The organism is Clostridium sp. YIM B02506, from assembly GCF_022324845.1.
GTDB lineage: Bacteria > Bacillota > Clostridia > Clostridiales > Clostridiaceae > Clostridium_T > Clostridium_T intestinale.
Genome location: NZ_JAKGTG010000013.1, coordinates 57,672 through 107,282 on the forward strand (window position 1 = coordinate 57,672; position 49,611 = coordinate 107,282).

Annotated in this window: 50 protein-coding genes (1 of these 50 cut by a window edge); 21 read left to right on the forward strand and 29 right to left on the reverse strand. The window is 29.5% G+C overall.

The genetic code is table 11. The features are described 5' to 3' along the window. The 13 genes from L1S49_RS11525 to L1S49_RS11585 form a co-directional block, all read left to right on the forward strand. Positions 1-861, forward strand: partial view of a pitrilysin family protein gene (locus L1S49_RS11525; RefSeq protein WP_238904506.1) — the 3' portion only. 420 nt of this gene lie to the left of the window's left edge; the window shows 861 of its 1,281 coding nt (coding positions 421-1,281); the start codon falls outside the window, past its left edge; its stop codon occupies positions 859-861. Positions 862-929: 68 nt separating this feature from the next. After that, a complete protein-coding gene (locus tag L1S49_RS11530; protein ID WP_073015996.1) occupies positions 930-1,208 on the forward strand; it encodes a YlmC/YmxH family sporulation protein in 279 nt (92 codons plus the stop codon). 20 nt (positions 1,209-1,228) lie between these two features. Then, positions 1,229-2,428, forward strand: coding sequence for an aspartate kinase (dapG, locus tag L1S49_RS11535; protein ID WP_073015998.1), 1,200 nt, complete (start codon positions 1,229-1,231; stop codon positions 2,426-2,428). A gap of 50 nt (positions 2,429-2,478) precedes the next feature. Beyond that, positions 2,479-3,222 (forward strand): ATP-dependent Clp protease proteolytic subunit, encoded by a 744-nt coding sequence (locus L1S49_RS11540; protein WP_238904508.1) that lies wholly within the window; start codon positions 2,479-2,481, stop codon positions 3,220-3,222. 92 nt (positions 3,223-3,314) lie between these two features. Continuing rightward, entirely contained in the window at positions 3,315-5,606 is a 2,292-nt protein-coding gene (locus L1S49_RS11545; protein ID WP_238904510.1) for a DNA translocase FtsK, read from the forward strand. A gap of 78 nt (positions 5,607-5,684) precedes the next feature. Further along, positions 5,685-7,019: a 30S ribosomal protein S12 methylthiotransferase RimO gene (rimO, locus tag L1S49_RS11550; RefSeq protein ID WP_238904512.1), complete on the forward strand. Its 1,335-nt coding sequence runs from the start codon at positions 5,685-5,687 to the stop codon at positions 7,017-7,019. Next, on the forward strand, positions 7,006-7,593 hold the full coding sequence (gene pgsA / locus L1S49_RS11555) for a CDP-diacylglycerol--glycerol-3-phosphate 3-phosphatidyltransferase (protein WP_073016007.1): 588 nt from the start codon (positions 7,006-7,008) through the stop codon (positions 7,591-7,593). Before rimO ends, pgsA begins: the two co-directional genes overlap by 14 nt. A 141-nt stretch (positions 7,594-7,734) precedes the next feature. Further along, complete coding sequence (recA, locus tag L1S49_RS11560) at positions 7,735-8,799, forward strand: recombinase RecA (protein ID WP_073016010.1); 1,065 nt, start codon at positions 7,735-7,737, stop codon at positions 8,797-8,799. A gap of 249 nt (positions 8,800-9,048) precedes the next feature. Beyond that, positions 9,049-10,581 (forward strand): ribonuclease Y, encoded by a 1,533-nt coding sequence (gene rny, locus L1S49_RS11565; protein ID WP_238904593.1) that lies wholly within the window; start codon positions 9,049-9,051, stop codon positions 10,579-10,581. Positions 10,582-10,750: 169 nt separating this feature from the next. Beyond that, positions 10,751-11,011 (forward strand): stage V sporulation protein S, encoded by a 261-nt coding sequence (locus L1S49_RS11570; protein ID WP_021802087.1) that lies wholly within the window; start codon positions 10,751-10,753, stop codon positions 11,009-11,011. Between the two features lie 118 nt (positions 11,012-11,129). Beyond that, entirely contained in the window at positions 11,130-11,972 is an 843-nt protein-coding gene (locus L1S49_RS11575) for a PHP domain-containing protein (protein ID WP_238904514.1), read from the forward strand. Continuing rightward, positions 11,969-13,162, forward strand: a complete 1,194-nt coding sequence (locus tag L1S49_RS11580) for a pyridoxal phosphate-dependent aminotransferase (protein ID WP_238904516.1) — start codon at positions 11,969-11,971, stop codon at positions 13,160-13,162. Before L1S49_RS11575 ends, L1S49_RS11580 begins: the two co-directional genes overlap by 4 nt. A 101-nt stretch (positions 13,163-13,263) precedes the next feature. Then, entirely contained in the window at positions 13,264-13,524 is a 261-nt protein-coding gene (locus tag L1S49_RS11585) for an HPr family phosphocarrier protein (RefSeq protein ID WP_021802084.1), read from the forward strand. A 27-nt stretch (positions 13,525-13,551) separates the two neighbouring features. On the opposite strand, the gene L1S49_RS11590 is transcribed toward L1S49_RS11585, so the two are convergent. Beyond that, entirely contained in the window at positions 13,552-13,773 is a 222-nt protein-coding gene (locus L1S49_RS11590) for a DUF378 domain-containing protein (protein WP_021802083.1), read from the reverse strand. A gap of 144 nt (positions 13,774-13,917) precedes the next feature. Between L1S49_RS11590 and purB the strand changes: the two genes are divergently transcribed. Further along, on the forward strand, positions 13,918-15,354 hold the full coding sequence (gene purB / locus L1S49_RS11595) for an adenylosuccinate lyase (protein WP_238904518.1): 1,437 nt from the start codon (positions 13,918-13,920) through the stop codon (positions 15,352-15,354). A 21-nt stretch (positions 15,355-15,375) separates the two neighbouring features. On the opposite strand, the gene L1S49_RS11600 is transcribed toward purB, so the two are convergent. Then, positions 15,376-16,269, reverse strand: a complete 894-nt coding sequence (locus tag L1S49_RS11600) for a hypothetical protein (RefSeq protein ID WP_238904521.1) — start codon at positions 16,267-16,269, stop codon at positions 15,376-15,378. A 243-nt stretch (positions 16,270-16,512) separates the two neighbouring features. Here L1S49_RS11600 and L1S49_RS11605 point away from each other — a divergent pair, with 243 nt between their 5' ends. After that, positions 16,513-17,502: a tyrosine recombinase XerC gene (locus L1S49_RS11605; protein WP_238904523.1), complete on the forward strand. Its 990-nt coding sequence runs from the start codon at positions 16,513-16,515 to the stop codon at positions 17,500-17,502. 264 nt (positions 17,503-17,766) lie between these two features. On the opposite strand, the gene L1S49_RS11610 is transcribed toward L1S49_RS11605, so the two are convergent. Further along, positions 17,767-18,153 carry a hypothetical protein gene (locus tag L1S49_RS11610; protein WP_238904526.1) on the reverse strand — a complete coding sequence of 129 codons (387 nt, stop codon included), beginning with the start codon at positions 18,151-18,153 and terminating at the stop codon, positions 17,767-17,769. A gap of 138 nt (positions 18,154-18,291) precedes the next feature. Here L1S49_RS11610 and lexA point away from each other — a divergent pair, with 138 nt between their 5' ends. After that, positions 18,292-18,891, forward strand: coding sequence for a transcriptional repressor LexA (gene lexA, locus L1S49_RS11615; protein WP_073016030.1), 600 nt, complete (start codon positions 18,292-18,294; stop codon positions 18,889-18,891). A gap of 46 nt (positions 18,892-18,937) precedes the next feature. Here the strand turns inward: lexA and L1S49_RS11620 are convergent, their stop codons facing one another. The 6 genes from L1S49_RS11620 to miaB form a co-directional block, all read right to left on the reverse strand. Beyond that, a complete protein-coding gene (locus L1S49_RS11620; RefSeq protein ID WP_238904529.1) occupies positions 18,938-20,227 on the reverse strand; it encodes a methionine gamma-lyase family protein in 1,290 nt (429 codons plus the stop codon). 68 nt (positions 20,228-20,295) lie between these two features. Continuing rightward, positions 20,296-20,529, reverse strand: coding sequence for an RNA chaperone Hfq (gene hfq, locus L1S49_RS11625; protein ID WP_021802076.1), 234 nt, complete (start codon positions 20,527-20,529; stop codon positions 20,296-20,298). Between the two features lie 48 nt (positions 20,530-20,577). After that, complete coding sequence (gene miaA, locus L1S49_RS11630; protein ID WP_238904532.1) at positions 20,578-21,522, reverse strand: tRNA (adenosine(37)-N6)-dimethylallyltransferase MiaA; 945 nt, start codon at positions 21,520-21,522, stop codon at positions 20,578-20,580. Position 21,523: 1 nt separating this feature from the next. Next, positions 21,524-23,386: a DNA mismatch repair endonuclease MutL gene (gene mutL, locus L1S49_RS11635; protein WP_238904533.1), complete on the reverse strand. Its 1,863-nt coding sequence runs from the start codon at positions 23,384-23,386 to the stop codon at positions 21,524-21,526. A 17-nt stretch (positions 23,387-23,403) separates the two neighbouring features. Then, positions 23,404-26,013 carry a DNA mismatch repair protein MutS gene (mutS, locus tag L1S49_RS11640; protein ID WP_238904536.1) on the reverse strand — a complete coding sequence of 870 codons (2,610 nt, stop codon included), beginning with the start codon at positions 26,011-26,013 and terminating at the stop codon, positions 23,404-23,406. Positions 26,014-26,058: 45 nt separating this feature from the next. After that, complete coding sequence (miaB, locus tag L1S49_RS11645; RefSeq protein WP_275299582.1) at positions 26,059-27,438, reverse strand: tRNA (N6-isopentenyl adenosine(37)-C2)-methylthiotransferase MiaB; 1,380 nt, start codon at positions 27,436-27,438, stop codon at positions 26,059-26,061. A 111-nt stretch (positions 27,439-27,549) separates the two neighbouring features. Between miaB and L1S49_RS11650 the strand changes: the two genes are divergently transcribed. Continuing rightward, positions 27,550-27,723: a hypothetical protein gene (locus tag L1S49_RS11650; protein WP_175550819.1), complete on the forward strand. Its 174-nt coding sequence runs from the start codon at positions 27,550-27,552 to the stop codon at positions 27,721-27,723. A 33-nt stretch (positions 27,724-27,756) separates the two neighbouring features. On the opposite strand, the gene L1S49_RS11655 is transcribed toward L1S49_RS11650, so the two are convergent. From L1S49_RS11655 to L1S49_RS11690, 8 genes are all read right to left on the reverse strand, one after another. Next, positions 27,757-28,590 (reverse strand): GNAT family N-acetyltransferase, encoded by an 834-nt coding sequence (locus L1S49_RS11655; RefSeq protein ID WP_238904539.1) that lies wholly within the window; start codon positions 28,588-28,590, stop codon positions 27,757-27,759. Between the two features lie 191 nt (positions 28,591-28,781). After that, positions 28,782-29,774, reverse strand: a complete 993-nt coding sequence (locus L1S49_RS11660; protein ID WP_238904541.1) for a hypothetical protein — start codon at positions 29,772-29,774, stop codon at positions 28,782-28,784. Positions 29,775-29,878: 104 nt separating this feature from the next. Then, positions 29,879-31,774 (reverse strand): bifunctional 4-hydroxy-3-methylbut-2-enyl diphosphate reductase/30S ribosomal protein S1, encoded by a 1,896-nt coding sequence (locus L1S49_RS11665; protein ID WP_238904544.1) that lies wholly within the window; start codon positions 31,772-31,774, stop codon positions 29,879-29,881. Between the two features lie 16 nt (positions 31,775-31,790). After that, on the reverse strand, positions 31,791-32,453 hold the full coding sequence (gene cmk, locus L1S49_RS11670; RefSeq protein WP_238904599.1) for a (d)CMP kinase: 663 nt from the start codon (positions 32,451-32,453) through the stop codon (positions 31,791-31,793). A 67-nt stretch (positions 32,454-32,520) separates the two neighbouring features. Next, a complete protein-coding gene (locus L1S49_RS11675) occupies positions 32,521-33,735 on the reverse strand; it encodes an NAD(P)/FAD-dependent oxidoreductase (protein ID WP_238904546.1) in 1,215 nt (404 codons plus the stop codon). Positions 33,736-33,840: 105 nt separating this feature from the next. Further along, positions 33,841-34,743 (reverse strand): MurR/RpiR family transcriptional regulator, encoded by a 903-nt coding sequence (locus L1S49_RS11680; protein WP_021802066.1) that lies wholly within the window; start codon positions 34,741-34,743, stop codon positions 33,841-33,843. A 92-nt stretch (positions 34,744-34,835) separates the two neighbouring features. Further along, positions 34,836-35,378: a class I SAM-dependent methyltransferase gene (locus L1S49_RS11685; protein ID WP_238904549.1), complete on the reverse strand. Its 543-nt coding sequence runs from the start codon at positions 35,376-35,378 to the stop codon at positions 34,836-34,838. A gap of 15 nt (positions 35,379-35,393) precedes the next feature. After that, complete coding sequence (locus L1S49_RS11690) at positions 35,394-36,104, reverse strand: pseudouridine synthase (RefSeq protein ID WP_238904551.1); 711 nt, start codon at positions 36,102-36,104, stop codon at positions 35,394-35,396. A 160-nt stretch (positions 36,105-36,264) separates the two neighbouring features. On the opposite strand from L1S49_RS11690, the gene L1S49_RS11695 reads away from it, so the two are divergent. Further along, complete coding sequence (locus tag L1S49_RS11695) at positions 36,265-37,080, forward strand: TIM barrel protein (RefSeq protein WP_238904553.1); 816 nt, start codon at positions 36,265-36,267, stop codon at positions 37,078-37,080. Between the two features lie 40 nt (positions 37,081-37,120). Here the strand turns inward: L1S49_RS11695 and L1S49_RS11700 are convergent, their stop codons facing one another. Then, positions 37,121-37,345 (reverse strand): hypothetical protein, encoded by a 225-nt coding sequence (locus L1S49_RS11700; protein ID WP_238904556.1) that lies wholly within the window; start codon positions 37,343-37,345, stop codon positions 37,121-37,123. Positions 37,346-37,498: 153 nt separating this feature from the next. On the opposite strand from L1S49_RS11700, the gene L1S49_RS11705 reads away from it, so the two are divergent. From L1S49_RS11705 to plsY, 3 genes are all read left to right on the forward strand, one after another. Then, positions 37,499-37,882, forward strand: coding sequence for a PadR family transcriptional regulator (locus tag L1S49_RS11705; RefSeq protein ID WP_073016059.1), 384 nt, complete (start codon positions 37,499-37,501; stop codon positions 37,880-37,882). Positions 37,883-37,983: 101 nt separating this feature from the next. After that, positions 37,984-39,006 carry a branched-chain amino acid aminotransferase gene (locus L1S49_RS11710; protein WP_238904559.1) on the forward strand — a complete coding sequence of 341 codons (1,023 nt, stop codon included), beginning with the start codon at positions 37,984-37,986 and terminating at the stop codon, positions 39,004-39,006. Positions 39,007-39,140: 134 nt separating this feature from the next. Next, positions 39,141-39,725, forward strand: coding sequence for a glycerol-3-phosphate 1-O-acyltransferase PlsY (gene plsY, locus L1S49_RS11715; RefSeq protein WP_238904601.1), 585 nt, complete (start codon positions 39,141-39,143; stop codon positions 39,723-39,725). 38 nt (positions 39,726-39,763) lie between these two features. Here the strand turns inward: plsY and L1S49_RS11720 are convergent, their stop codons facing one another. From L1S49_RS11720 to L1S49_RS11770, 11 genes are all read right to left on the reverse strand, one after another. Next, a complete protein-coding gene (locus tag L1S49_RS11720) occupies positions 39,764-40,621 on the reverse strand; it encodes an N-acetylmuramoyl-L-alanine amidase (protein WP_238904562.1) in 858 nt (285 codons plus the stop codon). Positions 40,622-40,712: 91 nt separating this feature from the next. Then, positions 40,713-41,999 carry an FAD-dependent oxidoreductase gene (locus L1S49_RS11725; protein ID WP_238904565.1) on the reverse strand — a complete coding sequence of 429 codons (1,287 nt, stop codon included), beginning with the start codon at positions 41,997-41,999 and terminating at the stop codon, positions 40,713-40,715. A gap of 91 nt (positions 42,000-42,090) precedes the next feature. Beyond that, positions 42,091-42,741 (reverse strand): DUF5105 domain-containing protein, encoded by a 651-nt coding sequence (locus tag L1S49_RS11730; protein WP_238904568.1) that lies wholly within the window; start codon positions 42,739-42,741, stop codon positions 42,091-42,093. A gap of 256 nt (positions 42,742-42,997) precedes the next feature. Then, entirely contained in the window at positions 42,998-43,717 is a 720-nt protein-coding gene (locus tag L1S49_RS11735) for a zinc ribbon domain-containing protein (RefSeq protein WP_238904570.1), read from the reverse strand. Positions 43,718-44,130: 413 nt separating this feature from the next. After that, positions 44,131-44,787 carry a DUF5105 domain-containing protein gene (locus L1S49_RS11740; protein ID WP_238904573.1) on the reverse strand — a complete coding sequence of 219 codons (657 nt, stop codon included), beginning with the start codon at positions 44,785-44,787 and terminating at the stop codon, positions 44,131-44,133. A 236-nt stretch (positions 44,788-45,023) separates the two neighbouring features. After that, positions 45,024-45,785 (reverse strand): TIM44-like domain-containing protein, encoded by a 762-nt coding sequence (locus tag L1S49_RS11745; RefSeq protein WP_238904575.1) that lies wholly within the window; start codon positions 45,783-45,785, stop codon positions 45,024-45,026. Between the two features lie 245 nt (positions 45,786-46,030). Beyond that, a complete protein-coding gene (locus L1S49_RS11750; protein ID WP_238904578.1) occupies positions 46,031-46,726 on the reverse strand; it encodes an N-acetylmuramoyl-L-alanine amidase in 696 nt (231 codons plus the stop codon). A gap of 51 nt (positions 46,727-46,777) precedes the next feature. Beyond that, positions 46,778-46,957, reverse strand: a complete 180-nt coding sequence (locus tag L1S49_RS11755; RefSeq protein WP_238904580.1) for a hypothetical protein — start codon at positions 46,955-46,957, stop codon at positions 46,778-46,780. 14 nt (positions 46,958-46,971) lie between these two features. After that, positions 46,972-47,175: a BhlA/UviB family holin-like peptide gene (locus L1S49_RS11760; RefSeq protein WP_238904582.1), complete on the reverse strand. Its 204-nt coding sequence runs from the start codon at positions 47,173-47,175 to the stop codon at positions 46,972-46,974. 136 nt (positions 47,176-47,311) lie between these two features. After that, positions 47,312-47,929: a pentapeptide repeat-containing protein gene (locus L1S49_RS11765; protein WP_238904585.1), complete on the reverse strand. Its 618-nt coding sequence runs from the start codon at positions 47,927-47,929 to the stop codon at positions 47,312-47,314. Positions 47,930-47,934: 5 nt separating this feature from the next. After that, a complete protein-coding gene (locus L1S49_RS11770; RefSeq protein WP_238904588.1) occupies positions 47,935-49,212 on the reverse strand; it encodes a hypothetical protein in 1,278 nt (425 codons plus the stop codon). Between the last annotated feature and the right edge of the window lie 399 nt (positions 49,213-49,611).

A 49,611-nucleotide genomic window follows, 5' to 3' on the forward strand; every position in this document is an offset into this window, starting at 1 on the left:
CTTCATGCTGTTTCAGCCTTTTATAAGGACTCTTTAGCTTATCCTATTTTAGGAACTCCAGAAACTGTAAGAAGTTTTGATTCAAGCAAGATAAAAAGTTATATTGAAGAAATGTATACTCCAAGTAATACCGTTATATCAATATGTGGAAACTTTGATGAAATTAATTTGAAACAACTTATAGAAAAATATTTTGGCGATTGGAGTGCATCTAATAAAGAAGCATTTGAATACAATACTCCAGAGATTAAGAGAAGTTTTCTGTATACTGAAAAGAATATAGAACAACTACATATAAATTTTGGACTTACAGGAATTAAGCAGGGAGATGAAAGAGGATATAGCCTTTTATTACTAAATAATATATTAGGTGGTGGGGCATCTTCTATACTTTTCCAAAAGGTTAGGGAAGAGTTAGGATTATGTTACTCAATATATTCGTATCTTCTTACATATCAAAATACAGGTACTTTAAATATATATACTGGATTAAGTCCATCATATGCTGAAAAAGCTATTAATGTAATAAAAGAAGAACTATATGATTTTAGAGGTAGAGAATTTACCCAAGTAGAAATAGATATAAATAAAGAGAAAATAAAAGCAAGTTATATTCTTGGTCTAGAGAGTACTTCTTCTAGAATGTTCAACAATGGTAAATCTGTTTTGTATAAAAATAAGATAGTTACGCCTGATGATTTGATAAAGAAAATAGATGCTATAAACAAAAATTCTATTAAAGAAGTTCAAGAAATTTGTTTTAATGATGGCATTATAAATGGGGCATTTGTAGGTAGAAATGTTTCACTTGAAACTCTTAGCAGTTTATGTCAAAATAATGTTGTATCTTTTAATAAATAAAAATCCTCTTAATATTTTAGTTATAAAATCCCTTCTTAATGAATATTAATTTTTGAGGAGGGATTAACATGAATGATAATACAATTAAAACATTAAGTGAAATTGAAAACTTTGAGATAATTAACGTAAATGATGGAGAGAAGTATAACTATCTTTCTAATAATGACATAATAGTGGATGGCGAAGGAAGACTAAAGTTTCTAATTGTCAATCTAAGTAACTCTAAATTCACTTTTTTTGGTGGAAATGAATATTTAGAAATACCATGGGATTATGTAAAAAAAATTGGGGCAAAAACTATTATACTAGATGTAGAAGAGGAAAACATTAAAAGAGCAAGGCTTTAAATAACAGGGGGAGTGGTATTTTGAAAATTATAGTACAAAAGTTTGGAGGAACGTCAGTTTCGACTCCAGAGAGAAGAAAGTCTGTAGTTGATAAAGTTAAAAATGCAATAAGCGAAGGATATAGTCCTGTAGTAGTAGTTTCTGCTATGGGAAGAAAAGGGGAAGCTTATGCAACTGATACACTATTATCACTTTTAAGCAGTGATTTTAAGGATGAAAACAAACAAGCAGCTGATTTATTAATGTGTTGTGGGGAGATAATTAGTTCGGTTGTAATGAGTAATGTTTTTTACGAAAATAATATAGCTGCAGTTCCTTTAACAGGAGGACAAGCAGGCATACTAACTGATGATAACTTCTCTGATGCAAAATCTTTAAATGTAAGTACTAAAATCCTAATGGATATATTATCTCAAGGAAAGGTTCCAATTGTTACTGGATTCCAAGGGGTGACTCAGGATGGATTTTTAACTACATTAGGAAGAGGGGGAAGTGATACCTCTGCTGCATTAATAGGTGCAGCACTAAAGGCTGAAGCTATTGAAATATATACAGATGTTGATGGTATAATGACAGCTGACCCAAGAATAGTAGAAGAGGCCGCATTAATAGATATTATAAGCTATAATGAAGTTTTCCAACTTGCTGAACAAGGGGCTAAGGTTATACATCCAAAAGCTGTTGAAGCTGCAATGAGAGGCAATATTCCTCTTATAATTAAAAATACTATGAGTGACTGTAAGGGAACATTAATTAATAATGTTGGAGATATACAAAACACAAGAATTATAACAGGTATAACTCATCTAAGTGGAAGAACTCAAGTGTCTATAAAGAGTGAGGATAATCAAGGAAATAATCATTATAAAGAACTTTTAGATATATTAGCAAATAATAACATAAGTTTAGATTTAATCAATATCTTCCCAAAGGAAAAAATATTTACAATTGATGATTCAATGAAAAATAGATTAGAGAAGATATTTAAAGATATTAATATAAAATATACTATTATAGAAAACTGTAGTAACTTAGCTATTGTAGGTTCTAGAATGACTGGTATTCCTGGAGTAATGGCTAAAATAATCAAAGCTTTAAGTGATAGTAACATAGAAGTTTTACAAACTGCAGATTCTCACATGACAATATGGTGTTTAATTCACACTGACAATGTTCAGAAGGCAATTAATACATTACATAGAACTTTTGAATTAAGTTAGTATAAAATATATCCTCCTGTACAAAATATAAAAGTACAGGAGGTATGTTTATGTGGAATAATTTTTATGAAATAGATAATAAAAAGTTAAAAGATGATGATAAAATTATAGATAAAAATCACGGTGATGAAAAAAAAGAAACTAAAGAAGAAAATGATGATATTGCGTCTATAAAAGAATTTGGAAATACTTCCGTTTCTAAACCAGACGAAAGAATTCAGATTGTATCTATAATAGGTCAAATAGAAGGGCACATGGTTTCGCCTCCTAATACTAAAACGACTAAATATGAACATGTAATTCCTCAGCTTATTTCTATGGAACAAAATCCAGAAGTTAAGGGAATACTGATTATTTTAAATACAGTAGGAGGAGATGTAGAGGCAGGTCTTGCCATTGCTGAAATGATAAACAGTCTCTCAAAACCTACAGTTTCTTTAGTTATTGGAGGAGGCCATTCTATAGGAGTACCTCTTGCAACATCTGCGAGCGTATCTTTTATATCTCCATCAGCAACTATGATAATTCATCCTATAAGAATGAATGGGCTTGTAATAGGAGTACCTCAGACATTTAAGTATTTTAATAAGATGCAGGATAGAATAAATGATTTTATAGTGAGGACATCAAAGGTTAATAAAGAAAAGCTTAAAAAACTTATGATGGAAACTGATGAGCTTTTAAATGATATGGGAACTATACTTATTGGTAAAGAAGCTGTTGATATAGGACTTATAGATGAGGTTGGGGGCATAAAAGCCGCTTTAGATAAGTTGGAATCTATGATAGAATAAATATATAAATAAACCATAGGGTTTCCTGTGGTTTATTTATATTAAAGAGGATATTTGACTAAAATGTAGAATACAAATTTAGGGGTGATAAAATGGCGAGGAAATCTAGTAAAAAAACATCAAATAAAAATAAAAGCAATTCAGATATAAAAGGACTACTTTGGATAGCTGCTGGATTTATTTTAATGATAGGAGTTTATACAGATTTAGCAGGACTTTTTTCAAATATATCTAAGAATATTTTATTTGTTTTAATTGGAATAGGATCATATGTTATTCCGTTATACATAATGTATTATGGAGTATTAACAATAAAATCTAAAGGAAACTTAAGCATTAATAAAAACTTATATCCCGTAACATTTTTTATGATTAACACAATTTTAATGGTATCTTCTTTAAGTATAGATAGTGTAGAAGATAAAAATATTTCTTTAATGGAATTTATATTTAAAGTTTTTGATAATCCTTCGTGGAACAATGGAGGTTTACTTGGAATAATAATTAGTTATCCTTTGTACAAGCTCCTAGGAATAATAGGATCTATTATTATATATATGCTTATATATGCTATATGTCTAATACTGATATTTGACTTATCAATTTTCGATATAGGATTAAATTTAAAAACAAAAAGTAAAGATATAAAAGATAAGGTTAGTTCAAAAAATAATCTTAAAGAAAAAAAGAAAGAAAATATCCAATTAGAGCCATATGTTGAGCAGGATGGTTATATAGAAGGAATAAATAAAAAGATTAAGATACTAGACTTTATGAAAAATTCCTCTATTCACTCAGATGAGGGAGAGAAGCCTAGAGAGATAGCTGTGTTTCAAATGGGGGATACCAAAAGTGAGTCAAAGAGTGAAAGTAAAAAACTAGACAATAACTTAAAAGAAGTAGTTAATAGAGAGATAACAGAGAAAATAACAGAAAGTAAAGCAGATGTAAAATACAATATACCTAAATTAGAATACCTAAATACAAACAATAATTTAAATATAAATAAAGAAGATAAAAAGGAACTTATTGCATCTGCAACCAAGTTAGAAGAAACATTAAGTTCATTTGGAGTTGAAGCGAAGGTTCTTCAAGTTACTAAAGGACCTGCGGTAACAAGATATGAATTGCAGCCGAGTGCTGGCGTTAAAGTATCAAAAATAGTTAATCTCTCAGATGATATAGCACTTAGTTTAGCTGCCTCAGGGGTAAGAATTGAAGCGCCTATACCTGGAAAGTCTGCGGTAGGAATTGAGGTTCCAAATAAAGTTATAACTGCTGTATTTCTAAGAGAGGTTTTAGATGAGGAAAAGTTTAAGTCAAGTAGTAGCAGTGTAGCCTTTGCAATAGGAAAAGATATTGCAGGACAATGTGTTGTGGCAGATTTGAGTAAGATGCCTCATTTACTTATAGCGGGGGCAACAGGTTCAGGTAAATCAGTGTGTATAAATACACTGATAATGAGTATATTGTATAAATACTCACCATCAGAAGTATCTCTTTTAATGATTGATCCTAAGGTTGTAGAATTAAGCGTTTATAATGGGATACCTCACTTATTAATCCCTGTAGTTACAGATCCTAAAAAAGCTGCTGGAGCTCTTAATTGGGCTGTAAATGAAATGACTAGAAGATATAAATTGTTTGCTGAAACTGGAGTAAGAAATATTCAATCATATAATACTCTAATGGAAAAAGGTGAAACAGAAGAAAAGTTACCTTATATAGTTATAATAGTAGATGAATTAGCTGACTTAATGATGGTATGTCCAAATGACGTTGAAGAATATATTGCAAGATTAGCTCAAATGGCTAGAGCTGCTGGGATGCATTTAGTATTAGCAACCCAAAGACCATCTGTAGATGTAATAACAGGGGTAATAAAGGCAAACATTCCATCTAGAATTTCTTTTGCTGTATCATCGCAAATTGACTCAAGGACAATACTTGATTCATCTGGAGCTGAAAAACTTCTTGGAAAAGGTGATATGTTATTTTATCCAGTTGGGGAATCTAAACCTCAAAGAATACAAGGGGCTTTTATAAGTGAAGAAGAGGTGGAAAAAGTAGTATCTTCAATTAAATCTGAAATGGAAGAGGCTAATTATGATGAACAAATAATTGAACATATAAATAGTGAAAGCTCTTCTAATGGTAATTCGTCAAATGATGAAGATGCAGATGAGCTACTAGATGAAGCAATAAAGGTTGTAGTAGAGAGTGGTCAAGCGTCAGCTTCATATATACAAAGAAGACTTAGAATTGGATTTAATAGAGCGGCAAGAATAATAGAGCAACTTGAAGAAAGAGAGATTATTACTAAAAAAGATGGCTCAAAACCGAGACAAGTATTAATAACTAGAGAAGAAATAGAAGATTTTTAGATAAAATACTTGTTTTAAGTTAAAAAGAGATTTAAAATTAAATTTGTAATTTATTACTTAAGCACAGGAGGAGTTGTTTTGACAAAATATAAAGTAGGCTTAGTTAGCTTAGGTTGTGACAAAAATAGGGTTGATTCTGAAATTATATTGGGACAAATGAAAACAAATTATGATTTCACTAATGATCCAAAAGAAGCTCATATAATAATTGTAAATACTTGTGGATTTATAGAAAAAGCAAAACAAGAATCTATTGATACAATTTTAGAAATGGCTAAATATAAAAATAAATATAATTGTAAGTTGTTAATTGCAACAGGATGTTTAACTCAGAGGTATTCAAAAGAATTAAGTGAACTTATGCCAGAGATAGATATAATGCTAGGAGTTAATGACTACAAAAAAATTAATGAACATATTTCTAACTACATTGAAAGTGAGCAAAAAATATTATCCGTGGATTACTCAGATAACAATATAAATGAAGGAGAAAGAGTAATAACTACAGATAAAAGCACTGCATACTTAAGGATTGCAGAAGGTTGTGATAATTTCTGTACTTACTGTATTATACCTAAAATAAGAGGCAAATTTAGAAGTAGATCAATAGAAAGTATCATAACAGAAGCAGAAAAATTAGTTAAAAATGGCGTTAAAGAAATTATATTAGTAGCCCAAGATACAACTAGATATGGGGTTGATATATATAATGGAGAAAAGAAATTACCTACCCTTTTAAAAAAGTTATGCACAATTGAAGGCCTTAAATGGATAAGGATAATGTACTGTTACCCAGAAGAAATAACAGAAGAACTTATAGAGGTAATGGCAACTGAAGAAAAGATATGTAAGTATATAGATCTTCCTATTCAACATATTTCTAATAAAATATTAAAGCTAATGGGAAGAAAGACAACAAAAGAAACTATAACAAATAAGATAGATTCACTTAGAAAAGCTATGCCAAGCATTACATTAAGAACTTCTTTGATAGTTGGATTCCCAGGGGAATCTGATGAAGATTTTGAAGAACTAAAGAGTTTCTTAAAAGAGTATAAACTTGAAAAAGTAGGTGTATTTAAATACTCACAAGAAGAAGATACTCCAGCTGCTAATATGAAGGAGCAGATTTCTGAAGAGGTAAAAGATTTAAGAGAAAAAGACCTTATGATTTTACAACAGGAAATTTCAACTGAAATAAACAAATTGAAAGTTGGAAGAATTTATGATATTCTTGTAGAAGGATATGATGGAGAATTTTATTCGGCTAGAAGTGAAGAATTAGCACCAGATATCGATGGAAATATACTTATAAAAGGAAAAGACATTGAGATAGGACAATACTTAAAAGCTAAGATAACTGAAGCTTTGGAATATGATTTACTAGGGGTTGTTTGTGATGAATCTTGCTAATAGATTAACTATTATTAGAATTTTTTTAGTTCCTGTATTTTTAATTTTTATTGCACTTAAAATTGATTATGGAACATTTATAGCAACATTTATATTTATTTTGGCATCTTTAACAGATAAGCTAGATGGATATATAGCTAGAAGTAGAAATCAAATAACTACATTTGGGAAATTTATGGATCCTTTAGCAGATAAACTTTTAGTAACATCTGCATTAATCTCACTTGTTGAGCTACAAGTAATGCCTGGTTGGGCAGCTGTTATAATAATTGCAAGAGAATTTGCTATTTCTGGATTAAGAACTCTTGCCGCTAGTGATGGTGTTGTTATTGCAGCATCTTGGTGGGGAAAAATTAAAACCGTAATTCAGATTATAGCAATCATAGCTTTACTACTAAAAGTAAATATAAATAATTCACAGATATTATTAGAAAAATTTACTTCTAATAATGTATTACATGGGTTATATGTTTATTTACCTGAAGTTTTGTTATATATTGCAGTTGTAATAACAATATTATCTGGAATTGATTATTTTAATAAAAATAAACATACCATTAATACGAATAAGTAGAATAAAATAAATAAATATGGTCTATAATTCTAATAAAAGTTCCAACTAATAATTGGAACTTTTATGTTATATATGTTGACATTAAATAATATGTATTTTATAATATAAATAGAACAAATGTTCGTGAAAGGATGAGATTTAATGGCTAATTTAGATACGGAAAAACTTAAGGCTATAGAAGCCGCTATGGGACAAATAGAGAAACAATTTGGAAAAGGTTCAATTATGAAATTAGGCGAAAATCATGGAATGAGTGTTGATTCTATTTCAACAGGTTGCTTAGACCTAGATATTGCTTTAGGCATAGGCGGTGTTCCAAGAGGAAGAATTATTGAAATATACGGACCTGAGAGTTCAGGTAAAACAACAGTTGCATTACATATTGTAGCTGAAGCTCAAAAGTTAGGTGGAGCTGTAGGATTTATAGATGCTGAACATGCTTTGGATCCTAGCTATGCTAAGAATTTAGGTGTTGATACAGAAAACTTAATAGTATCTCAACCTGATACTGGTGAACAAGCACTAGAAATAGCAGAAGCTCTAGTTCGTTCAGGGGCTATTGATGTAATAGTAGTAGACTCTGTAGCAGCTTTAGTACCAAGAGCGGAAATAGAAGGAGAAATGGGAGATGCCCACGTTGGATTGCAAGCTAGATTAATGTCTCAAGCATTAAGAAAATTAGCGGGAAGTATTAGCAAATCTAAGTGTGTAGCTATATTTATAAACCAATTAAGAGAAAAAGTTGGTATAATGTTTGGAAATCCTGAAACAACACCAGGAGGAAGAGCACTTAAATTTTATGCATCAGTAAGAATGGACGTTAGAAGAATTGATTCAATAAAGCAAGGTGAAAATGTTGTTGGTAACAGAACAAGAGTTAAGGTTATTAAAAACAAAGTAGCTCCACCGTTTAGAAATGCAGAATTTGATATAATGTATAATGAAGGTATATCTAGAGAGGGTAACTTAATAGATGTAGGAGTAAAGGAAGGCATCATTCAAAAAAGTGGTGCATGGTTTTCTTATGGCGAAGCAAGACTTGGCCAAGGACGAGAAAATGCTAAACAATCATTAAAAGAAAACCCAGATTTAGCATTAGAAATAGATAATAAAATTAGAGAAAAATATGGTCTTCCTTTAACTGAAGTTAAAAAGGTTAAAAAGCCTGAAACTGAAAAAATAGAAAAAAAAGTTGAAAATAAATAAATCGCATTGCGATTTATTTATTTTTTTGCTTATTTTTATTTAAAAATAGGTAATAATAAAGATGTAGTAACTTTTATAGTAAAGGATACTGCTTGACATAAGAAAAAAATTGCTATACAATAATAACAAATACTGGTTTATCATATTACTAAACAACAGTTAGAATTTAATATGACATCTTTTTACGCTATCTTATTTTTATTTAATATATTATATTTTGAAGATTGCGAAGGAGGTGTTTGTATGGAAATGAAACTTATTTTAATAGATATAGTGGTTCTAGCTTGTTTAGCTGGATTGCAATATATAGTAATCAATAAAGTTTCAAGAAATAAAATTGATAATTTAGAAAAAGAAGCAAATGATCTTTTGGAGAATTCCAAAAAAGAAGTAGATTCCTTAAGAAAAGAAGCTATTTTAGAGGCTAAAGAAGAGGTTCATAGATTAAGAACTGACTTCGAAAAGGAATCAAGAGAAAGAAGAAATGAAGTACAAAGATTAGAGAGAAGATTAATCCAAAGAGAGGAAGCTCTTGATAAAAAGGGTGAAATCTTAGAAAAGAAAGACGAAACAATTAATAAAAGATTACAAGACATTGATTTAATGGAAGTAAATGCTCAAGAAATTTTAGTTAAAAGAAGACATGAATTAGAAAAGGTTTCTGGATTATCATCTGAAGAAGCGAAACAAATTCTTCTTGATGAAATTAGTAGAGAAATCAAACATGAAAGTGCAATGATGATAAAAGATGTAGAAATGAAAGCTAAAGAAGAGGCTGATAAAAAAGCTAGAGAAATAATTACTACAGCTATTCAAAGATGTGCAGCAGATCATGTTTCTGAAACAACAGTACATGTAGTGGCGCTTCCAAATGATGAAATGAAAGGTAGAATAATAGGAAGAGAAGGTAGAAATATAAGAACCTTAGAAACCTTAACTGGAGTAGATTTAATAATTGATGATACTCCTGAGGCGGTAATACTTTCTAGTTTCGACCCGATAAGAAGAGAAGTTGCAAGAATAGCATTAGAAAAATTGATAGTAGATGGAAGAATTCATCCTGCTAGAATTGAAGAAATGGTAGAAAGAGCTACTAAAGATGTCGAAAACGATATAAAGGAAGAGGGAGAACAAGCTACCTTTGAAACAGGGGTACATGGTTTACATCCTGAGATTATTAAATTGTTAGGTAGATTAAAATACAGAACAAGTTATGGTCAAAATGTTTTAAAACATTCCATAGAAGTTGCTTATTTAGCAGGTTTAATGGCTTCGGAATTAGGCTTAGATGTAAATATAGCAAGAAGAGCCGGATTATTACATGATATAGGTAAAGCAGTGGATCAAGAATATGAAGGACCACATGCTTTAATAGGTGGAGACCTAGCTAAGAAGTATCATGAATCCCCAGTGATAGTAAACGCTATTGCTGCTCATCATGGAGATGTGGAAATGATATCTCTAGAGGCAATATTAGTTCAGGCTGCAGATGCTATATCAGCAGCGAGACCTGGTGCTAGAAGAGAAACTTTAGAAGCTTATATAAAGAGATTAGAAAAATTAGAAGAGATTGCAAACTCATATGAAGGTGTAGAAAAGTCATATGCCATTCAAGCTGGAAGAGAGATTAGAATTATGGTTAAACCAGATCAAGTCGATGATGCTGTGGCTATTGAAATGGCACGTAATATCGTAAAAAACATAGAAGAACAGCTAGAATATCCTGGCCAAATTAAAATAAATGTAATTAGAGAGACACGTGCTGTGGAATACGCAAAATAATCGATAGAAAATACATTTTGTTAAAACAAAATGTATTTTTTTTAAAATTATTTATAATAAAAGAAGGAATTTTAAAATACATATAGAATATATATTAAGGGAAAGAAATAATAGTTAACTTCTAATGTAAACGTATGCGGGTACATTATTAATCTAGGAGGTCAAAATAATGGAAGTATTAAAAGTTTCAACAAAATCTAATCCAAATTCAGTAGCGGGGGCTTTAGCGGCAATAATAAAGGAGAAAAATATCGTAGAAATTCAAGCAGTAGGTGCAGGTGCTATAAATCAAGCTGTTAAAGCTATAGCTATTGCTAGAGGATTTGTTGCGCCAAGTGGAAAAGATATAGTATGTGTTCCGGCATTCACAGATATAATAATAGATGGTGAAGAAAGAACAGCCATAAAATTAATTATTCAACCAAGATAACAAAGAGACAACCCCTTTATGGGGTTTTTTTAATTTTATTAATAATTATGGAATATTTACATCTATCTAATAAAATGATATATTTTTATTATAAAGATATAGAAAATAGGTGAAGATTATGAAGTATGCTGACTTGCATATTCACTCTACATATTCCGATGGCAATTTAACGCCAGAAGAAATTATAAATATAGCAATTGAAAGAAATGTAAAATACATTTCTATAACAGACCATGACACATTGTCTTCACAATATATTACTAAATACCACTATTCAGACATAGACATAATTCCAGGTATAGAATTTTCCACTGAGTATGAAGATGATATAGAGATACATATATTAGGTTATTGTATAGATGTAGATAACCCTACTCTTAAAAATGTTGTAGAAAAGCTTAAGGCTTCAAGAGTAAAAAGAGTAGAAAGTATTATAACAAAATTAAAAGATATAGGGATAAATATAGATATAAATGATTTATGTGTAAATAGCATATCTACACTTGGAAGATCTCATATAGCTCAGTTGTTAGTTAAAAAAGGATACAGCGAGAATTTTAAATTAGCTTTTAAGAATTATTTGATTGAAGGAAAGGCTGGATTTGTTAAAAGAGAAAAAATATACTATAAGGAAGTTTTGGATATCATAAAAAAATCAGGAGGTATAGCGGTTTTAGCTCATCCTGGCGATATACCAAGACAAATGGAATTAGATAATCTATTTAAAAGATTGAAATGTCATGGTTTAAGTGGTGTAGAAATATATCATCCAAGTCATAATAATGAGAAGATAAATACTTTTTATAATCTAGCAAAAAAACACAAGCTTATAATAACTGGTGGGAGTGACTGTCATTCAATAAGCAATAAAAGTTCAAGTCTTATAGGTCAATATGGGGTAAATGAAATACATTTAAATAAATTATTACATTTAGACAAAAGATATGGAGGTAAAATATGAAATTATCACAAAAAGGGGAGCAATTATCGCCATCAATAACTTTGGCTATAACTGCTAAGGCTAAAGAAATGAAAAGTCGTGGGGTTGATGTAGTAAGTTTTGGTGTTGGAGAGCCGGATTTTAATACACCTTCTAATATTATTAAGGCAGCTATAAAGGCTATGGAAGAAGGCAAAACGAAATATACGCCAGCAGCTGGTATATCTGAACTAAAAAAGGCTATAATTAAGAAATTAAAAGAAGATAATGACTTAATTTATAATGAATCGCAGGTAATTATATCTACAGGAGCAAAGCAATGTTTAGCTAATTTGTTTTTGGCAATTTTAAATCCAGGTGATGAAGTTTTATTACCTGTTCCATATTGGGTTAGTTATCCGGAGTTAGTAAAACTTGCAGATGGTAATCCTGTGTTTGTTGAGTGTTTACAAGAAGATGGATATAAGTTTAATATAGATACCTTAGAAAAGTATGTTACCGAGAAAACAAAGGCTATTCTTATAAATTCACCTAATAATCCTACGGGAACTATATATACTAAAGAAGAATTAATAGAGCTTGGTGAATTTGCTAAAAAACATGATTTGTTTATAATAGCGGATGAAATATATGAAAAATTAATCTACGGAGATTATAAACATATTAGCATTGGAAGTTTGAGTGAAGATGCTTACAATAGAACTATTGTTATTAATGGAATGTCTAAGTCTTATGCAATGACAGGGTGGAGAGTTGGATACGCAGCAGGGCCTAAGGAAGTAATTAAGATTATGAGTAGTATACAAAGTCATATGACATCAAATGTGTCTACTATAGGCCAATATGCTGCTTTAGAAGCTCTTGAAGGTCCACAAGATGAATTACATGACATGATAAAAGTTTTTCATAGTAGAAGAGATTTAATGGTGAAATTATTAGATGATATAAATGATCTAGATTATATATATCCTCAAGGAGCTTTTTATGTAATGGTGGATATTAAAAAATTAATAGGTAAGTCTATTGATTCTGTTGTCATAAAAGATTCTTTGACTTTTTCAGATATGCTCTTAGAAAAAGAGAAGGTAGCAGTAGTTCCAGGAATAGGTTTTGGACTAGAAAACTACATTAGATTATCTTATGCTACTTCAAACGATGCCATAATGGAAGGAATAAAAAGAATAAAATCATTTACATTGGCTTTAAATTAAGCAATATTTTAATTTATAGTGTTGAAATTAACTACAAAACAATATATAATGAAATAAGTTATTGATAAACATAACGAAATAAATGCAAAGAGGTGAATTAGATGGTAGTTAAAGAAGTTTTAGTAAAAAACGCTACTGGATTACATGCAAGACCAGCTACTTTATTAGTAAAGAAGGCTTCATCTTTTAAGTCTGATGTTCAAATCGAGTATAATGGAAAAAAAGCAAACGTTAAAAGTTTAATTGGAGTATTATCTTTAGGAGTTACTAAAGATGCTTTAGTGAAAGTTATAGCTTCAGGCGATGACGAAACTTTAGCAGTAGAAGAAGTTGTTAAATTAATAGAAACTTTAGAAGAATAATAAAAAAGGTTCGTATAGAACCTTTTTTTATTGCTCTCTTTTTAATATCATTTTACTTCTAAAAACTAGTGCGACTAAATTTAATCCTGAAACGAATACTATAATATATATTATGCGTTCTAATAGTGGGGCGAATCCAAATAGATAATGAACTAGGTTGAAGTTACATAGACCGTATAAACCCCAATTGATAGAGCCTATAATAACAAATAAAAAAGAAAGTTTGTCTAATAGATTAACTTTATACATATAACCATCTCCCATAATATAATATATGTTTAATTTATATTCATGAAAAATTAGTAATATAACTGATATTTTTTATAAAATATGATATAATAAAATGCGAACTAAAATCAATAAAATAACAAATATATTCGTATGGAGGTTTTTATGACTAGAACTGATTTATACAGTACACCATTAAATTCAAGATATGCATCTAAGGAGATGAGTTTTTTATTCTCGGATGATATGAAGTTTACTACATGGAGAAAGCTTTGGGTTGCCTTAGCGGAATGTGAAAAGGAATTAGGCCTTAATATAACTGAAGAACAAGTTAATGAATTAAAGGCTAATATATATAATATAAACTATGAAGAAGCTATAAAAAGAGAAAAGGAAGTAAGACATGATGTTATGAGTCATGTATATGCATATGGACTTCAATGTCCTTCTGCTAAAGGAATAATACATTTAGGGGCTACATCATGTTATGTAGGAGATAATACTGATGTTATAATAATGAAGGAAGCTTTATTATTAATAAAGAAAAAGATTGTAAGTGTTTTAGCACTGCTTAAAGAATTTTCTTTAAAATATAAAAATATGCCTACACTAGGATTTACACATTTTCAACCTGCTCAGTTAACTACAGTAGGGAAAAGAGCTACTTTATGGATGCAGGATTTGGTTATGGATGTTGAAAATATAGATCATGTATTAAGCACATTGAAGCTTAGAGGAGTTAAAGGAACAACTGGAACTCAAGCTAGCTTTATGACTCTTTTTGAAGGTGATGAAAGTAAGGTTAAAGCTTTAGATGTTATGGTAGCTAAAAGAATGGGTTTTGAGAAAAGTTATGGAGTAACAGGCCAAACTTACCCAAGAAAATTAGACTCTATAGTTTTAAATACATTATCAGAAGTTGCGCAAAGTGCATATAAATTCTCTAATGATTTAAGACTTTTACAAAGCATGAAGGAAGTAGAGGAGCCTTTTGAAAAAAATCAAATAGGATCATCAGCTATGGCTTATAAAAGAAATCCTATGAGATCGGAAAGAATAGGAGCTTTAGCAAGATATGTAATAGTAGATTCATTAAATCCAGCAGTTACTGCAGCTACTCAATGGTTTGAAAGAACATTAGATGACTCTGCAAATAAAAGAATAGCAGTAGCAGAAGCATTTTTAGCTTTAGATGGAGTGTTAAATCTATATATGAATATATCTGAAGGTATGGTGGTTTATGACAAGGTAATAGCGGCTCATGTAAATAATGAATTACCTTTTATGGCGACTGAAAACATAATGATGGAAGCTGTTAAAAAAGGTGGAGATAGACAGGAATTGCATGAAAAGATAAGAGGTTATTCTATGGAAGCTTCTCAAAGAGTAAAAGGAGAAGGGTTAAATAATGATTTAATAGATAGAATAATAGCTGATGGTGGCTTTGGGTTAACTGAAAATGAAATTAGAGATATAATAGATCCTAATAAGTTTATTGGAAGATCTCCAAGTCAAGTAGAAGAGTTTATAGAAGAGTACATAAATCCTATATTAGAAAACAATTCTGAAGCGCTTAATTTAAAAGCTGAAATAAATGTTTAGATGAAGTAGAGGAGAAGACTGTTAATTAGTCTTCTCCTTATTTTTTTCTTTTAAGGTTTTAATTTCTGATTTTAATTTCTCGATTTCTTTATCTTTTTCGCTTAATGAGAACTTTAATTCGGTGGAAATCTTTAAATCATAATACTTTTCTAAGCTTTCTTTAAGTTCATCAGCTGTAAGTTTTTTTTCTCTTTGAAATTCATCTTTCATTTTAGATATTTCTTCTTTGTTAGTGGATTTTATAGTAGTAATTTCGTCTTTGGCTTGGGTTAAAGAGGATTGTAAAAACTCTAATTTACTTTCTATAGAGTTTATATATAGATTCTTTTCTATGATAGTATTGTTTGACGAATTTATCTTTTCCTGAAGATCTTTACTTAAAATTTCATATTCTTTTGCTTTGATATTTTCTTCTTCTAGCTCTTTTATTTTAAAAGATAAAGATTCGTTATCTTTTGTTATTTTATTCATAATAAATTTATTCTGAGCTTGCATTTCATCATAAACTTTTAATGAAGTCTCTTTTTTATTTAATGATTCTTTAAGTTCTGAAATTTGTTCTTGTAATTTTTCATTTTTATCTTTAAGATTTTTTATCTCTTTATTTAATGAAATTATTATATTGCTTTTTTCTTCAAGATCTTTATTAAACTCAGTTTTGAATCGTTCTTCTTCAGTTAAATTGATTTCTAAAGAAGTTAAATACAAATTTTGTATTCTAGAAATGTATTCTTCAAAAATTTCAATTTCTTTTTTTCTATCCTTAAAGACTTCCTTTGCTTCCTTTAGTTCAAATACATGTAATAAGTTTGCTAAACATTGTTCTTGTGTCATTCCGTGTGTTTCAGCTGTTTCTCTAAATGATTTTATAGTTTCTTCTGATAATCTAAATGTTGTCGCCTTTATTTCTCCCATAATACGCCTCCTGTAATACATATAAATACATTGTAATATATATGTATTACAAAAATCAAGTTTAATTAAAGAAATTGATTTGAAAATTCAATTAAACGTAAAAAATCACTATGATTTTAAGCTGAAAATATATTTCTATAAAGATAATGTCGCTAAATGCTTATTTAGCGACATATTTTAGTTGAAAAAAGAGCATAAAAGGTATAAAATACTAATTATTAAGGTGACAAAGGAGAAAATTTAATGAAATATGATATAAATATAGCTTATGATGAGAATATTCCTGAATTACTAGCTGATTTTCTAAATTATCTAAGTACAATCAGAGGGAAATCCCCTAATACTATTGATGGCTACAGAATTGACATTATGATGTTTTTTAGGTTTATAGCAATATATAAAGGTAAAGCTCATAAGAATACTGAATTTAATGAGATTGATTTAAGTTTTATAGATGAGGCTTTTATAAATAGTATAAAGCTTTCGGATTTATATGCATTTGTTTCATTTGCAGAAAAACAACGAGAAAACGGAACTTATGCTAGAGCTAGGAAAGTGGCTGCTTTAAAGTCTTTTTTTAATTTTTTATCAGGAAAACAAGGAATAGTTAGAAATAATCCAGCTAAAGAGTTAGAATCTCCAAAACTTAATAAGCGCCACCCTGTTTATTTAACTTTGGATGAGTCTATTAAGCTTTTAAACTCTATGGATAGAAGTTATAAATTTTATGCTAGAGATTATTGCATGATAACTATATTTTTAAATTGTGGAGTGCGTGTTTCAGAGCTTTGTGGTATAAATATATCTAAAATTAAGGGAGATATATTAACTATTATAGGAAAAGGTAATAAGGAGAGAACAGTTTATTTAAACGAAGCTTGCATTAAAGCTTTAGATTCTTATATGATAGAAAGAAAAAAAATAAAAAATATATCCGAAAACGACAATGATGCTCTCTTTATAAGTTCGAAGGGAACGAGAATAAATAAAAGAAGCGTCGAAAGAATAGTAAAGAAATATACGATAGAAGCTGGATTAACTGAGCAAAAATATACTCCTCATAAATTACGCCACACTGCTGCTACTCTCATGTATAAGCATGGAAATGTAGATATAAGAAGTCTACAAAGCATTTTAGGGCATGATAGTATATCTACAACTCAGATATATACTCATGTTGATGATGAGGTCTTAAGAGAAGCTGTAAAACAAAATCCTTTAGCGAAGTTATAAACATCTGACCTGTAGAAGTTTTTTCTTTTTAAAAACTTCATTAGACTCATTATTCATAAGAAACTTGTTTAAATGATTTATGCTCAGTTAACCAGTAAAATGGTTAAGAACTTAAGAACTTAAGAACTTAAGAACTTAAGAACTTAAGAACTTAAGAACTTAAGAACTTAAGAATTTAAGTTCTTAAGAATTTAACCAGAAAACTGCTTAAATTCTTAAATAGTTTTCTGGTTAAATAAAAAACAAAGGATAAGGAGATTTTTTCTAAAATCTCTTTATCCTAATTAATCCTGGGTAAATCTCCTCTGAGTTTTCTTCCAATGCAATATCATCATCTAAAATATTTTGAACATCATCTATATATTCGATGTGATCCCATGCATCTTCATACTCTTCTTCTTCAAGAAAGCTGGATTCATCAAAAACTTCTACACTATCTTCTTGATCATCTATTTCTTCTTCAAGTGATTCACTAGATTGAATTGAAGTTTCTTCAGATACTTTAGCAATTTCTTCGATTTTAATTGCCCTGATGTCTACGCCCTCAGCTTCTAAACATTTTCCGCAATTATCACAAATTTTATTTGAATCATATATACAGTTATCATCATCTACAAATTCAGAATCATTAAAAACATTGATCTTATCCATTATAAATCTCCTTTTATTTTATTACAAACTAGATTATATCAAATTAGCATAAACTAATCAAATTAACTTATGGGAACATAGGTTTGAATATTTGAAATACGTATGTTATAATAGGAATCAGTTAGAGAGGTGTTAATAATGACAAGGGATAAACAATCAGAAATATATAAATTTCTTAAAACTTATACTGAAAACAAAGGATACCCACCGTCTGTAAGAGAAATATGTGAGGCTGTAGATTTAAAGTCAACCTCAACTGTTCATGGTCATCTTAAGAGACTTGAGAAAAAGGGTTTTATTAAAAGGGATCCTACTAAGCCAAGAGCTTTAGAAATAGTTGAATTAAATGCAGCTAAAAGAGAAATGCTTAACATACCTATAGTTGGTAAGGTTACCGCTGGAACTCCTATCTTAGCTACACAAAATATAGAGGATTCATTTCCTATACCTATTGAATATATAAAACATGATAGAGAATTATTTATGCTTAAAGTTTCTGGTGAAAGTATGATTGATGCTGGAATTAATGATGGCGATTTAGCTATTATTGAACAATGCACTACTGCTTTAAACGGAGAGATAATAGTTGCTTTAATAGAAAATGAAGCTACTATAAAGAGATTTTTTAAGGAAAAAGATCATATAAGACTTCAACCAGAAAATAAAACTATGGAGCCTATTATAGTTGATGACTGTGCTATATTAGGTAAACTTGTAGGATTGTTTAGAGCATATTAAAAAACTGGCGTTAAGCCAGTTTTTTTATTTTATGCAAATTAATAGATTACTGTATATTTAGTACCTTTGATAAAGCTATAAGTATGCCTATTTTAGCATGATCAAAGGTTAAACCACCTTGAAGGTATGCTATGTATGGTTCTCTTATTGGTGCATCAGCAGATAATTCTATACTTGATCCTTGAATAAAGGCGCCAGCTGCCATTATAACTTGATCATTATATCCTGGCATATCCCATGGCTCACACTCTAAAAATGAATCTATAGGAGATCCTTTTTGTATTCCCTTACAGAAAGCAATAAGCTTCTCTTTGTTTCCAAACTTTATAGCTTGTATTATATCACTTCTTTTGTCATTAAACTTAGGAAGTACTTCAAATCCAGCAAGTTCGAATATTCTTGAACAGAAAACAGCTCCTTTTAGTGCTTCAATTGCTATATGCGGGGCTAAAAACAATCCTTGGTATAAGCTTCTCATTACACCAAAAGTTGAACCACACTCCCCTCCTATTCCAGGGACAGTTAGTCTGTAGGCAGCTTGAGTAACATACTCTTCTCTACCTGCTATATACCCTCCTGTTGGAGCAATTCCACCACCTATATTTTTGATTAATGAACCTGCTATTAAATCTGCACCTACTTCTGTAGGCTCTTTAGTATCAATAAATTCTCCATAACAGTTATCAACAAAAACAATTACTTCATTTTTTACATTCTTTATGAACTTTATAGCCTTTTCCAAGGCGTCTAAACTAAAAGAATTTCTCCAACCATAACCTGTACTTCTTTGTAAGTGTACTAATTTTATAGAAGAATCTTCTTTTAATATTTTTTCTATCTCATCGTAATTAAAATCCCCAGATTCAGTTAAATCAATTTGTTTATAATTAACTCCATATTCTTTTAAAGAACCTATCTTTTTGCCTTCATCAAGACCTATTATATTATGGAGGGTATCATATGGTGTTCCTGTTACAGCAAGCATAGTGTCATTTGGACGAAGATTACCGAACAAGGCTGTACCTATTGCATGAGTTCCATTTACAAAGTGTGGTCTTACTAGAGCGCTTTCTGCCTTAAATATGTGTGCATATACCTTATCTAGAGCATCTCTGCCAATATCACCATAACCATAGCCAGAGGAATTGGTAAAATGAGAATCGCTTATTCTCTCCTCTTGAAGGGCTTTTAAAACTTTGATTTGGTTATACTCTCTTATTTCATCATAGATTTTAAATTGATCTTGAATATCCACTATTGTCTTATTGTATAGACTTATAGTTTCTTCACTTATATTATACTGGTTCTTTATATATTCTATTGTTAAATCTAACATTTATATCCTCCATTTTTTAAATACTTCATCAAATAAAAGCTCTCTATGCACTGCATAGAGAGTATATATTATACATTCTCGTTATTAAATAAAATTATTTTTGCAGGGTTTATAGTTGAAATGGCATGCTTATATATCATCATCTGCTTTCCATCACAATCTAAAATTACAGTAAATGCATCAAAACCTTTAACGTATCCTTTTAATTGAAAGCCATTTGTAAGGTATACAATTACAGCTATTTTATTTTTTCTTGCGCCATTTAAGAAGATATCTTGCAAGTTATTATTTTGCTTATTCATATAAACTCATCCTCCATATTTCCATAAGAAATTAATTCTATTATACTCTTAAGATTGTATTATGTCACCAGTTATTTTGTTAACAATATCTATATCACCATCAAAAGTATCCTTATCTATAAATATAGATCTAGGATCTTTTCTAAACCAAGTAAGTTGTCTTTTAGCATAGTTTCTACTTCCTTGCTTAATTGATTCCATAGCAAATTCTAAAGAGGTTTTGTCATTAAGGTAATCTAGAAGCTCTTTATATCCAATACCTTTCATTGACTGCGTATCACTTGTTAATCCCATATTTTTTAGAGTTTTAACTTCATCAAGAAGACCTTTTGACATCATAAGATCTACTCTATAATTTATTCTTTCATAAAGCTTAGCTCTATCCATATTCAAAACATAATAATGTAGATCATAATCACAGTTATATATACTTTCTCCTAGATTGTATGATGAAAATGGTTTTCCTGTTAAATGATATACTTCTAAAGCGCGGATTACCCTCTTTACATTATTATAGTGAATTTGCTCTGAGGATACTTGATCGACTTCTTTAAGCATATTATGTAAAAATTCATTTCCATGCTCTTCTGATAGCTTAAGTAGATGTTCTCTATACTCATCATCTTTTTCACTTTCAGTAAAAGTCATATCACAAATTATAGAATTTATATATAATCCAGTACCACCAACTATTATAGGGAACTTCCCTCTAGAATAGATATCTTCCATACTCTTTAGGCACATATCTTTAAAATCTGAAACTGAAAATTCTTCTCTAGGATCAAGAAAGTCTATTAAATGGTGAGGAATATCACACATTTCTTCTTTTGAAATTTTTGCTGAACCTATATCCATATGTTTATATATCTGCATGGAATCAGCTGAAATTATCTCTCCGTTTAATTCTTTTGCAAGTTTAACGGCTATATCACTCTTCCCAACTGCTGTAGGACCACCTATAACTAATAATTTCTTTTTGTTTGTTTTATTCATTTTAGGTAACTCTCCTAAATCTTTTTTCAAGTTCATAATTTGATATTTTTATTATTGTTGGCCTTCCATGAGGACAATGATAAGGATCTTTCATGTATCTCATAAGGTTTATAAGTTCTTTCATTTCTTCTAAGGTTAACTCATTATTAGCCTTTACAGCAGACTTACAAGATAATGTTGCTATTTTGTTATATTTTACTTCTAAGGTAGTGCCGCTTCCTAAAGCTTTAAGGTTATCTAGAATACTTAAAAATAGGCCCTTAGGATCTAGTTTACCTAAAAAGTACGGAACCTCTTTTATAGCAATGGTATTTACACCAAAGGGTTCGCAGGTGAATCCAGCATCCTCAAAAACTTTTAAATTATCTTCATAATAAACATAATCATCTAAAGTAAGCTGAATTACAGATGGAATTAATAGAGGCTGAATCTCTACTTCCTTATTTTTTATAGAATCATAATACTTTTCAAAGAGATACTTCTCATGAGCCGCATGCTGATCTACTATATAGAGATTTTCATTATATTCACATAGTATATAGGTTTTATTATATTGCCCTATAACTCTATAAGGTGGCAGCTTAGGCTCTGGTACTGTATCTATATAGTTAGGCTCTTTAGGTATAGGTACAGTAGTGCTAGATTCGTAGGATTCATTAATCTCTTTTATTTCTGGTTTTACACTTTTAAGATCTACAGGTAATTCAACTGATTTTTGCTCTGTATAAGTTTCAGCAGAATATTCAGGATATATGGGCTTAGTAACCTCTGGCACTATTTTAGGAATAGTTTCACTGAAAGAAGAGGTATCTTCAAAGTGTACATTTTCGTATATTTCTTCTTTTGAAACTTCATCATCCATAAAAGAAGCTTTTACATTTTCTTTTAAAGCATTATGAACTGCATCAAAAACTACCTTATATAAAATTCTCTCATCTTTAAATTTAATCTCTGCTTTAGTTGGATGTATATTTACATCAATAAATTCAGGATAAGTTTCTATATATACTACAAAAAAAGGAAACTTATTAACTGTAGCAAAGGACTTAAAAGCATTTTCTATCGAAGCTGTGATGGTTTTATTTTTTATATATCTTCCATTAATAAAAATACTTTGATTATTTCGGCTTCCTCTTGCAATCTCTTCTTTTCCAACGAAACCATGAACCGTTATTAGATCTGTAGAAGCTTCAAAGGAAACTAAGTTTTCTAAAATATTTTTCCCGTAAATGGTTCTAAGAACATCTTCTTCTTTTTCACTTCCGAAAGTTTGAAAAGCCTTTTTCCCGTTCATAATCAAAGTAAAGGCTACACTAGGATTAGCTATAGCAATCCTAGTTAATATATCATTAATTAAAGCACTCTCTCTTGATTGAGATTTCATAAATTTTTTTCTAGCGGGTACATTAAAGAATAAATCTCTAACCTCTATATAGGTTCCTTTATTTACTCCACTCTCCACAATATGATCTATACTTCCCCCAGTTAAAGATATTTCAACTCCAATATCCTCTGAGGAAGTTTTAGATTTTAGTATGGTTTTAGATATAGAGGCAATAGATGCTAATGCCTCTCCTCTAAAGCCCAAGGTCATTATATTATATATATCCTCTACTTCTTTAATTTTAGAAGTTGCGTGAGGTAAGAAGGCTTTTGATATGTCTTCTTTGTGAATACCATCACCATCATCTATAACTTTTATAAGAGTTTCTCCGCCATTTTCTATTTCAACTATAATATTTTTGCTAGAAGCATCTATAGAGTTTTCTACTAATTCCTTAACTACAGAAAAAGGTCTTTCTACTACTTCACCAGCAGCTATTTTATTTGAAGTTTGTGAATCTAATATATTTATTCTTTTCAAAGGGAGAAACACCTCCTTTATTTTAGAAGCTCTTTAGCTTCTTTAATAATATTGTGTAGATTATTCATAGCATCCATTGGTGTCATATTTAATATATCAAGGGTAGCTAATTTGTTTAACATCCCATCTTTAGCCAAGGACCCAAAATCCATCTGCATGGAAGTATCTACATTATTTTTAGTTTTAGCTTTAGGTTTTTCTTTAGTTTCTATTTTAGATTTTGAGGTTTGATTTTTTTCTAAACCTTCAAGTATATCTTTAGCTCTTTCTATAACTTCAGTAGGCAACCCGGCTAATTTTGCAACTTCTATTCCATAAGATTGATCTGCTCCACCTGGAACTATTTTTCTAAGGAAGATAATAGTATCGTTTATTTCTTTAACAGAAACAGAGAAATTTTTAACCCCACTAATCTCAGCTTCTAGTTGAGTTAATTCATGATAGTGAGTTGCAAATAATGTTCTAGGTTTTAGTTTACCTTTACTTAAATATTCTATAACAGACCAGGCTATACTTAAACCATCATAAGTTGAGGTTCCACGTCCAACCTCATCTAAAAGGACTAGAGAGTTCGACGTTGCATTTTTTAATATATTTGAAACTTCCCACATTTCAACCATAAATGTTGATTTACCGCCAGCTAAATCATCTGAAGCACCTATTCTTGTAAATATTTTATCACATATTCCTATATCACCAGATGTTGCAGGGATGAAACACCCTATTTGAGCCATTAAGGTTATAAGAGCTACCTGCCTCATATATGTAGATTTCCCAGCCATATTAGGACCTGTGATTATTAATAATTGATTATCTTTAATGTCAAGTTTGGTATCATTAGATACAAACTCTCCTCTATCAATTACCTTTTCAACTACAGGATGCCTACCTTCTGTAATAGTAGTTTTTCCTAAATTATTTAGCTTAGGTCTAACGTAGTTATTTTCCATAGCTAGTTTTGAGAAGGTTGAAATTACATCTAGTTCAGATATAATTTTTGCAGTTAGTTTTAATCTATCAACAGCAGCTTCAACTTCATCACGAATTTCGCAGAAGACATTATATTCTAAAGCGATAAGTTTTTCTTCTGCACCTAATATATCGTCTTCAATTTTCTTTAACTCATCGGTTATGAATCTTTCTGCATTTGCAAGGGTTTGCTTTCTTATATATCTACCTTCAGGTATATTTGAATAATTAGCTTTACTTATTTCAATATAATATCCAAAAACCTTATTATATCCAACCTTTAAGGATTTAATCCCTGTAAACTCTCTTTCTTGGTTTTCTAAAGCGGCAATCCACTCTTTTCCTTTAAATTTAGTTTCTCTAAGTTTATCAATAGTTTCATTATATGAGTCTTTTATTATGTTTCCTTCTTTTATAGATAAAGAAGGATCATCTAAAATAGAATTTTCTAGTAGATCTCTAATATCTGCTAATTCATCTAAGTCATTGTAATATGTACTAAATAAAGAACTATTGAACTTAGAAATTATATTTTTAATAGTTGGCACCTTAAATAAAGATAACTTTAAGCTGATTAAATCTTTAGCTGATACATTTTTATTAGATACCTTACCTATTATTCTCTCTATATCATATATGGCCTTTAGAGCTTCCCTAAGCTCTTCTAAATCTATTAAGGTATTACGAAGCTCATCTACAGCGTCTAGCCTACTGTTAATCTTTTCTAAGGAAATTAGGGGTTCGTCTATCCATCTTCTTAAGGTTCTTGATCCCATAGAAGTTTTAGTTTTATCTAATACCCAAAGTAGAGAATCCTTTTTATTTTTATCTTTAATATTTTCAGTTAACTCTAGGTTTCTTCTTGAAGAGGCATCTATAGTCATAAAGTCTTCTATATTATAGAAGTTTATAGTATTAATATTAGACAAAGACATTTTTTGAGTATCTATAATATATTTTATTAATGAATTAATTGAAGATTTTTTTTCATCCTGAACTAAGTTAAACTCTATATCTTTGAATTGATCATAAAGATAGCTATAGTCATTCTCAAAATACATATTGTCTCTAAAAGAGATAAGTCCATTATATATTAAAGCAAATTCAGCAGTATGATCTCTAAAATCATCATTTAATATCACTTCAGATGGTTTATATTTAGATATTTCATCTCCAATTAAAGAAATATCATATGTAAAACTAGTACAGTAGAAGTCCCCAGTTGAAATATCTGTTGAAGATATAGCACATAAATTTTCTTTAGATTTATATATAGACATAATAAAGTTATTTTTACTATCATCAATAAAAGCTGTATCTGTAAATGTTCCTGGGGTTATTACCTTTATTACATCTCTTTTAACTATTCCTTTAGCTAATGCTGGATCTTCTACCTGCTCCCCTATAGCTACCTTGTAGCCTTTAGAAATAAGTCTTCCAATATAAGAGTTAGCAGCATGGTAAGGTATACCACACATAGGTGCCCTACTCTCTAAACCGCAGTCTCTTCCTGTTAGAACAAGTTCTAATTCTTTTGAAGCTACTTCAGCATCTTCAAAAAACATTTCATAAAAATCGCCTAATCTAAAAAATAAGATACAATCTTTATACTTTTCTTTTATTTCAAAGTATTGTTGCATCATTGGAGTTAAAGCCATAATTACCCTCCTAAATTAGTTTAAAAGCTCTTAAAATAAGAGCTTTTATTTACATTCCTCGCCAGTTAATGAGAATGAACCAGCTTTAGTTATATTTACATTAATTAATTTTCCTATAGAATCTTTTGAACCTTCAAAGTTAACAAGTCTACCGTTTCTAGTTCTTCCGGTAAGTCTTGATTCTTGGTTTTTACTTGTTCCTTCTACAAAAACTTCAACAGTTTTATTTTCGTATGTTTTATTTTTTCTCTCTACTATTTCATTTAAGGTCTTAACTAATCTATTAAATCTTTCATGCTTGATTTCCTCTGGAATTTGATTTTCCATTCTATCAGCAGGAGTATGATTTCTTCTTGAATATATAAATGTAAAGGCAGAATCGTATTCTACTTCTTTAACTAACTCTAGAGTATCTTCAAAGTCTTCATCAGTTTCACCAGGGAATCCAACTATGATATCTGTAGTTATAGAAACTTCCGGAATTTCTGCTTTTATTTTTTTAGCTAACTCGATGTATTGTTCTCTTGTGTAATGTCTGTTCATAGATTTCAGTATTGCTGATGATCCACTTTGAACTGGTAGATGTACTTGTTCACATACCTTATCACATTCTTTTATAGCTAAAATAACATCATCAGTTAAATCCTTAGGATGAGAACTCATAAATCTTATTCTTTCAAGTCCTTTAACTTCATTTAAAGTTCTAAGCAGTTTTGCGAAAGACATTCCATCATTTAAATCCTTACCGTAAGAATTAACATTTTGACCTAGTACAGTTATCTCTTTATATCCTTGAGAGATTAATTCTTCAACTTCTTTTACTATATCTTCTGGTTTTCTGCTTCTTTCACGGCCTCTTACATAAGGAACTACACAATAAGTACAGAAATTATTGCAACCATACATTATAGTAACAAATGCTTTAACATCACTTTTTCTATCTATAGGGAGACCCTCTACTATTCCATCCTCTTTATTTATAATTTCCTTTACTTGAACGCCATCTTTTTGAACTCTATCTAGGTATTCAGGGAACTTATAAGAGTTGTGTGTACCAAAAATTATGTCTACAAAAGGAAAAGTTTTAAGAACCTTATCAGCCATTCCTTTTTGCTGCATCATACATCCGCAAATAGCTATAATTAGATTTGGTCTTTCTTCTTTTAGTTTCTTTAATTGACCTAAATTTCCGAAAACCTTATTTTCTGCATTTTCTCTAACACAACATGTGTTGAATATAATGATATCGGCATCTTCTTTAACTTCAGTATTTGAATAACCTATTCTTTTAAGCATTCCTGATATTTTTTCTGAATCTTCTTCATTCATTTGACATCCATAAGTGGAAATATGAAAGGTTTGAGTTAAATTAGTTGATAAATTTTCTTCACCTTGTATCTTATCAATATATATTGAATTAGTCATGTATTGTTTCCTCCAATAGTATTTTATCAAATATAAATTATAACATAAAAATAAAAAATTTAGTAATAAAAATTATAAATTTGAGAAAACTAAAAAAAAGGAGGGATTTAAATGTATGATTTAAAATCACTAGACAATAATGATGAATACATGAATCCTAATAACGGACATCTACGTAATAAAGATATGAACTTTATTGCAGATAGAAGTTACTACAATGATAAACTTACCCCTTCATTGATGTATACAAAAAGTTCTTATGTACCAACAGAAGGATTATTTTAAAACCTAGAGATTTCTCTAGGTTTTAAAATAATCCTATTTGCTCCAAGTTAATATATGTTCTTTAAAATAGAAACCCACAGAGTTATAAAGGTTCATAGCCTTTACATTAGTAGGAGAAACACGTATAGAAAGTTCTTTAATGTTTTTAGTTTTAGCAAGAGATATAATGTAATTAAGAAAATGCCTACCTAATCCCTGTCCTCTATACTCAGGCAAGATGCCAAAGTTTACAACAGTATAAGTATTGTTTTTTATTATTTGACCATAGCCAATGGCTTTATCTTTAAAATACATGATAATAGCTAAATCATTTATATAATATTCTTGCTTCATATCAAATAGTATATCTGTAGTCTCTAAAGGAACTCTACTATCTTCATCAAAGATAATGTTTTGCAATGTAACTCTAGCATTTATATCGTCTTTAGTTTTAACATATCTAAAACTAATATCTTCGATATCATTAAAAGAAAAGTCTTCGATAGTTTTTTCAAGAATATAGCTCTCAGAATAAATGTTAAAATCCAATGCTTTAAGTAAAGAGATACTATCCTCATTAGCAATACTTTCATAACTATAAGAATGATTTTTAGTAAAAAATGATATAGGAAGTTCAGAAAAGTTAGGTGGAAAATATAAGCTTTTTATATTAAATACATTATTGCTTAAATGTTCATACCATATATATCCTACTGAATCATTTGAAATATATATATCAAAAGAAGACTTTAATAAAAATTTCATAACAAAAGATTTAGAATCATATTCAGATAAAAAATCTTCATTTAAGGGATTAACTTTAATAGCTTCTTTAATAGCCTTTTCAACTAATGGCCTATTATTCTTGTTTAGTCTTTCAGTCTTCATCTTAAATCACCACCTATATTGTGCACACATATAATCTGTAGGAGCGTTTCTAAGCTCCATTAAATTCCTCTTAACGCTAACTTGTAGGAGCTTCTTCTCAAGCCCCATCATTAATTTTACTCTATATTAATAAACATATAAATAGCTCTTTAGAATAATTTAACAGTTGTACTGTAGAAATCCTCTTTAATCTATATATCGGTAGCTTCTACATAAAATTTAAACCATGTATTTACATTTTCACTCTGTGCTAATATATTATTTAGCTCTAACTTATATTCTGAAATATTTTTATGAGAATGCTTTTTATAAATATCCCTGCAAATATCATAAAACTTATAGGGGAATACAGTAAAGCCCAAAATTAAATAAATATCCTCAAGAGAAAAACTATAATTTTTCTTATAAATCTCTATTAAATCATTAAAAGTTTGGTAATCCCAGTTTACTGATGGTTGATTTAAAATGCTGTTTAAAAGAGACCCTATATCCATATGATAATAACTATATTTAATCCTATTTATGTTCTTTAATTTAATTTTATTATCTGATTTAGTAAAATTATCTATTGTGATTCCACTTGCAGAAAACTTATATCTATGAGGAGTTTTGTTTTTAATGGTAGATAGGTTACTAAAAATTTTTTTGCAGTTAGTAAGTACTTCATCGTAATTTACTAGAATATCTAAAACCTGATTATCAAAGTAAGATTTAATTATGTTATTAGATATAGTATTTTTTAAATTAAGCATGTAGTCTATTCTTTTCAAATACCTTTTTATATATTTAGTATATTCCCTTTTAAAATTATATTTCTCAGGATGTAATTCTATGGTACATCTATGGAATTTATTTAGTAACAATATTGAATTTTTAAAAAAATCTATGTTATAAACGAAATCAGTATCTTCTCTAAAATATGATGTAAGAAAATATGAAGTATCTCTAGCTTTAATATACTTGTTCCCGTTATTAGTTTTAATGATTTTACCTATTTTTCTAAAACCATTGTTATATAAATCTTCGTAAAATTGTAGAAAGTCTTTTAACTGTGTTTTTTTGCTTCTATATGTATGAAGCATAAACATTTCGCTTTTGCAGTCAACTATATAGTCATTATCTTTAAAGCTTATACTATATCCTTCTATATTATAATTAGACAATATTTTTGAATAATCTTCCACTAATATTACCTCCTATTGCTTCCCTTATTTAAGTATATTCTATTAGTTTGAAGATAATAACAAAGAGTTCTTTCTAAAAACTTAGAAAGAACTCTTTTAAGACTTTACTCTAAAACTTTTGAACTTAATCCAATTTTTCTTTTCTCTTTATCAACATTGATTATTTTTGCTTTTACTACATCTCCAACTTTAAGTACTTCTGATGGGTGATTTATTTTCTTTCTAGATATTTGAGAGATGTGTAATAATCCATCTACCCCTTTTTCTAATTCTACAAAAGCACCAAAATCTGATAGTCTCACTACTTTACCTATTACTATGGTATCTTCTGGATATTTTTCTTCTATATTAGTCCATGGATCTTCAATTAAGTCTTTTATGCTTAAAGTTAACTTATTTTCATCTCTATTTGATGCAACTATTTTTGCTTCTATCTCTTGACCTATTTTTAAAACCTCTGAAGCTTTTGATATTTTTCCATAGCTCATCAGTGAAAGTGGTATAAGTCCATCTACACCATGTACATTAACAAAAGCACCAAAGTCTGCAAATCTTAAAACCTTAACTTTAACAACATCTCCATCATTAATAGCACTCCAAGCTGCATCCTCAATTACCTTCTTTTCGGCTTCTTCGATAACTCTACTAGAAGCTATTACATTTCCCTCTTCAATATTAAGAATTTTAACTTTTAAAGTTTTATTTAAATATGATTCTAAATTCTTAACAAAAGCCACTGATATTTGTGATTGAGGGATAAATATTCTTATTCCTTTATAGTATGAAACTAATCCACCTTTTGCAGAATTCGATACTGTTATATCAAGAGTAGCTTCCTCTTCTTTAGCTTTTGCTAATTCTTCTAATGCTATTTCTCTTTGAAGCTCCTTGCTAGATAGTAATACATAACCTTCAAAATTATAACTTAAAACCTTAGCTTTTATGCTTTTACCAACAACTACTAATTCACTAAAGTTATCAACCTTGTCAAAAGAAAATTCTGATTTTGGTATTTTTCCATCTAATTTATAACCAGGAATTGCTACATAAGCAGCGTCGTGATCTACTTTTAAAACCTCTACCTCAATAACCTCACCTATAGTAAGTTTTCTATCCATAGAATTCATTAGATCTAATTGATTTTCTTGTACTAAATTTTCGTTTTCCATAATTTCAACTACCTCCTTAATTACCCAATCAGGAGTTGATGCTCCTGCAGTAATTCCTATTAAATTTATACTTTTATTATTTATTAATTCAAATGGAATATCTGAAGCGTTCTCAATATGATAGGTCTTGGAACAGTTAGATTTACATATTTCAAATAATTTTGTGGTATTTGAACTATTTTTACCTCCAATAACTATCATCACTTGAACCTCTTTTGATATTTCCATTGCACTTTTTTGTCTAACTTCTGTAGCAGAACATATAGTATTGAAAGCTAAAACATCTTTAGAATGTTCTGAAACATAGGATAGTGTTTTTTCCCAAGTTTCTTGTTTTTCTGTGGTTTGAGATAATAAACACACTTTATCAGGTAAAGGTTCTATGATATTACCATCTTTAGTAACTAAGGCATTATCATCAGCCCATCCATTTATTCCTATAACCTCAGGATGATTTTTGTCACCCATTATAATAACCTTATAACCCTCTTTATTATATTTATCAGCTTTTTTTTGTATGTTAGTTACGTAAGGACAAGTTGCATTAACAGTAGTAACTCCATGAGTTTCAAGTTCTTCAATTACTTTCTTAGAAACTCCGTGAGATCTTATTAATACAACATCATCGGAAGTTAAATTTTTAATATCATCCATACTGATTGCATAGATATTATTATCTTCTAACATCGATACAACGTCATTATTATGTATTAAAGGTCCTAGGGTATAAATTTTTTTATTATATTTTTCTTTGTTTTTAATAGCTTCATCAACAGCTCTTTTAACTCCAAAGCAGAATCCTGCATTTTGAGCTAGTAATATTCTTCTCATTTTATCACCTTTATATTTATTTTACACTACCATTAATATAATTAGAAATTTTATTAACAACGCCATCTATATCTAATCCAGTAGTGTCAATTTCTATAGCATCATGGGCTTTAATTAGAGGATCAACTTCTCTATTAGAATCTATGTAATCTCTTTTTATTATATCACTTAAAATATCATCATACTTAACATCTAAACCATTATTTTTTAATTCCTCATAACGTCTATTAGCTCTTTCTTCAGGAGAAGCAGTTAAAAAGAATTTGAATTTTGCATCTTTTAAAACCACAGTGCCTATGTCTCTACCATCCATTATAACGTTATACTGTTTACTCATTTCTCTTTGAAGTTTAACTAGATTTTTTCTAACTTCAGGAATCTGAGCATAATTTGAAACATTATTACTTATAACAGGTGTAGTTAATAGTGATTGGATATTTTCACCGTTTAGGATTAAATTATCGTTTTCAAAATGCATTTCCATACTTTCCATTAAGGACATGAGTTTAGATATGTTATCAACAGATATATCTTGATTCATAGCTACAAGGGTTACAGCCCTATACATTGCTCCAGTATTTATATACATTAAATTATATCTTTTAGCTATGATTTTGGCTATGGTACTTTTTCCTGCTCCTGCTGGACCATCAATTGCAACTGAAATATTCAAAGTAATTCTCCTTTTCAATATTAGTATTCTAAGATATTATATCATAATAATGACAAAAATAAATTAATTTATTCTATATGGAATTTCCAGGTAAATAGCCTGTTGATAATGCAATTTGAACGTTATAACCTCCAGTAAAAGCATCTACGTCTACAACTTCTCCAGCAAAGGATAGATTTTGAATTAATTTAGATTTCATTGTAGAGGGGTCTATTTCTTTAGTATCAACTCCACCAGCCGTAACTATTGCTTCTTCAATAGGTCTTAGTCCTTTTACCTTCATTTTTAAACTCTGTAGTAAAGAAACTAAGGTTTTTCTTTCCTCTTTAGTTATAGAATTAACCTTTTTATCTTCATCGATTTTGGATAACTTTATAATTACTGGAATTAACTTTTTAGGTAATAAGTCATCTAGAGAATTTTTAAAATCTTTATTAAGATATTTTTGAAAATCTTTTTGTATTCTCTTATCTAGCTCCACTTCTGTTAGAGCTGGTTTAAGATTAATTGAGACCTCCATAGATTTTGACATATCTACATAACGAGATGCACTTAAAACTAATGGTCCAGATATTCCAAAGTGGGTAAATAGCATTTCGCCTTGATCCTTAAATACAGCTTTGTTATCTTTTAGAACTTTTAATTCTACATTTTTTAAGCTTAATCCCATTAATTCTTTAACCCAACTATCTATAGTTTCGATAGGAACAAGGGAAGGTTTGGGTTCTATAATGTTGTGCCCTAATTTTCTAGATAAAGAAAGACCTTTTCCAGTTGAACCTGTTAAAGGATAAGAAAGTCCACCAGTACAGAAAATGAAATGATCTCCGGATATTTTTTGATTATTATCTAAAATAATAGAATCAATCATATTGTTAGAAAAGTTTATATCCTTAACCTTACTAGATAATAAAATATTAACATTTGATTCTCTTAGAGCCGACTCTAATCCTTTAATAATATCAGAACTTTTATCTGATAGTGGAAACACCCTATCTCCTCTCTCAGTTTTTAATTTGATATTTTTGCTTTCAAAGAAATTAATGACATCTTCATTTGTATAACCATATAAAGCACTATAAAGAAAGTATGGATTTCCAGGTATGTAATTAAAAAATTCTGAAATATCCTTTTTATTTGTAACATTACATCTTCCTTTACCTGTTATAAAAAGCTTTTTGCCTAATCTATCATTTCCTTCAACTAATGTAACCTTGTGATGCTTTCCTGCTGAAATAGCTGCCATCATACCAGCTGGACCAGCACCGATTACTACTATATTTTTCAAAATAATCACCTCTATAAATAAAATCATGTTAATAATAAATGTTAAAATGTTATATTGTCAATAAATAATAAAATCAGCTTCACATAAATAAAGCTGATTTAAGTGCTACTCTTCTAAAATCTTTCCTCTATTGTAGGAATACACATTGTAGTCTTTCCATATTTCTTCTAAATCGTTAAAAGTATTTGTGATTTTATCTTTTTCTCTCATACCTACAGCTATAATAAGTGCATTTATAACAGATAAAGGCGCTACTAATGAATCTACGAAACTAGCCATATTACTTTGAGAAATTAAAGTTAAATCTGATTGCGTAGCTAAAGGAGATAGCAGTGAGTCTGTAATAGCTACAACTTTAGCTTTTCTTGAGTGAGCAAAAGATAAAGCGTCTATAGTTTTAGCTGCATATCTTGGGAATCCAATTCCTATTACTAAATCACCCTCACCAACATTAATCATCTGTTCAAATATATCTGAAATTCCATAACCTACAACTTTAACATTGTCTAAAATTACATTTAAGTAGAATCCTAAAAATTCAGCTAAGGCAGTGGAACTTCTTAAACCTATTATGTAAATTCTTTTTGCCATAAAAATAGATCTAACAACATCTTCAAAGGTTTTGTGATTTATTTTTTCTAAGGTAGCTCTTATGTTTTCTATATCTGCCTTTAGAACACCTTTTAAAGCGTTTTCTTCAGAAATATAGTCATTTGATAACTCTAATCTTTGAACAGTAGTTAATTTATTTTTAATTAATTCTTGTAATTCTTTTTGAAGTTTTGGATATCCTGAAAATCCAAGTTCATTTGCAAATCTAACCACAGTAGATTCAGAAACTCCAACAGAAGTTCCAAGTCTTGCAGCTGTCATAAAGGCTGCTTTATCATAATATTTTAGAATATATTCAGCAATTAATTTTTGTCCTTTGCTCATTCTAGAAAATTTTATTTGAATGATTCTCATCAAATCTTGATTTTCTTCATTAGGTTTTTGAAAATAATCCATATTGTTTTACTCCCATCATTTTTGCAATTATTAATTAATATAAATTCATTTTATCATTTATTTACAATTCCTACAACAAAGAAATAACAATTTTATTTCTTTTCTATAATTAACAATAACGGCGGGTTATTATCTCTATTAACATACTCTAATTTCATAATGCCGTATTTATTTTTAGGCAAGGTTTCTAAATAATTTAAAATGCAAGTTTTTTCTAGAAGCCCTTCATAATGTCCATAATAAACGGCAATTGTCATTATTCCACCTGATTTTAGCAAATTAAGTCCTTTTTTAATTGAGTTTAAAGTTGTCTCAGAAACTGTAGTTATGTTTTTATCTCCTCCAGGCAAATAACCTAAATTATAAATAATACAGTCAACATTTTCATTAACATAAAAATCTAATTTATCGTGAGAATCTAATATTAACTCAACATTTTCATATCCTTTAGATTTGTAGTTCTCTATAGAAATTTCTTGTATATCAAAAGCCACTACTCTTTTGAAAATATCTTTCAAAAAATCACAATCATGACCATTTCCCAAAGTACAGTCAATAGCTATTTCTTTATTTTGAGTGTATTTTAATATAATATCATGAGATATAGAACTTATGTCTTTAACTAAATTAAACATACTTCCTCCTATTTCTTAGAGCGTTTTTATATAATCTACTTCTTGAGTAGATAACTCTCTCCATTTACCTACTTCAAGTTTATCAAGTTTTATGTTTCCAATTGAGATTCTTTTTAATTCTATAACCTCATGATTAAAAGCTGAACACATCTTTCTAATCTGTCTATTTTTACCTTCCATTATGCTTATCTTTACTTTGCTATACTTATTATCAGAAGATATAACTGAAATTTTACAAGGTGCGGTTATATAACCTCCTATATCAACGCCAGATTTAAATTTTTCTAATTCTGAATTAGTAAAAGAGCCTACAACTTTTGCGATATAAGTTTTATAGAGATTTTTTCTTGGATGTATGATGTTATTATATAAGTCACCATCATTTGTTAGTAAAAGTAACCCTGATGAATCAAAATCCAGTCTTCCTATAGGGTAAATTCTCTCTTTAACATCTATTAAATCTATAACAGTTTTTCTATTCTTTTCATCTTTTACAGAAGTTATTATTCCAGTAGGTTTATTTAACATTATATATCTTTTAATTTCCTCAAGTTTAATTAAGTTACCGTTATAATAAACCTTATCTGTATTTATATCTATTTTTGTACCTAATTCAAGTATCGTTACTCCATTTACGTTCACCTTGCCAGCTAAAATAAATTCTTCACATTTTCGTCTTGATGCAACGCCGCACCTAGCCATATATTTTTGTAATCTTTCTTCCATATTCATCACCTAACTTTGTATTCTCTTAATAAATTATATTAAGTAAAAATAAATAAAGCAAATTTATTGTTTATTGGAATTTCCTGGGAAATTATTCTTGAAGCGATATATTGTTTTTTGATATACTATGGAATAAATATAAATTATAGGTGGTAAAACTATGGATAAATTATTATTTGGAATATCTGGAATACCTTTAGGTAATGGAGAGAAGTTTAATTATGCAAGTGGAATAGAATATCTTAATAGTATTGGATTAGATGCAATGGAATTTCCCTTTGTAAGATCCGTTAATGTTACTAATAAAAATAGAGAGAACATAATTAAAATGAAAGAAAAATATAATTTCTATCTGTCTGCTCATGGTTCCTACTACGTTAATTTAAATGCAGATGAAGAGGAAAAAATCTATAAATCTAAGGAGAGAATAATAAAAGGTGCAGAAGCTTTAGCTTCAGTTGGAGGTAGAAGCTTAGTTTTCCATGCTGGTTATTATCTTAAAACTTCCAAAGAAGACACATTAGATAAGATAAAAAATGAACTTAAAACATTGCCTAAAGATTTAGTTACATATAGGTTAGAGACTACAGGAAAGGCATCACAGTTTGGTGATATAAAAGAGCTTGTAGACATAGCAAAAGCTGTTTCTAGCTGCAATATATGTATTGATTTTTCACATATTCATGCTAGAGGTGTTGGCTTGTTAAAGGAATATAAAGATTTTGCAGAAATCCTTGAATATGTAGGTGAAGAATTAGGAAGAGATGCTTTAGAAGATTTGCACATTCATTTATCAGGAATAAATTATACAGATAAGGGAGAAAGAAATCATCTTCCATTAGCTGAAAGTGATTTTAATATAAAAGCTTGTCTAAAGGCATTCGTTGATTATAATGTTAAAGGCTGCATAATATGTGAAAGTCCTATATTAGAAAATGACGCTTTATATATGAAAAACTTATATAACTCATTATAATATTAAAAACTCCCTGCATTAAGGCAAGGAGTTTTTAATATTAAAAGTTGAAAAAACGACCTCTTCCAAGTACTAATAACCAAATAAGCATTGGATTATTGAAGAAACAATTGGTACCAAAAATTGAGTTATAAGGGTAACCGCATCCAAATCCTTGTGAACACCCAGAATTGTATGCACATGGCGGATTACATATACCCTGATTTCTTGTGGTACAGCAGTCTCTAGTGGTTGTAGAACAACAGCCACATCTTCTTCTTGACATGTTAATCACTCCAATCTCTTTTGTATAATATATGTTATTCACTAATACCATAAAATGTTAATAAGAATAAAACTTTGTCAACTTAATGAAGAATAAGAGAAAATTTGCCACAGTATATTTTTGGAGTATAATATAATTTGGAGGTGATAATTTATGCAGAGAAATAGACTTGTGGCTCCTAGAAATGTAGTTAATACAAAACAATTATACATTTTTTATATATTAAAAAAACTATCTAAAGGTGAAGAGGTTTTTGGTAACAAGATTTTAGAGGATTTTAGAAACAAATTTGAAAACGCATCACTCCCCTATCCCGTTTCTTCATCAACTGTATATGACACTCTTTATGATTTAGAAGAACGTGGCTATGTTAATTCGAAGTGGCTTGGCGATGAGTTTTTAAACAAAAGAAGTAAAAAAATATACACTATAACTGATTCAGGGATTGATTATTATAAAAACAACATAAGTGATTATGTTGATAACTTAAAGAAGACCAAAGGTATATTAGATATAATGATAGGTATGCTTTTATAAATATTTAAACAAGTTTTTTAAAATTTCATATAAAAATATGGAATTTTGGTGTAGAATAAAATTATTTAAAAAACTAACAAATCCTAAAGGGGGTAATTTATATGACAAAAGTTGATATTGATTGGAGTAACTTGGGGTTCTCATATTTAAAAACAGATTTTCGTTTTATTTCTAATTGGAAAGATGGAAAGTGGGATGAGGGTAATCTTGTAGAAGATAATATGCTAAAAGTTAGCGAAGCTTCTACAGCCCTTCACTATGGACAGCAATGTTTTGAGGGATTAAAAGCTTATAGGACTAAAGATGGAGAAATTCAATTGTTTAGACCAGATCAAAATGCTTTAAGATTAAATAGAAGCTGTAGAAGGTTATTAATGCCTGAAGTACCTGTAGAAACTTTTATAGACGCTTGTATGCAGGTTGTTAAAGCTAATGAGGCATACGTTCCTCCTTATGGAACTGGAGCAACTTTGTATTTGAGACCTTTTGTAATAGGTGTTGGAGACAATATAGGAGTTAAAGCAGCTCCAGAATACATATTCTGTGTATTTTGTTTACCTGTTGGTCCATATTTTAAAGGTGGTATGACACCAGTTAATTTTATGGTATCGGATTATGATAGAGCTGCTCCTTATGGAACTGGCGGTGCAAAAGTTGGTGGTAATTATGCGTCAAGCCTATATCCACATGAAGTTGCAGCAAAAAAAGGTTATGCAGATTGTATATATTTAGATCCTGCAACTCATACAAAAATTGAAGAAGTTGGATCAGCAAACTTTTTTGGAATAACTAAAGATGATAAATTTGTTACTCCAGTTTCACCGTCTATTCTGCCAAGTATAACTAAATATTCATTACTACATGTAGCTAAAGAATATTTAGAACTTGAAACTGAGGAGAGAGATGTATTAATAGATAATTTGGATGAGTTTAAAGAAGCTGGTGCATGTGGAACAGCTGCTGTAATTACCCCTATAGGAGGAATTGATTATAATGATAAACTTCATGTTTTTTATAGTGAAACTGAAGTAGGACCTGTTACTAAAAAGCTTTATGAGACATTATGTGGTATACAGGTAGGAGATATTGAAGCTCCAGAGGGCTGGATATATAAAGTTAAATAGATGACTTTAAGATTGTCACAAATTTGATTAGTATTTTTAATTAAATTTGTGACAATTATTTTTATTATGTTATATTTAAGTAATGTGTGCTATAATAAGTTCTCGAGAAGATGAAAATTATTTATTTGAGGTGCATAATGATTATTATTGTAAGTTTTTTAGTTGCATTTTTGTGTGGTTCTATACCGACAGGATATCTTATTATCAAAAGAATTTATGGTATAGATATAAGGACAAAAGGCAGTGGAAATATAGGCTCAACAAATGTAAAAAGAATTGCAGGAACTAAGATATCACTAATAACTCAAGTTATAGATATACTAAAAGGACTTCTTCCAGTTCTAATTAGTATTTTAATATGGACAAAATTTAATTTATCTATAAATAAAGAAGTATATATTTCAGTGGTAGCATTAGCAAGTATATTAGGTCACGATTTTACTCCCTTTCTTTCATTTAATGGAGGAAAAGGTGTAAATACTACACTTGGTGCATTTGTATTAATAGCCCCTATTCCAGTAATGACAGGAGCTATATTTCATATAGTTTTAAAGAAAGTTACAGATATAGTAGCTATTAGATCTATAATATTAGGAGTAATAATTCCACTAACTTGTGTAATAATGAGATTACCTTTACCAATAATAGTCACAACTACTATTTCAGGAATCATATTAATTTATAGGCATAAGGGCAATATAAAACAGTTATTTAATTAGGAAAATGTAAAAGCAGCACAATTGTGCTGCTTTTTAATTTACAAACCTAATAATTTTCTCCATGTATTTGGACCAACTATTCCATCAGCAGATAATCCATTAGATCTTTGGAAACTTATAACTGACTGCATAGTTTGAGGACCAAATATACCATCTGCTGCAACGCCTAATTTCTGTTGTATCCACTTAGTTATATTACCTCGAGCCCCTTGACTAACCATAGGAGCAGCTGCTAACGTCTTAGGGCCAGCAATTCCATCAACTACTAATCCAGAATTAAACTGTGTATTTATTTCTTGCTGAAGGGTTCTTACATTGCTATTACCGCTATTTGGTGGACTAGGAGGAGTAACCGGCATTGATGGTTCAGGAGTGATGTTTGAATTTGTTCCAGTTAGTCCTTTTACTATGGCTCTAGCTATGCTATCAGCATTGTATCTGTCAGCATCAGCTCTATTATCAACGAAACAGCATTCAACTAATATAGCAGGAGCTACCGTATTTCTTAAAACATAGAGATTTTGGCTTGTTTTTACTCCTCTATTTGGGTAATTTATTTCTGCTAGACTATTTACAACATTTCTTGCGTATTGTTCTGCAGTACTTCCGGTTCTGTAAATCCATACTTCAGAACCAGTTCCTCCACCTGCATTTAGATGAATCTCAACATATAAATCAACATTTTCTGAATTTGCTTTATTAACTCTATAAGATAGGCTTTGCCCAACTGAGCTAGCATTATCAATTCTACAAAATACAACAGTATGACCTTGAGCTAAGAGATAGTTTTGAACTAATTCTCCTATTTGTCTAGTACATATGCTTTCGATTAGATATCCGACAGCACCATAATCAGCACCTGACAAGGTATGTCCTACAGCTATTGCATATTTCATTTATGCATACCCCCTTTTAAAATAGTACTTAATATATTCTATTATTAAGTACTATTTTTGGAGACTGTTTTCGACAACATAAAAGTTTAATTTAGACTAATTTTTGATTAAATACGTTATCTAAACTTACCTTTTTAACTCTATTTTCTATTTCTTTAATATCTATAGAATATAGATTAAGGTCTTTCATTCTTTTAAAGTAATCTGATCCAGCAAAAGTATATCTCGATTTCCTACCTTCTCTTGTTTGAGATTTTTCATTTGCAAAGGATATAATATCGCCTATGGATAATGAGGCAGGGAGAGTTAATAAAGGTATGCCTAAACAAAATCTTACTGCATTATGTCCAGCTAAGCTTCCAGTTGAAATAGCCTCAGTATGTCCAACAAATAAACCTGATTTTTCGCCTGCACAGAATAAATTATCAACTCCTATTACTTTCATATCATTTGTTCTAGGAGCAACGGATAGATATCTAATAGAATTACCTTGAGATCCAGCCAATGGATCTACATATCTTGCTTTTTCTAATCCAGGTATTTTTCTTAATTTGTCAAGTGGATAGTATGAGGTCATTAGCTTCGCGTGTCCTGTATCTAACATTACAAGATTTTCTGCAAACTCTTTAAGTGCATATTGTTGACAAACTTTAGCTTCAAGTTTATCATAATTAACGTCTTCTGACGGAACTTGAAGGACTGCTACTCCCGTTGTCTCTAGCTGATTCTTTAACTCTTCTGATAAGCTGTCTTTAGCAACTTCACAGGAGCCAGAAAAAGCTCCAAGCTTATCATCATTTCTTTCACCAGAAAAATCTTTAACTCCAGCCCTTTCACTAATTGATATTCTAGGTCCGTAAGATGGACACCTTAATATACACATTGCACAGCCATTTCCGTATCTTTGACAGTTTCCCATTGGACCCGTAGAACCAGTGGTTTCAACGATTACGTCACCTTCTATATAATCTCCATTAGATAGACGAACTCCTTTAATTATTTTTTCATTTTGTTCTATATCAGTAACCCTAGTAATTAGGTGAAGTTTAATATCCATATCAGTTAATAATTTTCTAACATCGGGTTCAATGGATGTAACATCATAAAGTGAAGCATGTTCATGGCCAGGAAATTTTATATTTTTATGATTTGAATTTTTATCGCATAAATGTATAAGCTCAGGTGCACCTAATGCAATAAGTTCCTCAGCAGCAGTAAACCTACCGTTGTTTCGCATTATTCCACCTATATTTCCTAATCCTAATAACAAATCTGTCTTTTCAAAAACATGAACCTCTGCTCCAGCCTTTTTAGCTGTAATAGCAGCTGCGCAGCCAGTCCAGTTTAAATTACAACATAAAAAATAGAACTGTAACAACTCAATTAGATTAAAGTTGTTGCAGTTCTATTTCAATATTCAAATTTATACTTGTAATTATAAAGGCTATTTCTCTGGAGTAATTAATATACTATTTAATGCCATCTCCCGAAAAGATCATTTCGCTAAGAGCCTGGAGATCACTACCAAGCGGCACCCAAACATCATCCTCTAAGGTTAGATAACACTCAATAGACATGCGAGATTCACTTAATAAAGTTCCATTTGCAAAACTTGAACTAACTCCTTTATAAACTGAATTCATAAGTTCTTCATCTGTCATTGATGGGTTTACTGAATATAGCTCTTTAGTTTTTTCAATTCCTGCAGTTAATATTTTATTACGATCAAACACTTTGGTTTTAATTTCAACTACTGCAGTATCTTCTGTTGATGACACTGGTAATACTTCATAGTCTAATTTAGATAATCCAGTCATAAAATCTTTAATGAAACTATTTTTGACTTCTTCTGGTATGGAGGCTTCATCGCTATTTGATTTAAAAAAGTTCTTTAAAAATATTTTTTCTATTCCACCTGTGAGGTATTCTGAATCTTCATCATTTAAACCTATTTTATCTATGTTAGTCATGTCATTTTTAAATATCATATCTAGATAGATTTTAGTTGTCTCTTCTGGAGTCGCTTTAGGTTTAGTAGGCTCTGTTTTTGAGCATGAAACAATAGCAATAGTAACCATCAACAATGCTATTATACAAATCATTTTTCTTAGTTTTTTCATTAATATGTCCCCCTTGAAATTACACTGTTCTATGCAATTAATATATAGTTATTTTAGTAGGTCTACATCCATTGTAAATATTATCATAGAGTATTAAGAGGGACAAGTATATAAAGCGTGAATATTTTGATAATTTTAATAAATAAAAAACCACAACAAAGGGAACTAACCCTTAGTTGTGGAAATAATATTATATATTATTGAATTTTGATATTAAATGTCTTTTTAAAATCCCTAAATTGAAGCTTTTCCTAAATTACTTATTTGTATTTATTGAAGCATTTTTGATTTTTAAATATTGTCCATCTTGAACAGTTATATATTTTTCTGCTTGTAAGTTATCATTAGTTATTATACTTTGTAAACCTCCAAGACTATCTTTGTCAACTTCAATATATCCCATATTTGAATCTGGAACAACTTTATATTCTCCTGCTGGTATATGAACGCCTACCTTATACATACCAGATTTATAAATGCCATCTTCTGGTTTAAGAGAAGGCGCTTTATCAAATGCATACATATCAGCACTCTTTAGATTTACATACTGTCCATCTTTTACTGTTATAATAGTATTCCCTTGTACGTTGTCATTCATTACTATACTATCAAGTGTACCAGAACTATCCTTTGTAACTTCTACATATCCTAATCCTTTTGAAGAAATAACTATGTATTCTCCTGCTGGCATATCTTGACCGACCTTGTAATTTCCTGCTTTTATTTTGTTTTCATCTTCCTTTTTAGTTTCTGGTTTTGAATTTGATTCAGTTGTTATTTTTGAACCATCATTTTTCTCTTTGTCACTCTTATCTCCTAACAAGGAGCCTAAAGCACCTATAATTACTAATAATCCTATTCCTATTAGTAGAGTTTTAAGACATCCTCCTGCATTCTTTTGTCCACATTTAGGGCAGGTCTTTGCATTTTTGGATATTTCCTCTCCACAAGCTTTGCATTTCTTTAATTTTGTCATTACTATCTTCCCCTTTTAATATTATTATGTAAAATTATTATTCAATTTAGAGTATAATATGAGAAAAATAGACAAGCAATATATTCGACAAAGGTATGTATAAAATTACAAATTGTACAGTGAAAATATAAATGTATAAGCAAAAGATATAATAATATAATAAGTTGGTTTATAGAGTACATTGAGAGTATCCATAATTTAAACAAGGCAATTAACGTGAGGTGAGAAGATGCGGCATGATATTTATTATTAGTATTTCTTTTTACATTTATTACTTTATATATTACTTTTGAATTGTTATTTGGGTTAATTTTATTTGAAAGTTTAACTACATAAAAAAAGCCACAACCAAGTAAATTAATACTTAGTTGCGGTTTAATTGTAAATTTATAGCACCTAGTAGAAAAACTGTTTTATAAGGCAGTATACAAATCCTCTACAGGAAAAATAGTTTCCATAAGATTCTGGACATCACTATTTAGAGGCACCCAAACATCATCTTCTAAAGTTAAATAGAATTCAATAGATATAGGAGTTGCACTTAAAGTTCCATTTGCTAAATCTGAACCAATTTTTTTTAAGACTAACTCCGTAAGTTGTTGATCTGTCATTGATTGATTGGCTAAGTACTCTTCTTTAGCGAAATTTACACTATTAGCGCCTATCTTTTTAAAGTCAAATGCTTTAACTTTAATTTCAACTCTTGCATTATCTTTCTCTGAAGAAATTGGTGCAACTTCATATTCTACTTTGGATAAGCAAGTTATAAAATCTTTAACAAAGTTGTTTTTAGTTTCTTCTGAAATTGGAATATCTTTATCATTTGAATCTGAAACGCCCGCTAAAAATGCTTTTTCTATTTCAGCTCTAATTTGGTCTGAATCGTCAGCACTTAACTTTAATTTATCTATATTAGAAGCATCATTTTTTAGTAACACATCTAAATAGATTTTAGCCGTTTCCTCTGGCGTAGCTTTAGGTGTAATTGTTTTCTCTTTTGAGCATGAAGTAACAGCAAAAGTAACCATCAATAAAGCTATTGCAATACTCATTTTTTTTAGTTTTCTCATTAATATTTCCCCCTTGAAATTACACTGTTATATGTAATTAAGATATCGTTATTTTATTAATCTTATATCCATTGTAAATATTATCATAGAGCAGTAAGAGGGACAAGTATATAAAGTATGAATATTTTGATAACTTTAACAAATAAAAAACCACAACAAAGGGAATTCATCCTTAGTTGTGGCTAAGATTACATTATTTAATTACTTATCAGTGCTCCGGTGCTTTCGTAAATATTTTAATCAATACTAGACCTGCTATTGTTTAATGAACTTTCACCAATATATTTATTTGCTAATTCTATATCACTTTTTAATTTTGCATAAGATAATGCTTCAGAAGAGTCCTCAATTAATGACAATTTCCATTGACCATCAGTTAGTATAATTGTCCATACATTTTCTAATTCTTTTTTTTGTTTATCTCCTTCAACCACTTTTCCAGTATCTTTATTTATAAGATAATCTGTAAGAACAACAGTAACATTTAATGCTATTCTTGAGCCTTCACCATCACCGTTTTCCTTTTCTCTATACTCAATATGTAGTGGCTTTACTGAACGAATTTTATGAAGTTTACATATATTTTGTAAACCATCTTCTTCCCAATTTTCTAGAACAGTTATTTTTTGATTCTGCCAATACCATGAAGTCATCCATTCTTTTGCAACTTCTATATCAGTTTTTTTCCAAGCTGAATAAACATGTGTGATAATAGCATGAGATCTTTCATTTAGAATACTCCAAGAAAAATTATTATTTAGTCTACTCAACTGATAAAGTATTTTTTGAGATCTAGATATACTAATACGTTTTTTTATAGCTGAATATATCAGATAAGGTAACAATAATATTGTTATTATACCAAAAAATAATTTTCCAAGTGGACTTCTTGCAACCTCTTTAGCTATGATTCCTCCAGGCGAAGCATATACAGTAGTTGTAATGAACATACTCATTAAAAAAATAGATAATAACATAGTATAAATTTTTCTTTTCATAATGTCCCCCTAATATTTACTTTATAATTATATATTACCATATATCTAAATCTATTAAAATAAAAAACCATAACTAGGGGAATATACTATCCTTTGTGGCAATAATCTTTTAATCTGCATATATTATATTAGATCTCTGTTTAGTGGTTATTTTGACATTGTTTATAGCTACGAATAAATTATTTATTTTAGTTAGTAGATATTATCTCTTGCTCCTGCATCTTAATTGATGCAGGAGCTTTATATTACTTTTTTAATATATCAATAAAACTATCAAATCCAGCTTTCCTTAATTTATCCATTTGTACCTCTGCATTGGTTCTGTCTTTATATGATCCTGTAACTACTCTATAAAAGATTTCTCCATTTTCTGAATTTTGTGGTTGTGTAGGTGTTATGGTTGGTTCTTGAATTGATTTATTTAATATACCTTCTGCTATTAATTTTCCTATTGCATCAAATCCTTTTTCACTATAGATTCTTACATCCTCTGTAGCCTCTGTAAAACAGGTTTCTACAATAACTGCTGGCATATTAGTAGCTCTGAGTTCATATAACTTCGAGTTTACTTTCACACCTCTATTTTTAAGCCCTGTTGTGCCTAACTTATCAACAATTCTTTTAGCTAATGGCTCTGCTTGTCCTCCTGTTCCGTATATCCAAGTTTCTGTTCCTATAGCACCATTATATGAATCGTAGGCTTTGTTAAAATGGATACTTATAAAATATTCTGCACCCCACTCATTAGATCTATTTACTCCGTAGGCTAAGTCACTATTTACGTCACAATTCCCTGGTGTTACATCTAAAACTTCGTGACCTTCTTGCCTTAAATATTTTATTACTGAATCTTTTACTTTTCTATCCTCTGTAGTTTCATCTATAATTCCTCTTGCTCCTGTTGCTTGGAAGTTATGTCCTCCACGTACTGCTATTTTCATAGTTGATCATCCTTTCTTTATTTAAAATTTAAAGGAGTCATAAAACTCCTCTTACTCATTCTTAGCTTGTCTTGCTGTTGATTGTCCAAAATAGAAAGCTATTACTAAACTAAATACTGTTAAAAATTGCTCTGCTGTAACTTGACCTTTGAAACTTAGTATACAGAATACTGTAGTGAGTAATAATGCAATAAGTTTCTTAACTTGTAATAAACCTTTTAATTCTTTCATTTGTCATCTCTCCTTTATCTTTTAAAAATATGGTCCTTAACTTCTTTTACATCTGATTTAATATCCTCAATTATGCTAAACTTCTCTGTCAGCTTATCAAGTAGATCTTGATATCTCTTTTCTCTATCCCCCGTAGTTTTTAATACATATAAAAACAGGAAAACAAAAAGGGCATAACCAAGCCCTTGACTAATTGCTGCTTTCATTAAGTCATCCATTTTACACCTCACTTTATTATTTTTAAATATAAAAAGAGAGCTGATTACTCAACTCTCATGCGTTAAAAAATACTAACTATTTATAATTTAAACTAATTTAAATTATAACAATATAGTAGGTTCCTTAATGTTGTATCTATACAATCATACTCTGATTTCTAAAAAAAATTATTGCTTCATCATCATTTATAATTATTGGATTTTCTAGTGTTCCTTTGTTAATACTTCTTATACTAGTAGTGAAATCAAATTTAGTGTTTTTAAATGTAATATTGCTAATTATTGATTCCCAAAACTCCACACCATTAAAAATACATTGTTCAAATGTTATGTTTTTAATTATACTACCAGAAAATACATCATCTAATTTACAGTTATTAAAAAATGAGTTTTCAAAAAGAGATTCATTTGAACTTAATTTTAGCAATGTACAGTTATTAAAAGTTGAATTTGATATCTTACAGGAATCTATTTCAACTTTACCAAAATTAACATCATTAAAACTAATATTATTAAATTCACATCCGTATAATTTTGCCCCACCAAAATTTTTATTATTAAAGGTCATATTATCAAATTTTGAGTCTGTAATATAAACATCTAAAAAATTTAATTGGGTTAAGTCATTATCTGAAAAATCTATTTCATCTAAGATTAATCTTTTACCTTCAACAGTATTTTTAATTATTGAATTTATGTATAGATTATGGTTGTTTATTAATAAATCTAAGTCTATTTGTTTAATTTTTTTCATATTTATCACTCCGGCCACCAGATAATTTTATTTTCTAATCCTGATTCTTTTATAGCTCCTTCAAGCTCTTTTATATGATCAACTGTTAAGTTACTTTTATCAATTATAACTATATCATTACCATTTTTCTGAAACTCTTTCATTATATTTTTCATAGCATTTTCAACTTTAAATGCACCTTTTCTAGGTGAAGTTATAGGTGTTCCATCTGCTCCCATTGGATAAGATTCAAAACTCTTTACATCAATTTTCTTCCCAGTTACTGTATCTATAAATTCAGCTTTTGGATCTGAACTTCGTTCAATTTTTCCTAACTTTCCTTTTTGCTCTAGATCAAGACCAATAACTGCTTCTTTTTTAGAGCCTTCTGTTACTGCTTTTTTAGCTGGATCATATTCTAAACTTTCTAATTCTGACTGAGTTCTTCCGCCTGTATAAGATTTTGATGATTGTTTTCCTTTAATATATTTATATCCTGTATAAGCTCCGTAAGCTCCTACTACTACTTGATCCGCCTTAGTCCAAAAGCTTGCATTATCAAAGCACATTCTATCTATATCAGTTATTGTTAATTTAGATAAATCAACGCCTTCTTTATATAAATTAGTAAGTTTATAAACAAGATATGAATTGTGACTTAAAGTTGCTGCATCAAGCCTTTCATATGCTGCACTTCCATAATACCATACTAGAAAATACTTTTGTCCTTCATTTGCTGCATTTTCATACATAGGTGCATTTGGATTTAATTCTATTAATTGTCCTAAAGTAGGATTATCTGACATGCTATATGGTGAATCTATCATTTCTAAATAACTATCTTTTTCAGTTGAATTTTTACTTCCTAGATTATCAAAGGCATCTTGTCCTTCTTTCAGTAATGAAGTTACTCTTCCGAATATATAATTACCTAAACTTATCATAGCATTTTTTATTTTATCAAATAAACTTGTTTTAGTACTATAACTATTTCCTATAGCTTTTATACTTTTAGCGCATCTCGAATCTACTTCTTTAAATCTTCTTATAGTATAATCTATGTTGCTACACATCTTATCTATTTTAGTTTTTCTTTTTGATGCTTCACTATATATACTTGATAAACTATCTTCTGTTACTCTTAGTCTTCCTCTATCTACCTGTATTTGTACTCTTGCTGTACCTACATTTCTTTGAGAAGTTTCAAGCATCTGTTGAGATCTCTTTAGATTGCTTTTCATCTTATTCATCTCATTATAGGATATTCCTATAACATTACTATTTCCCATGTTAAGAGTTGCCAATCTGTCCCCTCCCTCTGTACCATATATAAGCATTTTGTTAACTTATTTACAATTATTATACATAATCTTACTAATGGAGACAAGTTTTACTTTTATTAATTAAATACTATAATAAATTTAATTATAGTATTAATTCTAATTGAATATACTCTTTAAATCCTGTCAATAATCAAGATAACATTCCCCCATAAAGAATGTTATTTCTATAAGGAAGGTTCCTATGATTGCTAAACACTATCTTTAATTTAATAGTATTTTACCTTCCTTATAGAAACGTTTTATAATTATCTCCTAATTGAATAGATATAAAAAGAAGGTATATAGTAGTAATCTGACACCTGTGTCAAGGACAATATAAAAAAGAGTGTTAAGCACATAAAAGATGATTTCTGTATTGAA

What these genes read in the sequence shown, in the direction of transcription:
- L1S49_RS11530 (WP_073015996.1), top strand. Translation starts at nt 930, where the DNA reads ATGAATGATAATACAATTAAAACATTAAGTGAAATTGAAAACTTTGAG.
- L1S49_RS11540 (WP_238904508.1), top strand. Translation starts at nt 2,479, where the DNA reads ATGTGGAATAATTTTTATGAAATAGATAATAAAAAGTTAAAAGATGAT.
- L1S49_RS11545 (WP_238904510.1), top strand. Translation starts at nt 3,315, where the DNA reads ATGGCGAGGAAATCTAGTAAAAAAACATCAAATAAAAATAAAAGCAAT.
- pgsA (WP_073016007.1), top strand. Translation starts at nt 7,006, where the DNA reads ATGAATCTTGCTAATAGATTAACTATTATTAGAATTTTTTTAGTTCCT.
- recA (WP_073016010.1), top strand. Translation starts at nt 7,735, where the DNA reads ATGGCTAATTTAGATACGGAAAAACTTAAGGCTATAGAAGCCGCTATG.
- rny (WP_238904593.1), top strand. Translation starts at nt 9,049, where the DNA reads ATGAAACTTATTTTAATAGATATAGTGGTTCTAGCTTGTTTAGCTGGA.
- L1S49_RS11570 (WP_021802087.1), top strand. Translation starts at nt 10,751, where the DNA reads ATGGAAGTATTAAAAGTTTCAACAAAATCTAATCCAAATTCAGTAGCG.
- L1S49_RS11575 (WP_238904514.1), top strand. Translation starts at nt 11,130, where the DNA reads ATGAAGTATGCTGACTTGCATATTCACTCTACATATTCCGATGGCAAT.
- L1S49_RS11580 (WP_238904516.1), top strand. Translation starts at nt 11,969, where the DNA reads ATGAAATTATCACAAAAAGGGGAGCAATTATCGCCATCAATAACTTTG.
- L1S49_RS11585 (WP_021802084.1), top strand. Translation starts at nt 13,264, where the DNA reads ATGGTAGTTAAAGAAGTTTTAGTAAAAAACGCTACTGGATTACATGCA.
- L1S49_RS11590 (WP_021802083.1), bottom strand. Translation starts at nt 13,773, where the DNA reads ATGTATAAAGTTAATCTATTAGACAAACTTTCTTTTTTATTTGTTATT.
- purB (WP_238904518.1), top strand. Translation starts at nt 13,918, where the DNA reads ATGACTAGAACTGATTTATACAGTACACCATTAAATTCAAGATATGCA.
- L1S49_RS11600 (WP_238904521.1), bottom strand. Translation starts at nt 16,269, where the DNA reads ATGGGAGAAATAAAGGCGACAACATTTAGATTATCAGAAGAAACTATA.
- L1S49_RS11605 (WP_238904523.1), top strand. Translation starts at nt 16,513, where the DNA reads ATGAAATATGATATAAATATAGCTTATGATGAGAATATTCCTGAATTA.
- L1S49_RS11610 (WP_238904526.1), bottom strand. Translation starts at nt 18,153, where the DNA reads ATGGATAAGATCAATGTTTTTAATGATTCTGAATTTGTAGATGATGAT.
- lexA (WP_073016030.1), top strand. Translation starts at nt 18,292, where the DNA reads ATGACAAGGGATAAACAATCAGAAATATATAAATTTCTTAAAACTTAT.
- L1S49_RS11620 (WP_238904529.1), bottom strand. Translation starts at nt 20,227, where the DNA reads ATGTTAGATTTAACAATAGAATATATAAAGAACCAGTATAATATAAGT.
- hfq (WP_021802076.1), bottom strand. Translation starts at nt 20,529, where the DNA reads ATGAATAAGCAAAATAATAACTTGCAAGATATCTTCTTAAATGGCGCA.
- miaA (WP_238904532.1), bottom strand. Translation starts at nt 21,522, where the DNA reads ATGAATAAAACAAACAAAAAGAAATTATTAGTTATAGGTGGTCCTACA.
- mutS (WP_238904536.1), bottom strand. Translation starts at nt 26,013, where the DNA reads ATGGCTTTAACTCCAATGATGCAACAATACTTTGAAATAAAAGAAAAG.
- miaB (WP_275299582.1), bottom strand. Translation starts at nt 27,438, where the DNA reads ATGACTAATTCAATATATATTGATAAGATACAAGGTGAAGAAAATTTA.
- L1S49_RS11650 (WP_175550819.1), top strand. Translation starts at nt 27,550, where the DNA reads ATGTATGATTTAAAATCACTAGACAATAATGATGAATACATGAATCCT.
- L1S49_RS11655 (WP_238904539.1), bottom strand. Translation starts at nt 28,590, where the DNA reads ATGAAGACTGAAAGACTAAACAAGAATAATAGGCCATTAGTTGAAAAG.
- L1S49_RS11665 (WP_238904544.1), bottom strand. Translation starts at nt 31,774, where the DNA reads ATGAGAAGAATATTACTAGCTCAAAATGCAGGATTCTGCTTTGGAGTT.
- L1S49_RS11680 (WP_021802066.1), bottom strand. Translation starts at nt 34,743, where the DNA reads ATGGATTATTTTCAAAAACCTAATGAAGAAAATCAAGATTTGATGAGA.
- L1S49_RS11685 (WP_238904549.1), bottom strand. Translation starts at nt 35,378, where the DNA reads ATGTTTAATTTAGTTAAAGACATAAGTTCTATATCTCATGATATTATA.
- L1S49_RS11690 (WP_238904551.1), bottom strand. Translation starts at nt 36,104, where the DNA reads ATGGAAGAAAGATTACAAAAATATATGGCTAGGTGCGGCGTTGCATCA.
- L1S49_RS11695 (WP_238904553.1), top strand. Translation starts at nt 36,265, where the DNA reads ATGGATAAATTATTATTTGGAATATCTGGAATACCTTTAGGTAATGGA.
- L1S49_RS11700 (WP_238904556.1), bottom strand. Translation starts at nt 37,345, where the DNA reads ATGTCAAGAAGAAGATGTGGCTGTTGTTCTACAACCACTAGAGACTGC.
- L1S49_RS11705 (WP_073016059.1), top strand. Translation starts at nt 37,499, where the DNA reads ATGCAGAGAAATAGACTTGTGGCTCCTAGAAATGTAGTTAATACAAAA.
- L1S49_RS11710 (WP_238904559.1), top strand. Translation starts at nt 37,984, where the DNA reads ATGACAAAAGTTGATATTGATTGGAGTAACTTGGGGTTCTCATATTTA.
- L1S49_RS11720 (WP_238904562.1), bottom strand. Translation starts at nt 40,621, where the DNA reads ATGAAATATGCAATAGCTGTAGGACATACCTTGTCAGGTGCTGATTAT.
- L1S49_RS11730 (WP_238904568.1), bottom strand. Translation starts at nt 42,741, where the DNA reads ATGAAAAAACTAAGAAAAATGATTTGTATAATAGCATTGTTGATGGTT.
- L1S49_RS11735 (WP_238904570.1), bottom strand. Translation starts at nt 43,717, where the DNA reads ATGACAAAATTAAAGAAATGCAAAGCTTGTGGAGAGGAAATATCCAAA.
- L1S49_RS11740 (WP_238904573.1), bottom strand. Translation starts at nt 44,787, where the DNA reads ATGAGAAAACTAAAAAAAATGAGTATTGCAATAGCTTTATTGATGGTT.
- L1S49_RS11745 (WP_238904575.1), bottom strand. Translation starts at nt 45,785, where the DNA reads ATGAAAAGAAAAATTTATACTATGTTATTATCTATTTTTTTAATGAGT.
- L1S49_RS11750 (WP_238904578.1), bottom strand. Translation starts at nt 46,726, where the DNA reads ATGAAAATAGCAGTACGTGGAGGACATAACTTCCAAGCAACAGGAGCA.
- L1S49_RS11755 (WP_238904580.1), bottom strand. Translation starts at nt 46,957, where the DNA reads ATGAAAGAATTAAAAGGTTTATTACAAGTTAAGAAACTTATTGCATTA.
- L1S49_RS11760 (WP_238904582.1), bottom strand. Translation starts at nt 47,175, where the DNA reads ATGGATGACTTAATGAAAGCAGCAATTAGTCAAGGGCTTGGTTATGCC.
- L1S49_RS11765 (WP_238904585.1), bottom strand. Translation starts at nt 47,929, where the DNA reads ATGAAAAAAATTAAACAAATAGACTTAGATTTATTAATAAACAACCAT.